At 73.4% G+C, this 56,771-nt stretch carries 47 protein-coding genes, 1 other RNA gene and 2 pseudogenes (2 of these 50 cut by a window edge); 23 read left to right on the top strand and 27 right to left on the bottom strand.

Going from position 1 to position 56,771, the window contains the following annotated elements; genetic code table 11:
* Both OG519_RS08915 and OG519_RS08910 read left to right on the top strand, forming a co-directional pair.
* Window positions 1–895: the 3' portion of an AAA family ATPase gene (locus OG519_RS08915; protein ID WP_405580930.1), read on the top strand. 1,436 nt of this gene lie to the left of the window's left edge; only the last 895 of its 2,331 coding nucleotides appear in the window; its start codon lies off the left edge, out of view; the stop codon is at window positions 893–895.
* An 83-nt stretch (window positions 896–978) separates the two neighbouring features.
* Window positions 979–1,770: an alpha/beta fold hydrolase gene (locus tag OG519_RS08910; protein WP_405580928.1), complete on the top strand. Its 792-nt coding sequence runs from the start codon at window positions 979–981 to the stop codon at window positions 1,768–1,770.
* 34 nt (window positions 1,771–1,804) lie between these two features.
* On the opposite strand, the gene OG519_RS08905 is transcribed toward OG519_RS08910, so the two are convergent.
* A complete protein-coding gene (locus OG519_RS08905; protein ID WP_405580925.1) occupies window positions 1,805–3,175 on the bottom strand; it encodes a sensor histidine kinase in 1,371 nt (456 codons plus the stop codon).
* Window positions 3,176–3,425: 250 nt separating this feature from the next.
* Here OG519_RS08905 and OG519_RS08900 point away from each other — a divergent pair, with 250 nt between their 5' ends.
* Window positions 3,426–4,667, top strand: coding sequence for an NAD(P)/FAD-dependent oxidoreductase (locus tag OG519_RS08900; protein WP_405580922.1), 1,242 nt, complete (start codon window positions 3,426–3,428; stop codon window positions 4,665–4,667).
* A gap of 169 nt (window positions 4,668–4,836) precedes the next feature.
* On the opposite strand, the gene OG519_RS08895 is transcribed toward OG519_RS08900, so the two are convergent.
* Together OG519_RS08895 and OG519_RS08890 are read right to left on the bottom strand one after the other, a co-directional pair.
* A complete protein-coding gene (locus OG519_RS08895; protein WP_405580920.1) occupies window positions 4,837–4,977 on the bottom strand; it encodes a hypothetical protein in 141 nt (46 codons plus the stop codon).
* 356 nt (window positions 4,978–5,333) lie between these two features.
* Window positions 5,334–6,509, bottom strand: coding sequence for a hypothetical protein (locus OG519_RS08890; protein ID WP_405580917.1), 1,176 nt, complete (start codon window positions 6,507–6,509; stop codon window positions 5,334–5,336).
* Between the two features lie 629 nt (window positions 6,510–7,138).
* Between OG519_RS08890 and OG519_RS08885 the strand changes: the two genes are divergently transcribed.
* From OG519_RS08885 to OG519_RS08870, 4 genes are all read left to right on the top strand, one after another.
* Entirely contained in the window at window positions 7,139–8,098 is a 960-nt protein-coding gene (locus tag OG519_RS08885; protein WP_405592584.1) for a Nif3-like dinuclear metal center hexameric protein, read from the top strand.
* Window positions 8,095–8,838, top strand: a complete 744-nt coding sequence (locus tag OG519_RS08880; RefSeq protein ID WP_405592582.1) for a zinc ribbon domain-containing protein — start codon at window positions 8,095–8,097, stop codon at window positions 8,836–8,838. The genes OG519_RS08885 and OG519_RS08880 overlap by 4 nt, the downstream gene beginning before the upstream one ends.
* Before the next feature lie 14 nt (window positions 8,839–8,852).
* Window positions 8,853–9,527, top strand: coding sequence for a histidine phosphatase family protein (locus tag OG519_RS08875; protein ID WP_405580915.1), 675 nt, complete (start codon window positions 8,853–8,855; stop codon window positions 9,525–9,527).
* Between the two features lie 80 nt (window positions 9,528–9,607).
* Complete coding sequence (locus OG519_RS08870) at window positions 9,608–9,991, top strand: hypothetical protein (protein WP_405580912.1); 384 nt, start codon at window positions 9,608–9,610, stop codon at window positions 9,989–9,991.
* Between the two features lie 12 nt (window positions 9,992–10,003).
* Here the strand turns inward: OG519_RS08870 and eda are convergent, their stop codons facing one another.
* On the bottom strand, window positions 10,004–10,621 hold the full coding sequence (gene eda, locus OG519_RS08865) for a bifunctional 4-hydroxy-2-oxoglutarate aldolase/2-dehydro-3-deoxy-phosphogluconate aldolase (RefSeq protein ID WP_405580910.1): 618 nt from the start codon (window positions 10,619–10,621) through the stop codon (window positions 10,004–10,006).
* A gap of 269 nt (window positions 10,622–10,890) precedes the next feature.
* On the bottom strand, window positions 10,891–11,676 hold the full coding sequence (gene yaaA, locus OG519_RS08860; RefSeq protein ID WP_405580907.1) for a peroxide stress protein YaaA: 786 nt from the start codon (window positions 11,674–11,676) through the stop codon (window positions 10,891–10,893).
* A gap of 136 nt (window positions 11,677–11,812) precedes the next feature.
* On the opposite strand from yaaA, the gene rnpB reads away from it, so the two are divergent.
* An RNA gene (gene rnpB, locus OG519_RS08855) (RNase P RNA component class A) lies at window positions 11,813–12,216 on the top strand.
* 256 nt (window positions 12,217–12,472) lie between these two features.
* Window positions 12,473–14,122 carry an MOSC domain-containing protein gene (locus OG519_RS08850; protein ID WP_405580904.1) on the top strand — a complete coding sequence of 550 codons (1,650 nt, stop codon included), beginning with the start codon at window positions 12,473–12,475 and terminating at the stop codon, window positions 14,120–14,122.
* Window positions 14,123–14,273: 151 nt separating this feature from the next.
* Here the strand turns inward: OG519_RS08850 and OG519_RS08845 are convergent, their stop codons facing one another.
* From OG519_RS08845 to OG519_RS08835, 3 genes are all read right to left on the bottom strand, one after another.
* A complete protein-coding gene (locus tag OG519_RS08845; protein ID WP_405580902.1) occupies window positions 14,274–15,101 on the bottom strand; it encodes an alpha/beta fold hydrolase in 828 nt (275 codons plus the stop codon).
* 434 nt (window positions 15,102–15,535) lie between these two features.
* The gene (locus OG519_RS08840) at window positions 15,536–17,602 is read right to left on the bottom strand and encodes a hypothetical protein (protein ID WP_405580899.1); all 2,067 of its coding nucleotides are present in this window, start codon (window positions 17,600–17,602) and stop codon (window positions 15,536–15,538) included.
* Between the two features lie 389 nt (window positions 17,603–17,991).
* Window positions 17,992–19,059, bottom strand: coding sequence for a Gfo/Idh/MocA family protein (locus OG519_RS08835; RefSeq protein ID WP_405580896.1), 1,068 nt, complete (start codon window positions 19,057–19,059; stop codon window positions 17,992–17,994).
* Window positions 19,060–19,159: 100 nt separating this feature from the next.
* Between OG519_RS08835 and OG519_RS08830 the strand changes: the two are divergent.
* From OG519_RS08830 to OG519_RS08815, 4 genes and pseudogenes are all read left to right on the top strand, one after another.
* Window positions 19,160–20,495, top strand: a pseudogene (locus tag OG519_RS08830) (multidrug effflux MFS transporter).
* Between the two features lie 52 nt (window positions 20,496–20,547).
* Window positions 20,548–20,745, top strand: a complete 198-nt coding sequence (locus OG519_RS08825) for a hypothetical protein (protein WP_405580893.1) — start codon at window positions 20,548–20,550, stop codon at window positions 20,743–20,745.
* On the top strand, window positions 20,711–21,928 hold the full coding sequence (locus OG519_RS08820) for a serine hydrolase domain-containing protein (protein ID WP_405580892.1): 1,218 nt from the start codon (window positions 20,711–20,713) through the stop codon (window positions 21,926–21,928). The genes OG519_RS08825 and OG519_RS08820 overlap by 35 nt, the downstream gene beginning before the upstream one ends.
* Window positions 21,929–22,050: 122 nt before the next feature.
* Window positions 22,051–22,644, top strand: a complete 594-nt coding sequence (locus tag OG519_RS08815; RefSeq protein ID WP_405580889.1) for a TetR/AcrR family transcriptional regulator — start codon at window positions 22,051–22,053, stop codon at window positions 22,642–22,644.
* Window positions 22,645–22,696: 52 nt separating this feature from the next.
* On the opposite strand, the gene OG519_RS08810 is transcribed toward OG519_RS08815, so the two are convergent.
* Complete coding sequence (locus OG519_RS08810; protein ID WP_405580887.1) at window positions 22,697–23,965, bottom strand: beta-propeller fold lactonase family protein; 1,269 nt, start codon at window positions 23,963–23,965, stop codon at window positions 22,697–22,699.
* On the bottom strand, window positions 23,965–24,783 hold the full coding sequence (locus tag OG519_RS08805; RefSeq protein ID WP_405580885.1) for a polysaccharide deacetylase family protein: 819 nt from the start codon (window positions 24,781–24,783) through the stop codon (window positions 23,965–23,967). The genes OG519_RS08810 and OG519_RS08805 overlap by 1 nt, the downstream gene beginning before the upstream one ends.
* Before the next feature lie 158 nt (window positions 24,784–24,941).
* Between OG519_RS08805 and OG519_RS08800 the strand changes: the two genes are divergently transcribed.
* Window positions 24,942–26,369, top strand: coding sequence for a glycosyltransferase family 4 protein (locus OG519_RS08800; RefSeq protein WP_405580884.1), 1,428 nt, complete (start codon window positions 24,942–24,944; stop codon window positions 26,367–26,369).
* A gap of 18 nt (window positions 26,370–26,387) precedes the next feature.
* Here OG519_RS08800 and OG519_RS08795 read toward each other — a convergent pair whose 3' ends face one another.
* Window positions 26,388–26,870 carry a VOC family protein gene (locus OG519_RS08795; protein WP_405580882.1) on the bottom strand — a complete coding sequence of 161 codons (483 nt, stop codon included), beginning with the start codon at window positions 26,868–26,870 and terminating at the stop codon, window positions 26,388–26,390.
* A gap of 165 nt (window positions 26,871–27,035) precedes the next feature.
* The gene (locus OG519_RS08790) at window positions 27,036–28,511 is read right to left on the bottom strand and encodes a sugar transferase (RefSeq protein WP_405580880.1); all 1,476 of its coding nucleotides are present in this window, start codon (window positions 28,509–28,511) and stop codon (window positions 27,036–27,038) included.
* 423 nt (window positions 28,512–28,934) lie between these two features.
* On the opposite strand from OG519_RS08790, the gene OG519_RS08785 reads away from it, so the two are divergent.
* On the top strand, window positions 28,935–29,969 hold the full coding sequence (locus OG519_RS08785; RefSeq protein WP_405580878.1) for a small ribosomal subunit Rsm22 family protein: 1,035 nt from the start codon (window positions 28,935–28,937) through the stop codon (window positions 29,967–29,969).
* Here the strand turns inward: OG519_RS08785 and corA are convergent.
* The 3 genes from corA to ddaH are packed head-to-tail and all read right to left on the bottom strand — an operon-like array spanning window position 29,954 to window position 33,595.
* Entirely contained in the window at window positions 29,954–31,084 is a 1,131-nt protein-coding gene (gene corA, locus OG519_RS08780; RefSeq protein WP_405580875.1) for a magnesium/cobalt transporter CorA, read from the bottom strand. The genes OG519_RS08785 and corA overlap by 16 nt on opposite strands.
* Window positions 31,081–32,736, bottom strand: coding sequence for a phytoene desaturase family protein (locus OG519_RS08775; protein WP_405580873.1), 1,656 nt, complete (start codon window positions 32,734–32,736; stop codon window positions 31,081–31,083). The genes corA and OG519_RS08775 overlap by 4 nt, the downstream gene beginning before the upstream one ends.
* A gap of 37 nt (window positions 32,737–32,773) precedes the next feature.
* On the bottom strand, window positions 32,774–33,595 hold the full coding sequence (gene ddaH / locus OG519_RS08770) for a dimethylargininase (RefSeq protein WP_405580870.1): 822 nt from the start codon (window positions 33,593–33,595) through the stop codon (window positions 32,774–32,776).
* A gap of 372 nt (window positions 33,596–33,967) precedes the next feature.
* Between ddaH and OG519_RS08765 the strand changes: the two genes are divergently transcribed.
* On the top strand, window positions 33,968–34,786 hold the full coding sequence (locus OG519_RS08765) for a bifunctional DNA primase/polymerase (RefSeq protein WP_405580868.1): 819 nt from the start codon (window positions 33,968–33,970) through the stop codon (window positions 34,784–34,786).
* 52 nt (window positions 34,787–34,838) lie between these two features.
* Here OG519_RS08765 and OG519_RS08760 read toward each other — a convergent pair whose 3' ends face one another.
* Both OG519_RS08760 and map read right to left on the bottom strand, forming a co-directional pair.
* Window positions 34,839–35,804, bottom strand: a complete 966-nt coding sequence (locus OG519_RS08760; RefSeq protein ID WP_405580865.1) for a hypothetical protein — start codon at window positions 35,802–35,804, stop codon at window positions 34,839–34,841.
* A gap of 82 nt (window positions 35,805–35,886) precedes the next feature.
* Complete coding sequence (map, locus tag OG519_RS08755) at window positions 35,887–36,744, bottom strand: type I methionyl aminopeptidase (RefSeq protein ID WP_405580863.1); 858 nt, start codon at window positions 36,742–36,744, stop codon at window positions 35,887–35,889.
* Between the two features lie 78 nt (window positions 36,745–36,822).
* On the opposite strand from map, the gene OG519_RS08750 reads away from it, so the two are divergent.
* The gene (locus OG519_RS08750; protein WP_405580860.1) at window positions 36,823–37,071 is read left to right on the top strand and encodes a hypothetical protein; all 249 of its coding nucleotides are present in this window, start codon (window positions 36,823–36,825) and stop codon (window positions 37,069–37,071) included.
* Between the two features lie 93 nt (window positions 37,072–37,164).
* Here the strand turns inward: OG519_RS08750 and OG519_RS08745 are convergent, their stop codons facing one another.
* Window positions 37,165–38,412, bottom strand: coding sequence for an MFS transporter (locus OG519_RS08745; RefSeq protein ID WP_405592580.1), 1,248 nt, complete (start codon window positions 38,410–38,412; stop codon window positions 37,165–37,167).
* A 344-nt stretch (window positions 38,413–38,756) separates the two neighbouring features.
* Here OG519_RS08745 and npdG point away from each other — a divergent pair, with 344 nt between their 5' ends.
* On the top strand, window positions 38,757–39,545 hold the full coding sequence (gene npdG / locus OG519_RS08740) for an NADPH-dependent F420 reductase (protein WP_405580857.1): 789 nt from the start codon (window positions 38,757–38,759) through the stop codon (window positions 39,543–39,545).
* 148 nt (window positions 39,546–39,693) lie between these two features.
* Window positions 39,694–39,903 carry a hypothetical protein gene (locus OG519_RS08735; protein ID WP_405580855.1) on the top strand — a complete coding sequence of 70 codons (210 nt, stop codon included), beginning with the start codon at window positions 39,694–39,696 and terminating at the stop codon, window positions 39,901–39,903.
* A 24-nt stretch (window positions 39,904–39,927) separates the two neighbouring features.
* Here OG519_RS08735 and OG519_RS08730 read toward each other — a convergent pair whose 3' ends face one another.
* The gene (locus OG519_RS08730; RefSeq protein ID WP_405580853.1) at window positions 39,928–40,713 is read right to left on the bottom strand and encodes a site-2 protease family protein; all 786 of its coding nucleotides are present in this window, start codon (window positions 40,711–40,713) and stop codon (window positions 39,928–39,930) included.
* 302 nt (window positions 40,714–41,015) lie between these two features.
* Here OG519_RS08730 and OG519_RS08725 point away from each other — a divergent pair, with 302 nt between their 5' ends.
* Window positions 41,016–44,585: an AfsR/SARP family transcriptional regulator gene (locus OG519_RS08725; protein WP_405580851.1), complete on the top strand. Its 3,570-nt coding sequence runs from the start codon at window positions 41,016–41,018 to the stop codon at window positions 44,583–44,585.
* Window positions 44,586–44,618: 33 nt separating this feature from the next.
* Here OG519_RS08725 and OG519_RS08720 read toward each other — a convergent pair whose 3' ends face one another.
* The 6 genes and pseudogenes from OG519_RS08720 to panB all read right to left on the bottom strand — a co-directional run bounded on the left by OG519_RS08720 (window position 44,619) and on the right by panB (window position 49,955).
* Window positions 44,619–45,455, bottom strand: a complete 837-nt coding sequence (locus OG519_RS08720; RefSeq protein WP_405580849.1) for an ABC transporter permease — start codon at window positions 45,453–45,455, stop codon at window positions 44,619–44,621.
* A gap of 128 nt (window positions 45,456–45,583) precedes the next feature.
* Window positions 45,584–46,624, bottom strand: a pseudogene (locus OG519_RS08715) (ATP-binding cassette domain-containing protein); the annotation flags it as partial.
* Between the two features lie 188 nt (window positions 46,625–46,812).
* Window positions 46,813–47,505 (bottom strand): anti-sigma factor family protein, encoded by a 693-nt coding sequence (locus OG519_RS08710; RefSeq protein WP_405580847.1) that lies wholly within the window; start codon window positions 47,503–47,505, stop codon window positions 46,813–46,815.
* On the bottom strand, window positions 47,502–48,050 hold the full coding sequence (locus OG519_RS08705; RefSeq protein WP_405580845.1) for a sigma-70 family RNA polymerase sigma factor: 549 nt from the start codon (window positions 48,048–48,050) through the stop codon (window positions 47,502–47,504). The genes OG519_RS08710 and OG519_RS08705 overlap by 4 nt, the downstream gene beginning before the upstream one ends.
* Window positions 48,051–48,109: 59 nt before the next feature.
* The gene (locus OG519_RS08700) at window positions 48,110–48,784 is read right to left on the bottom strand and encodes a hypothetical protein (protein WP_405580843.1); all 675 of its coding nucleotides are present in this window, start codon (window positions 48,782–48,784) and stop codon (window positions 48,110–48,112) included.
* 286 nt (window positions 48,785–49,070) lie between these two features.
* Window positions 49,071–49,955, bottom strand: coding sequence for a 3-methyl-2-oxobutanoate hydroxymethyltransferase (gene panB / locus OG519_RS08695; RefSeq protein ID WP_405580840.1), 885 nt, complete (start codon window positions 49,953–49,955; stop codon window positions 49,071–49,073).
* A gap of 170 nt (window positions 49,956–50,125) precedes the next feature.
* Between panB and OG519_RS08690 the strand changes: the two genes are divergently transcribed.
* From OG519_RS08690 to OG519_RS08680, 3 genes are all read left to right on the top strand, one after another.
* Window positions 50,126–51,718 (top strand): MFS transporter, encoded by a 1,593-nt coding sequence (locus OG519_RS08690; protein ID WP_405580837.1) that lies wholly within the window; start codon window positions 50,126–50,128, stop codon window positions 51,716–51,718.
* The gene (locus tag OG519_RS08685) at window positions 51,715–52,347 is read left to right on the top strand and encodes a TetR/AcrR family transcriptional regulator (protein ID WP_405580834.1); all 633 of its coding nucleotides are present in this window, start codon (window positions 51,715–51,717) and stop codon (window positions 52,345–52,347) included. Before OG519_RS08690 ends, OG519_RS08685 begins: the two co-directional genes overlap by 4 nt.
* 312 nt (window positions 52,348–52,659) lie before the next feature.
* Window positions 52,660–53,580: an endonuclease/exonuclease/phosphatase family protein gene (locus tag OG519_RS08680; protein WP_405592578.1), complete on the top strand. Its 921-nt coding sequence runs from the start codon at window positions 52,660–52,662 to the stop codon at window positions 53,578–53,580.
* Window positions 53,581–53,656: 76 nt separating this feature from the next.
* On the opposite strand, the gene OG519_RS08675 is transcribed toward OG519_RS08680, so the two are convergent.
* Together OG519_RS08675 and OG519_RS08670 are read right to left on the bottom strand one after the other, a co-directional pair.
* On the bottom strand, window positions 53,657–55,423 hold the full coding sequence (locus OG519_RS08675; RefSeq protein ID WP_405580831.1) for an NAD+ synthase: 1,767 nt from the start codon (window positions 55,421–55,423) through the stop codon (window positions 53,657–53,659).
* Between the two features lie 280 nt (window positions 55,424–55,703).
* On the bottom strand, window positions 55,704–56,771 hold the 3' portion of the coding sequence (locus tag OG519_RS08670; RefSeq protein WP_405580828.1) for a glycoside hydrolase family 13 protein. 636 nt of this gene lie beyond the right edge of the window; the window shows 1,068 of its 1,704 coding nt (coding positions 637–1,704); its start codon lies beyond the right edge, outside the window — the gene reads right to left on this strand; its stop codon occupies window positions 55,704–55,706.

The following is a 56,771-nucleotide window of genomic DNA, read 5'->3' as shown; positions in this document are numbered from 1 at the left end:
CGAGGCGAGCGCGCGGGCGTTGTACGAGGCGCTGCACCCGTACCGCGGCCGGCTGGTCGTCTGGGGCGGCGCCAACACGATCACCGGGCCGGTCGACGACTACCTCGGCCGGCTGGCCACCCGGCTCGGCCGGCTCGACACCGCGGTGACCCACTTCGACGCCGCGGAAGCGTTGGAGCGGCGGAACGGCGCCCTGCCCTGGCTCGCGCACACCCTGGTCGCCCGGGCCAGGGCGCTGACCGCCCGTGACGCCGCCGCGGACCGCGCGCGGGCCGACGCCGACCTCGCCCAGGCCCGGTCGATCGCCGAGCGCCTGGCGATGGACGGGCTGCTCGCCGCACTCGTCCCGCCGGCCGACGAGTGGCGGCTGAGCCGCGACGGCGACGACTGGCGGCTCGACGCGGGCGAGGAGACGGTGCGCCTGCGCGACGGCCGGGGTATGGACTATCTGCGCGCGCTGCTGGCCGCGCCCGGACAGGAGATCGCCGCGCTGGACCTCGTCGCGGGCGGTGCGGGCCTGCGGGCCGCAGGCGCGGACCCGCTGCTCGACGCGGCCGCGAGGACCGCCTACCGCCGCCGCCTCGACCAGCTCGGCGAACGGCTCGACGCGGCCGACCGGGCCGGCGACGTCGAGGCCGCCGCGGCCGGCCAGGCCGAACGCACCGCGCTGCTGGCCGAGTTGCGGCGGGCCACCGGTCTCGGCGGCCGGCCCCGTACCCCGAGCGGTGAAGCCGAACGGGCCCGCGTCAACGCCACCCGGACGCTGTGGACGACCGTCCGGCGGATCGAAGCGGCGGCGCCGCTGGCCGGCGCCCACCTGCGGGCCTCCCTGCGCACCGGCCGCTTCTTCCGCTACCAGCCCGCGCCCGGCGGTCCGGCCCGCTGGCGGGTGTGACCGGCGTCACGTACAGCCTGTGCACCCCCGATGCACGCCTTCTGGGCAGCGCTTGGACCACGCACCAGAGACGGGAACCGGATATGAGCCTCACCCATCGCACCGAGTTCTACGGCGGCCTCGCCGCCGACAGCCGCGGCGCCGCCGACCACCGGGCGCCCCTGGTCCTCCTGCACGGCCTCTCCTACGACCGGCGCCAGTGGGGTCCGCTGCTGGCCGAGCTGGCGACCGCCGACCCGGACCGGCGGCTGCTCGCCTTCGACCTGCCGGGACACGGCGACTCACCCCGGCGCGACTCCTATCGCAGCGAGCGGATCATCGACGCCCTCCACGAGGCGGTCACCGACGCCGGGCTCGACGCTCCGGTCCTGGTCGGGCACTCGCTCGGCGGCGCGCTGGCGACGGGATACGCCGCCCGGCATCCGGCCCGGGGCGTCGTCAACGTCGACCAGCCGCTGCTGATCGGCGCCTTCGGGGAGGTGCTGCGCCGGGCGGAACCGGTGCTGCGGGGCCCGGCGTACGGCGAGGTGTGGGCGTCGATGCTCGCCCGGATGCGGATCGAGCTGCTGTCGCCGGCCGCCAGGAAACTGGTCGAGACGGCGACCACGCCCCGGCAGGACCTCCTCCTCGGCTACTGGCAGGAGATCATCGACACGCCCGCCGAGGAGTTCACCGCCCGCCGGCTGCGCGACCTGGCCGCCATCCGGTCGAGCGGCATCCCGTACCGGTACGTGAGCGGCGGCGAGGTGAACCCGGACTACCGGCAGTGGCTGGAGTCCGCCCTGCCTGAGGTCACCGTCACCGTCCTCCCGGCCGGCGGCCACTTCCCCCACCTGGCCCAGCCCGCCGAACTGGCCGAGCTGCTGGCCGCTTGAGGGGCTGCCGCCCCCGCGGGCCGGCTGTGCCGCGTCACGCCGGGGTGTCCTCCTCGACGGGCACTACCGCCGTGACCCGGAAGCCACCCCCTTGGGCGGCGCCCGAGGTCAGGGAGCCGCCCGCCGCGGCGAGGCGTTCGGTCAGCCCCCGCAGTCCGCTGCCGCTGCCGGTGCCCGTGCCGCTGACCGGCTCCCGGCCCGAGGCGGGGGAGCGGCCCGGGTCGGCCGGGTCGGCGGCGGGTCGCGGGCCGCGGCCGTTGTCGGTGACGGTCAGCCGGGCCCGTCCCCCGGCCGTACCGAGTTCGATCCGGGTCCGCGTCGCCCCGCTGTGCCGTACGACATTGGTGACGCTCTCCCGCACCACCCAGCCGAGCAGCGCCTCGGCCTGCGGGGGGAGCGGCGGGCCCGACTCCTGGAACTCCACCTCGATGCCGGAGGCGGTCAACGCGGAGCGCGCGCGGTCCAGTTCGCCGGCGAGGCTGCCCTCGCGGTAACCGGTGACCGCCTCGCGGATCTCGGTGAGGGCTTGCCGGCCGACCGACTCGATGTCGGCGATCTCCACCAGCGCGGCGTCGAGATCGCGGGGCGCGAGCCGGCGGGCGGCCTCGGACTTCACCACGACCACCGAGAGGGTGTGGCCGAGCAGATCGTGCAGGTCCCGGGCGAACCGCATCCGCTCCTCCGCGACCGCCGACCTGGCGAGCCGCTGCCGGGTCGCCTTGAGCTGGTCCACCGCGTGGAAGAGGGTGATGATCACCGACACGACGAGCCCGGAGAGAAAAATGCCGTACGCCAGGCCGATGGTGTTCCAGAAACCGGTGTGGTGCAGGCCCGCGACGGTCCCGGCCGTCGCGCTCAACGCGGTCAGCGCGAGACCGAGATGCCGCCGGCTCCTGGCCACGCTGCCCACGCACAGCGACACCAGCACCGACAGCAGGACGAAGTTGCCGCCGTAGCCGATGGCGAGGGCGAGCTGGACGCAGGCGAGGCCGCCGAGCAGCCGCGCCGGAAGCGGCCCCGACCGGGTGGTCCTGGCGAACGCGGTCCGCACGGTGGCCACGTACAGCACGCAGAAGACGGCCAGACCGGCGCAGGCCAGCCAGGGCAGCCCGACCTTCCCGTTGACGATGTCGGCCGCCGGGCCGATGACCATCAGCAGCCAGCCGATCAGCGCGTTGCCGTCCGGGCCCTTGAGCCGCTCGATCTCCTCGTCGAAGGGCCGGGACCCGTTCGGCCGCCACGTCCGCCGGCCGGTAGCGGCGCCTACGCCCGGCGAGGCCCCGCTCCCGGCCGCCGACGCCCCCGCCGCACCGTCCCGCACCGCGTCCTCGGCGTCCTCGGCGTCCCCGATCAGCGCCATCACGACCCCCGTCTCTCGTCCGGCCCGGGTCCGTACCCGGGTCATGCTCCTGACGGTACGGAGCGGGCGCCCGCCCGGGCAGAGGTGAATGTCCACGGGCGGCCAGGACAAATGTCATGGGCGCGCCGGCGGACCGGACGCGATCACGGGCCCGACCGGGGTTCAGCCCGCCGCCGGTCCGGCGAGCCGGGCGAGCGCCGCCGCGTGGGCCCGGTCGGGCCCGGGATGCCGCCAAGCGGGGGCAGCCGGGACGGTCGCGGGCTTTCCCGGCCCTTCCCGGGGTACGCAGTACGGCATGGCGGACGTGGTGGTGGTCGGTGCGGGCATGGCCGGTCTTGCGTGTGCGGGCGACCTGGTCACGGCCGGTCTCGACGTACGGGTGCTGGAGGCGTCCGACGCCGTCGGCGGCCGGATGCGGACCGATGTACGGGACGGCTTCCGGCTCGACCGCGGCTTCCAGGTGTTCAACACCTCGTACCCGCAGGTGAAGCGGCGGTTGCGGCTGCGGGAGCTGTGGCTGCGGCCCTTCACGCCCGGCGTGCTGCTGCACACCCCGCGCGGCCGGCTGCGGTTCGTGGACCCCTCGCGGCGGCCCCGGCAGAGCGGGGACCTGCTGCCGACGCCGGGGCGGCTGGCGGGGCCGCGCGATCTGGCGGCGCTGGCCCTGCTCGGCGGCCGGGACCTGCTCACACCGCCCCGGCTGATCAAACGCGCCCCGGAACGCACCACCCGCACCGCGCTGGCCGACGCCGGGATGTCGGAAGAGCTGGTCGAGACGCTCTTCCGGCCGTTCCTCTCCGGGGTGTTCCTGGAGGACGAGCTGGAGACGTCGAGCCGCTTCTTCCACTTCGTGTGGCGCTCGATGCTGCGCGGCACCCTCTGCCTGCCCGCCGAGGGCATCGGCGCGGCGCCGCGGCAGCTCGCCGCCGGACTGCCGCCCGGCACCCTGCGGCTGGAGGCGCGGGTGAAAGGGCTCACCGACGACGGCGTGCTGCTCGCCGAGGGACGGGAGGAGACGGCGCCCGCCGTGGTCGTGGCGACCGGGCCCGGCGCGGCGGTGACCCTGCTCTCCGGGCTCGCCGGGCCACCGACCCGCTCGGTCACCACCTACTACCACGCGGCCCCGGTCTCGCCGCTCAACGAACCCACGCTGCTCACCGACACGGCCCGGCGCATCCTCAACACCGTGGTGCTGACCGAGGTCGCCCCCACCTACAGCCCCGACCGGCGGGCGCTGATCTCCACCTCGGTGCTCGGCACCACCGATGTCCCCAACGACGCCCAACTCCGCTGGATCCTCGCGGAGTTGTACGACACGGAGACCTCCGAGTGGGAGCCGGTCGGCGAGTACCGGGTGACGCAGGCGCTGCCCGCGATGCCGCCGCCGTGGCCGCTGAGCCGCAGCACCAGGTTCTCGCCCGGCCGCTACGTCTGTGGCGACCACCGCGCCACCGGCTCGGTCCAGGGCGCCCTGGCATCCGGCGCGCGGGCCGCCCGCGAGGTGCTCGCCGACCGGCTCGACGGCCGGCGGCGCTGAGGCGCCGAGGCGCGTCAACGCCGACCGCCCGCCGCTCCCTCCGGAAGGAGGCAGCGGCGGGCGGTCGGTACGACGCCCACAGGGCGTCGCGGTCATTCCGGCTGAGCGTCAGCGCGTCAGTGCTTCTCCGTGCGTCAGCCCCGCCGGTCGTGTCAGCCCCCCGGCCCTGTCAGCTCTCCGACGTGCGGCGGTGCTTGCCGTGCGGCTGCGGTGCCTTCTCGGCCCGCTCGGTGTCATCGGCCGAGGCCGGGCCGCGGTGGCGGCCCGAGGTGTCATGGGCCGCGTGGTCAGGCATGGATGTGTTGGACATGTGAGGTCTCCCCGTATTCCCCTGTAACGGTGCCGCCGTTCCCCGCGAACGGTCAGCCGGCTTGCGCCGGAAACGCGCGAAAAGAGTGAACCCGTGCGGTGGACACGCCAGTTGGCGCCCGTCACGTTGGGTACCCGCGTGCGCGACTTGCGGTGAGTCTACTGATCGCGTCCACGCCGTCATCGCCGCCCCCGCCCGGCGTGTCCGCTCTTTCTCGGCTACCGCCGCGCGGTCGGGCGCGGGGGCCGGTTCCGGTAGGGCGGCCGGGGGCGCGGCAACCGTCCGGACCCTGAACGATCGGGTGCTGGGCGGCAGTTGGCGGCTGGGTGAGACGAGTGCTTTCCGGGCCATGGCGGTCACCCGGCCTGGGCGGGGGTCAACGGGGCTTCCTGGAGCGGAATTACGGCGAGCCTGCGGCGGGCCGGCCGCGCCCCGCCGGGCCGTTGGGCTGCCGGCTCCCGGCCGAGGAGGGGCGCTGAGCACCGGCCGGCGCCGTCGGCGAGCGCCGAGGAGGACGGGGCGCGGGGCGCGGGGACGACGATGGAAGCGGGGGCGATGGAAACGGTGGCCGGAGCCGCGACGGGCGCGGCGACGGCCGGTGCGTCCCCCTCGTCCACGGGCACGCCCTCGCCGGCCTCCTCCGCCGGGGCCGGGGCGTCGTAGCCGATCAGCCCGCAGGGCCAGTCCGGGACGGCGTAAGGCAGGCGCAGCTCCCGCCCCCGCAGCCACAGGGCGGCGGGGCCGAGCCAGCCGCGCGGGGTGGCACGCCAGTGGAGCCGCCCCTCGCCCGGCCGCCACAGCGCCAGCGACTCCGCGCCGCCGGGAACCTCCGCGCGCAGCGCCACCACGGTCCGCGCCGCGGCGAGGATCTGGCCGGGCTGTGCGGCCAGCGGGGTGAGCAGCACGCCCGGCACCCGCAGCGCGTCGGGAAAACGGACCGGCAGCCTGCTGCCGAGCACTCCCCAGCCGATCCGTGCCTCCCCGCTCGCGTCGCTGCGCAGCATCAGCAGCCCGCTGTCGGGCTCGGCCAGCAGCAGCCGGTCGTCGCTATCCTCGGTGAGCTGGAGCAGCGGGCTGGTTTCCCCGGTGCGCAGATCGGCGGCGACCGCCTTGGTCCGGCCGTCGAGCTCCCGGTCGAGCGCGAGCAGCCGCCCGGCACGGTCCAGCCAGACCCCGCCGGTGCAGCGGCCTTCGACCGTCATCACCGGGACCGGCGAGCCGTCCCCACCCTGGCCGTGGATCTGCCAGATCGTGGTGGCGCCCTCGTCGTGGACCAGGGCGAAGGCGGTGTCCGGGGCGGGCGAGGGTGGCAGCAGCCGCACCTCGGCGCCGGTCAGCGAGCCCGCGGCCACCTCGCCGGTGCCGGGACCGGTCGGGTGGAGCAGCACCAGGTCGTGCCGGTCCGCCGTACGCCGCCCGATCAGGACGCGTCCGTCGCCCAGCGGCAGCACCTGGCTGTCCGGCCGCTCCGGCCGCCCGCCCGGCAGCGGCACGGCGTACGGCTCCGGGCCGCCCAGCGTCCACCGCTCCACGAAGCGACGGGCCGAACCGGGGCCGGGGCTGGTTCCCGGAGCAGAGCCCGCGGGTCCCGTGCCCGGTCCGTCGGCCGCCCGTGCGACCGGCGGCGTATTCCCCTCGCCCCCCTCGCCCGCTCCGCCCGCCTGGCCCCCCTCGGGCCGACCGCTCCCCGCCCGCCCGCCGCCCGGCGCCGGGGGAGGAGCGGTGCCGGGCGGAGGTTCCGCTTCCGGCCCCTCCGCCTCGGCCGGCCCCACTGCCAACCAGGGTGCCTCGGCCAGACAGGCCGCGTACGAGCCGTCCGCGGCGATCGTGAAGCCCGTACGGCGCAGGACCCGGCCTGGCGGGGGCGTGTTCGGTGCGCTGCCACTCATATGAGTTCCCACCTCCCCCCAGCACCGTAGTTTTCGCACTCCCGGACGATCAACGCGTGTGCGGACAGTTCACACGTAAGGGTGTTGGTTGGGCGGATTCCCTCCCATCGCCGGGGCAGGTGTGCTCCGCTCCGCTGTCCGGTACGACGCATCCCGGTCACCCAGGATTGCCGGGTAACCTTCCTTCCGTGCCCGAGCCCGTTCCCGCCCCCGTCCAGCCCACCCGGCCAGCCGTCCCGGCCGTCCCGACCAGTGCGTCCGGCCGGCCCACCGTGGCCGAGGTGACCGCCGCCCTCGACGCCCTCTGGCCGCCGGAGCTGGCCGAGTCGTGGGACGCCGTCGGCCTGGTCTGCGGCGACCCGGCGGCCCCCGTCACCCGGGTGCTCTTCGCGGTGGACCCGGTCCAGGACGTGGTCGACGAGGCGATCAGGATCGGCGCCGACCTGCTGGTCACCCACCACCCCCTCTACCTGCGCGGTACGACGACGGTCGCGCCCCTGGGCGCCGCCGGATTCAAGGGCCGCGTGGTGCACGACCTGATCCGTAACGGCATCGCCCTGCTGGTCGCGCACACCAACGCCGACCGCGCCGACCCCGGTGTCTCCGACGCGCTCGCCGCCGCCTGCGACCTGCGGGTCGTCGGGCCCCTGGTGCCCGACCCCACCGACCCGGCGGGCCGCCGCGGTCTCGGCCGGATCTGCGAGCCGCTCGCCCCGCTGACGCTCGCCGCCTTCGCCGAGCAGGCCGCCCACGGGCTGCCCCGCACCGCGACCGGGCTGCGTGTCGCGGGCGACCCCGACACCCCGGTCCGTACCGTCGCGGTCTGCGGCGGCTCGGGCGACAGCCTCTTCGCCGAGGTGCGGGCGGCCGGCGCCGATGTCTTCCTCACCGCCGACCTCCGCCACCACCCCGCCTCCGAGGCCCGCCAGACGGGCGCGCCCGCGCTGGTGGACGCGGCGCACTGGGCCACCGAGTGGCCCTGGTCCCAGCAGGCCGCGGGCCAGCTCGACGAGATCTCGGACCGGCACGGGTGGGCGCTGCGCACCCATGTCTCCGGCGTGGTCACCGACCCGTGGACCGCGCACGCGCCGTCCGCGCCGCCCGCGTCCACCGCGCCGCCCGCGGCCCCGGCGGGCCCCCTTCCTCCAGGTTCCTCGGATCCTTCCGCCCCTTCTTCACGTGCCTCACGTTCCGCCCGTCCCGACCCTTCCAGCTCAGGAGCCCCCCGCTGAACGCCGCGCCCGCCGACCAGATCCGCCTCCTCGAAGTCCAGGCCCTCGACTCGCGCATCGCGCAGCTCGACCACAAGCGCAAGAACCTGCCCGAGCACGCCGAGCTGGAACGTATCGGCGCCGACCTCAGTCAGCTCCGCGATCTGCTGGTCGCCGCGCGGACCGAGGAGAGCGACACCGCCCGCGAGCAGACCAAGGCCGAGCAGGACGTCGACCTGGTACGGCAGCGGGCCGTCCGCGACCAGCAGCGGATGGACTCCGGCCTGCTCACCTCCCCCAAGGACCTGGAGAACCTCCAGCGGGAGCTCGCCTCGCTGGCCAAGCGGCAGTCCGACCTGGAGGACATCGTCCTCGAAGTCATGGAGCGCCGGGAGAACGCGCAGGAGCGCGCCACCGGGTTCACCGGCCGGGTCGAAGCCCTCGAAGCGAAGGCCGCCGAGGCCGAGACGCGCAAGTCCGCCGCCCTGGAGAGCATCGACGCGGAGGGCTTCACCATCGCCAAGGAGCGCGAGACGCTCGCCGCCGGCATCCCCGACGACCTGCTCAAGCTCTACGACAAGCTGCGCAACCAGCAGGGCGGCATCGGCGCGGCCCGCCTCTACCAGAAGCGCTGCGAGGGCTGCCGGCTCGAACTCAACATCACCGAGCTGAACGAGGTGCGGGCCGCCCCCGCCGACACGGTGGTGCGGTGCGAGAACTGCCGCCGCATCCTGGTCCGCACCGCCGACTCCGGCCTCTAGGCCGGGTCCGCCCCGTGGCCGGGACGTCCGTGCCGTCGGCGCCGTCGCCGGGGGCGGCGCCGTCCTTCACCGCCACCACCTTCCTGCTGCTCCGGCACGGGGAGACGCCGCTCACCGCGCAGCAGCGGTTCTCCGGAAGCGGCGCCGGGGATCCGCCGCTGTCCGAGCGGGGGCGCCGGCAGGCCGAGCAGGCGGCGGCGGCCCTGGCCGCCCGCGGTGATGTCGCCGCCGTGGTCAGCTCACCACTGGCCCGGTGCCGGCAGACGGCGGCGGCGGTCGCCGATCGGCTCGGCGTCGAGGTGGGCATCGCCGCTGACCTGCGGGAAACCGACTTCGGCCGATGGGACGGGCTCACCTTCGCCGAGGTGCGCGCCCGCTTCCCCGCCGAGATGGCCGCCTGGCTCGCCGAACCCTCCGTCGCCCCGCCGGGCGGCGAGAGCTTCGCCGAGGCCGCGGCGCGGGTGTCCCGGGCCAGGGATGAGCTGCTGGCCGCATTCCAAGGCCGTACGGTGCTGCTGGTCAGCCATGTGACGCCGATCAAGACGCTGGTACGGCTCGCGCTCGGCGCGCCCGACGCGGCGCTCTTCCGGATGCACCTCGATCCCGCCGCGCTCTCGACGGTGGCCTACTACGGGGACGGGAACGCCTCGCTCCGGTCCTTCAACGACACGGCTCATTTGCGCTCCTGACGGCTCGTCATCATTCGGGCCGCCCGGCCGTACGCTGGTACGCCCTGCCCGCGTCCGAAGCATCCCCCACAGGAGCCCTCATGACCGACGACCCCGTAGGGCACGTCGCCCGCGCGGCGGCCGAGAGCCTCGCCTCACCCCGGTACGCGACCCTCGTCGAGGACGTGGAGGCGGCGCTCCACCACCGCGACGGCGCGGTGCGGCCCGACCGCTATGTGGATCCCGCCCAATGGGGTGAGTTCATCGTCGGCGTCGCCAACCTCGCGGTGGCCGCCTACACCACACTGCGGCGGCAGACCCCCGACCCGTCGCAGGAACTCATCGCCCGGCACGTCCGGCTCGACCTCCTCCGCTCCGCCGCCCCCACCACCGCCGCGCTCGACCCGGACGAACTGGACCGGATCATCGGCGTCACCGTGGAGGAGACGCGCACCGCGGCCAAGCGGCTGGAGGGCGGGGCCTGAGCCGGATGCTCTTCAGTCGCCCAACGTGGCGGCCGCGCGCGCGAGTTCGGTGATCCGGTGCCAGTCGTGGTCCCGCAGGGCGGTCGGCGGGACCATCCAGGTGCCGCCGACGCTGGGGACGTTGGGAAGGGCGAGGTAGTCGGCCGCCCTGGCCGCGTCGATGCCGCCGGTGGGGCAGAAGCGGGCGCGGGGGAGCGGCGAGGCGAGCGAGCGGAGGTAGGGCGCGCCGCCTGCCGCCTCGGCGGGGAAGAACTTCATGTCGGTGACGCCGTGTTCGAGCAGCCCGAGCGCCTCGGAGGCGGTGGAGACGCCGGGCAGGAAGGGCACGCCGGACCCGCGCATCGCCGCCAGCAGCCGCTCGGTCCACCCCGGGCTGATCAGGAACCCCGCACCGGCGTCGACCGCCGCCGTCACCTGCTCGCCCGTCAGCACCGTCCCGGCCCCCACGAGCGCCTCCGGCACCTCCCGGGCGATCGCGTCGATGCCGGCCAGCGCGGCGGGCGTCCGCAACGTGATCTCCACGACCCGCAGCCCCCCCGCCACCAACGCCCGCGCCAACGGCACGGCGTCCCCCGCGTCCTCCAGAACCACCACGGGTATGACCGGCACCAGCCCCAGCACACTCTCCATCCCCGCATCCTGTCCTCCCCCCACCGCCCGCTGCAACGCCCGTTGCACCCTGTGCAACCCCCTCCGGGGGCGCGGTCAAGGGGACAGCCGGCGGGAGCGCCGGTTGCCGGGTCGCGGGCGGGCACGGGCGGGACACGGGCGGGAAGACGCCGATGGTGGTGATGGGGCACGGGGAGGCCGGCAGTCGAAAACGCATCCGCAGGGTGGTGCGGGTGGGAAAACGATCGCGCCGTCAGGCGCCGGGAACCGTTAACCCCCCGGGCAAGGGTTCAGTGGGGGTCGCGGACCAGCACGTCCAGCCGCCCGCCGGGCCCCGCCTCCTCCACCGTGAAGCCCAGATCCCGCAGCGCCTCCGCCAGCGCCGCCGGCGTCCTCGGCCGGGCGCCGGCCGTGAGCAGCGCCCGCACCAGCCGCCCCTTCGTCGCCTTGTTGAAGTGGCTCACCACCGTGCGCCGCTCCACACCCCCCACCACCGTCACCTGAAGGACCCGGACCGTCGCCGTACGCAGCGCCACCTCTCCGCGCGGTTTCCACGCCGCCGCGTAAGCGGACGAGCGGAGGTCGAGCACGAGCCCGCCGTCCGCCACCTCCGGCAGCACCGCGTCCATGAAGGGCTTCCAGTAGGCCGCCAGCCCGCCCGCCCCCGGCAGACGTACCGCCATCGAGCAGCGGTAGGAGGGCACGCGGTCGGTGAGCCGTACCGCCCCCCACAAGCCGGAGAAGACCAGCAGCGACCGCCGGGCCCGCCCGCGGGCGGCCGCGTCCAGGCCGGACAGGCCCAGCGCGTCGTAGAGGACTCCGGTGTACAGCTCACCCGCGGGCAGCGCCGGCGCCGTACGCAGTGCCGCGTTCTTGGCGATCTCGCCGCGCAGCCCGGGGCTGAGGCCGAGCACCTCGGCGGCCTTGTCCTCGTCGGCGGCGCAGAGCTCGACCAGTTCGTCCAGTACGGCCGCCCGCGCCTCGGTCAGGCCGGGCAGCGACAGCCCGTCGAGCGCCACCGGCCGACCCCGTACCGCGGTGGCCTTTCCCTCGGACGGCGGCAACAGGACGAGCACGGCATCTCCTTCGACTTCAACGCCTTGCGACCAGTGGTCGGACCGGTACGAACACCCCAGCAGCCTACGACCCCGTGCCCCGTCACCGATGTTCGCTCCCGCCCGGGCCGACCTCTAGACTGGTACGCACGGCAGACGAGCCGAGCGGGCGGCCGCGTTGGGACCTCACGGGGTCCCGCCGAGGAACGTCCGGACTCCACAGGGCAGGGTGGTGGCTAACGGCCACCCGGGGTGACCCGCGGGAAAGTGCCACAGAAAACAGACCGCCGGGGACTTCGGCCCCCGGTAAGGGTGAAACGGTGGTGTAAGAGACCACCAGTGCCCAGGGTGACCTGGGCAGCTAGGTAAACCCCACCCGGAGCAAGGTCAAAAGGAGCCACCGCGAGGCGGCTCTGCGCGGACGATCGAGGGCGGCCCGCCCGAGTCCGCGGGTAGACCGCATGAGGCCGGCGGCAACGCCGGTCCTAGATGGATGGCCGTCTCCCGGTCGACCGCGAGGTCGGCCGGCGACAGAATCCGGCGTAGAGCTCGACTCGTCTGCCGTCAGCGTGCCCGTTCGCCGCCTCCGCCCGCGCGGCGGACCAGCGGGCCCCCGGGCCCCTGAACCGGCGGCCCCGCGGCAAACGGTCGCCGGGCGGCTGTCGGTCCCCGCTGCTAGCGTGATCAATCCCGACCCGGGAAGGCGATCCCCTTGGCGATGCTGACTTCGGTGAATGTCGGCCTTCCGCAGGATGTCCCATGGCATGGGCGGACGGTGCACACCGGCGTGTGGAAACGACCCGTCGACGGACCGCGCATGGTCCGCAAGCTGAACATCGACGGCGACGGCCAGGGCGATCTGGAGGGTCACGGCGGTGTGCACCGCGCCGTGCTCGTCTATCAGCGGGACTCGTACCGCCATTGGGAGGAGTTCTTCGGCCGCGACCTCTCAGCCGGCGCGTTCGGCGAGAACTTCACCGTCGACGGCCTCCCCGATGACGAGGTCTGCATCGGGGACCGTTATCGCATCGGGGACGCCGTGTTCGAGGTCTCCCAGCCCCGGGTGACGTGTTACCGGGTGGGTATGCGGCTCGGAGAGCCGCAGCTGGCCGCGCTGCTCGTCTCCCACCGGCGCCCGGGATTCTATCTGCGGGTGCTCACCGAGGGCGAGGTGGCGGCGGGACAGGAGATCGTCCGGATCGAACGCGGCACCGAGGGCGTGACCGTCGCGGACATCGACGCCCTGCTCTACCTCCCCGGGCACCCCAGGGACGGACTCGACCGCGCGCTGCGGATCCCCGCGCTGAGCCCGGGCTGGGTCACCTCGCTGCGCAGCCTGGCGGAGCAGAGCGAGAGCGGCGGTTCGGGCAACACCGGGCTGGCCGCCGCCGCGAGCAGCCCGCCGCCCGCCTGGACGGGTTTCCGCCCGCTGCGGGTCACCGACATCCAGCAGGAGAGCCGGGCCGTCTTCTCGCTGGCGCTCGCCGCGGACGACGGCTCGCCGCTGCCGCCCTGGCAGCCCGGCCAGTCCATCGCGCTCCGGCTGCGCCCGGACGAGGGGGCGCCGCTGATCCGCAACTACTCGCTCTGCAACCGCCCCGGTGACGACCGCTACCGGATCGGGGTGAAGCAGGAGCCGCACGGCGCGGCGAGCGGACTGCTGCACGCGCGGGTACGGGTGGGGGACACCCTGGACACCGCGGCGCCGCGCGGCACCTTCTTCCTCGCCGAGGGCGACCGCCCGGTGCTGCTGATCTCCGCCGGGGTCGGCGTCACGCCGGTGCTCGCGATGCTGCACAAGCTGGCCGCCGAGCGGAGCCCGCGCCCCGTCTGGTGGCTGCACGGGGCCCACGACGGCGGCGAGCACCCCTTCGCGGCCGAGAGCGCCGGGCTGATCTCCCGGCTCCCCGAAGGCCGGTCCGTCATCTGCTACAGCCGGCCGGCCGACCGGGACCGGCGCGGGGCCGACTACACGACCCCGGGCCACCTCTCCGCCGACACCGTCGCCGGTCTGGGGCTGCCGAAGGACGCCGACGCGTACCTCTGCGGCCCGGTGGGCTTCATGGACGACCTCATGGCGGCCCTCACCGGGGCCGGGATGGACGTGGCGAGCATCCACCGCGAGACCTTCGGCGCCGGCGCCGCCATCACCCCGGGCATCGCCCCGACCCCGGTCCGGCCGCCGCACCCGCCGCCCGGCCCGCCCGGCACCGGACCGACCGTCTCGTTCAGCCGCAGCGGCGTCGAGGTCCCCTGGAGCCCGGACTACGGCACGCTGCTCGAACTGGCCGAGGCGTGCGACATCCCCACCCGCTGGTCGTGCCGGACCGGGGTGTGCCACACCTGCGAGACCGCCATGCTGGCCGGCGACCTGGACTACGAGCCCGAGCCGGTCGAGCCGCCGGCCGCCGGCAACGCGCTGATCTGCTGCTCCCGCCCGAAGGACGGGGTCGTGCTTGATCTGTGAGACCCGTGAGACCCGCGAGGTCAGTCGAGGCCTGTCGGGGTCTGTCGGGGCGGGCGGGCGGTCAGCGGTGGGCCCGGACGCGCGAGCGCCGGGGACGACGGTCGTGCCGTCGTTCCCGGCGGGGTGCGCGGTATACCGCGTCGGACTCGACTCAGCTTCTGAGGAACGCCAACAGGTCCGCGTTGAACCGGTCCTTGAACGGCTTGACGGACATCAGGCCGTGGGGCGCGCCCTCGTAGACCTTGAGCGTCGCGTCCTTGACGATCTGCACGCTCTTACGCCCGGCCGCGTCGATCGGCACGATCTGGTCGTCGTCGCCGTGGATGATCAGGGTGGGGACGTCGATGGCCTTGAGGTCCTCGGTGAGATCCGTCTCCGAGAAGGCCTTGATGCACTCGAACGCGCCCCGGATGCCGATCTGCATGCTCCAGAGCCAGAAGGCGTCCCTGACGCCGTCCGTGACCTGCGAACCGGACCGGTTGGCGCCGTAGAACATGGCGCTGAGGTCCTGGTAGAACTGCGAGCGGTCGGTGAGGACGCCGGAGCGGATGCCGTCGAAGACCTCCATCGGCGTGCCGTCCGGGTTGGCGTCCGTCTTGAGCATCAGCGGCGGGATGGCGCTCAGCAGCAGGGCCTTGGACACTCGCTCGGTGCCGTACTTGCCCATGTAGCGGGTGATCTCGCCGCCACCGGTGGAGTGGCCGACCAGCACGATGTCGGTCAGGTTCAGCGACTCGATCACCTTGGCGAGGTCGTCCGCGTAGGTGTCCAGATCGTTGCCGCTCCAGGGCTGCCCGGACCGGCCACCGCCGCGGCGGTCGTGCGCGATGGCCCGGAAGCCGTTCTCGGCGACGAGGTTGGCCTGGTCGTCCCAGGCGTCCGCGGTGAGCGGCCAGCCGTGGCTGAAGACGACCGGTTGCCCGCTGCCCCAGTCCTTGTAGAAGATCTCGGTTCCGTCGCTGGCGGTGACTGTGCCCATGGCGTGCGTTTCCTCTCGGTGGGATCGGCGGGAACTCGTTCCCTCGGCGTGTCCCCTCGGCGGGAATTGAGTGGGGGCTCGAATGCGTGGGGGCGTGAATGCGTGGAGGCGGGAATGCGTGGGGAAACGGAAAGGCTCGGCGGAATTCGGCGGCGGCCGCCGCATTCCCCTGCCGGTGGGCACGCTCTCGCGAATGCGCTCCTCCCATCGATGCTCACACAGGGCCTGGGGCCCCACAAGCCGGGCCGGGCTCGTTGTTGCCGCCCGCTCGCCTCCGGGCGCTCAGACCCGGTGCCGAGGACGAAGTGAACCGAAGAGGCTGACTGTATTGGCGCGCTGAGTGGGGGCGATGGTGCCGGGGGTGGGGTGACCGCCCGCTTGTGCTGGGCGGTCGCCGTGGTCCGGGCGCCGGCGGGGCTTTTCGGCCTGCGGGGCTATTCGGGCTGGGTGGTCACCGGCGTCGCGTTGTACGCCGCCGCCTCGACGCCGGGCGTGTCGGCGTCGTCGGAGCCATCGGAGCCGGCGGGCGCGCCGGCCGCATCGCCGGCCGTCTCCCACGACAGGGCCACCTCGCGGGACTCGCCGGGCAGCAGCCAGAAGTAGTTGTCGTCGGCGAACACCGGCTGTACCCGCTCCCCGGAGCGCCGGTCGCGCAGCGCCAGCCGGACCATGGCGGCCGGCGCCGTACCGGTGTTGCGCACGGCCGCGAGGAGGCCGCGCGGGCCGGTCGGCCGGACGCTGAGCGAGAGCCGTACGTTGGGCAGGCCGTTGAGGGAACGCATGTCGGTGGCGGTGCGGTAGCGCCAGTAGTCGTTGCCGGACAGCAGCCGGCCGTCGGCGCCGGTCAGCCGCAGCCGCAGCAGGTGGGTGGCGGGCAGCGAACGGTCGAAGGGCACGCTGAAGGCGTCGGCCGTGTCCGCCGCCGCGATGTCGATCCGGCGGGCCACGGCGGCGCCCATCGGCCGGCCGCACAGGTCGTGGAGTTGCGCGGTGACGGTGGCGCCGAGTACGGGGGCGGCCGTGCGGTTGACGACACGGACGGCGCCGTCCACCGGGTCGGCCTGGACGTGCAGCGGCTCCGAGGCTTTGCGGGCGCCGTAGTAGGCGCCGTCGGCTTCGAAACCGGCCACCAGTCGGTCGAGGGGGTCGGGGTCGTCGACGTGGTCGAGATCGCCGGGGTGGCCGGGGTGGCCGGGGTGGCCGAGGTCGTCGACGTGGTCGGAGTGGCCGGGGTGGCCGAGGTGGTCGTGGCCACCCTGGTCACCCGGTTCACCGGGGACGGTGTACGCGGTGAGATCGCGGTGCGCGGCGCCGGGCCGCCCGATGGCGCCGGGCGGGGTCGGCCGCGCCATCCACAGCAGCGCGGGCGCGTCGGCGGCGCGCCAGCCGTCGGCGTTCCAGGCCTCGATGACGGCGCGGACGTTCTCGTAGCAGATGAGCTGGGCTTTCCGGTAGAACTCCGCGGGCGAACCCGACGTGTTCAGGCGGTCGTCGACCGCCTTCAGAAAGGTCGCCGCGGTGTCCGGGGCCATGACCACGGCGCCGGTCGAGAGGGCGGGTGAGGCGGCGGGGGTGTCGCCGCCGCGCGCCCATTCGTCCAGGACAGTCTCCCAGCCGGACGCGGCCCGCGGGGCGGCGTCCTCGTCCACCCGCAGCGCGGATGCCTCGCCGCTACGGCCGCCCTCCCATACGGTCCAGCCCACCGCGGGCGGGCGCGGGCGGTCGCAGGTGCCGTACACCCGGAAGCCGTTGAGGGTCACCGGGCCGCCGCCGTCCGGCACGGTCGTGGTCATCCGCACCCAGCGCGCGGTCACCGGCTCGTCCAGACCGATCCGTACGGTGCCGGTGCCGGGGTGGCGCTCGGCCTGGTACGAGGTCCGCCACGAGGAGCCGTCGAGCGAGGTTTCGACGTGGAGGGTGAGGGGGGTGACGGGAGCTGCGGGGGCTGCGGGGCGGGTGCCGTACGGGTCGCTCGGGTCGTACGGGCTGCTCGGGTCGTACGGGTCGCCGCCGGGCGGCGGGGCCTGGCCTTCGGCGGCGGGCTCGAACGCCACGGTGACCGAGCGCACCTGGCACGCGGCGCGCAGATCCACCGCGATCCACGCCGGGTCGCCCACCTCGGCGGCCTCAGCCCTACGGTCGGCGCCGCCCGTCGTCCACCGCCCGGTCCGGTCCCGCCCGCCGGGTCCTGCCATCCGCCCCACCGCGAAGGCGGTCATGGCGGTCGGCGCGCTGGCTGATCCGGTCGTGGCGGGGGCGTCGGACGCGTTGGGCGCGCCTGCTGTGCCGGCCGTGCGGTAGCGGGCGAGGTCCCGTACGACGGCGCCCGATCCCTTTCCGGTGTTTCCGGTCGCGACCGGCCGGGGCCACGCGTCGGGAACGCCCCGGCCGCCCGGCGGGTCGGTTGCCGGTCCGGCCGGCCCGAACCCCGCGAGCAGGGTCCCGCTGGAGGTGACGGTCCCGCCCCTCGTCAGGCGGAGCCGGGGAGGGTGATTCGGCATGTACGCCGCTCCGTTCAGGATGCAGAGGTTTGACAACGTTGCCGCCACCGTATGACAACGTTGCCAAGGCAGTTTGCTCCCTGCCGAGCGGGTTCATCAAGAACCGGGTGATACAGAACAGGTAACGACGCGGGGTTGTACTGGCCTCGGGGTGGTTGCGGTCGTTTCCCGGCCACCGGCCGGCGGGGGCTTGTCGCGCGGTTCCTCCCCCAGAGCTTCGCCTGGGGGTACCCCCAGCGCCCCTGGCGGGCCCCCTGCCGTCGGGCAAAGCCCCGTCCGGTGGACCCGGGCGATCCCGTTTCGCCCGAGTGCGCAAGCAAGGCCCCCGGCGCGGGCGTTGCCGACATCAGCCCAAGCCGAGCCCGACCTCCCGGCCCCGCGGTGGCGGATCAGTCCAGGTCCGGGTAGTGGACGTTGATCTCGGCGCGGATGCGGTCGAGGGTGCGCATGACCGCCAGGGAGCCGTTGAGGGGGACCAGGGGGGATTCGGTTGCCCCGGAGCGGAGGCAGCGCATCACCTCGGCGGCCTCGTGGCGCATGGTGGCGCCGTCGAGGTCGGTGGTCACATCGGCGAGGCGTACCGTTCTGGGGGTGTCCTCGCCGCGGCGGTGGAGGGTGAAGCGGTCGGGGCGGAAGAAGTCGCCCTCGATCTCGATCCGCCCCTCGGAGCCGCTGATCCGGGCGGGCGCTGCCGTCTCCGCGGTCATCGTGCAGCTCAGCGAGGCCACCGCGCCGCTCTTCCAGCCGAGCAGGATCGCGGTGTTGTCGTCCACGTGCTCGGGGGTGAGGTGGGCGACCGCCCGCACCTCGTCCGGTTCGCCGAGCAGCAACTGGGCGAAGGACACCGGGTAGACCCCGAGGTCGAGCACCGCGCCGCCGCCCTGCTTCGGATCCCGCATCCGGTGCTCGGGCGCGAAATCGCCGGCGAAGCCGAAGTGCGCGGAGACGTTGAGGACCTCACCGATCGCACCCTCGGCGATCATCGCGACCAGCCGCCGTACCAGCGGGTTGCAGTACGTCCACATGGCCTCCATCAGGAACAACTCCCGGTCCCGGGCGAGTTCGACCAGCTCCCCGGCCTCCCGGGCGTTGATGGTGAACGCCTTCTCGCACAGCACCGCGCGGCCCGCTTCCAGGCAGAGCCCGGCCGCTTCGCGGTGCGCCGAGTGCGGGGTGGCCACGTAGACCACGTCTATCTGGTCGTCCGCGGCCAGTTCGGCCCAACTGCCGTACGCGCGCGGGATCCCGTAGCGCTCGGCGAACGCCTTGGCGCTCGCCTCGCCGCGTGATCCGACCGCCACGACCTCCGCGTCCGGCAGTGACCGGAGCGCCTCGGTGAAGGTGGCGGCGATCCCGCCGGTCGCCAGGATGCCCCAGCGGATCTTCGCTGTACCCGCGCCGCCGACCGCGCCCTCCCCGGTCGCCCCGGGCTCGCCCTTGCTGACGTTCTCACTCATCGTGCCGCCGCCTTCATGTGCCCTGATATCCGTTCTCCGTCGCCCCCACCGGCTGAAAGAATAAGCAGCGGTTCACCTACTGCCGATGGAGAGTGCCGCCGTGCCGGACGCCGGGTCGTCAACCCCCGCGCAGATCACCGCAACACCCACCACTCCCGCCACCTCCGCCCCAGCCACCCTCGCCGCCGAGACCGCCGCCAGAACCGCCCCCGGACCAACCCGCACGACGCCCCCCGGCCTCCAGCGCCGCACCGGCCTGCTCGTCACCCTCGTGCTGGGCGGCCTCACCGCGCTGCCGCCGCTGTCCATGGACATGTACCTGCCCGCGCTGCCCCAGGTCACCGACGCCCTGCACGCGCCCGCCGCCACCGTCCAGCTCACCCTCACCGCCTGCCTGGCCGGCATGGCGCTCGGCCAGCTCCTGGTCGGGCCGCTCAGCGACCGCTTCGGCCGCCGCCGCCCACTGCTGATCGGCATGGTGGTCTACGTCCTCGCCACCGCCGTCTGCGCCTTCGCCCCCTCCGCCGGGCTGCTGATCGGCTTCCGGCTGCTCCAGGGGCTGGCCGGCTCGGCGGGCATCGTGATCTCCCGTCCGCGACCTCTTCGACGGTGTGGAGATGGCCCGCTTCTACTCGACGCTGCTGCTGATCTCCGGCGTCGCCCCGATCATCGCCCCGACGATCGGCGGCCAGATCCTCCGGCTCACCGAATGGCGCGGCATCTTCTTGGTCTGCGCCGCGGTCGGCGCCGCGCTCACCCTGCTGGTCTGGCGCCGGCTGCACGAGACACTGCCGCCCGAGCGCCGCCACGCGGGCGAACTGCTCGGCACCTTCGGCGCGATGCGCCGGCTGCTCGCCGACCGGGTCTTCACCGGCTACGTGATCGCGGGCAGCTTCAGCTTCGCGGCACTCTTCACCTACGTCACGGCCTCGTCCTTCGTCGTCCAGGACATCTACGGCGCCTCTCCGCAGACCTTCAGCCTGCTCTTCGGCCTCAACTCGGTCGGCATCGTCGGGGTCGGCCAGCTCAACGGCAAGGTGCTGGTCGGCCGGGTGGACATGGACAAGGTGCTGGCCGTGGGGCTGGCGCTGATCACCTCCGCCTCGGTGGCGCTGGTGCTGCTCACCACCGGGGTCTTCGGCCGGCCCGGGCTGCCGGCCATCGCCAGCGGGCTCTTCGTGCTGATGGCGTCGATGGGACTGGTGCTGCCCACCACCAACACCCAGGCGCTGCTGCGCACCCGGCACGCCGCCGGCTCCGCCTCCGCGCTGATCGGCACCTCGTCCTTCCTGGTCGGCGCGGTGCTCTCGCCGCTCGCCGGGGTCGCGGGCGACGGCACCGCGGTGCCGATGGCGGTGACCCAACTGGCCTGCGTCCTCGTCTCCTGCGCGGCCTTCATTGGGCTCTGCGTACGAGGGCGGCGTACGGTGGAGTGATGGTGGGGCGCGCCCCGCGCGGGCTGCGCCGACATCCTCTTGGGAGGACGCGATGTCCGAAGTTCCGGATGAAAATACATGGGCCTTCAAGACAGCCGACAGCACGCTGCACACGGGATCCGAGCACGGGGTGGATCCGGAGGACCTGGTGATGGCCTCGGGGCGGGAGCCCACCCCCGAGCTGGTCGAGAAGGCCCGACGGGCACTGGAGGAGCATGGCCGCGCCGCTGTCGAAAGGTGTCTGCCCTGACGGGGCGGCCCTCGACACCGACGAGCTGAACCGGATCGTCCCGGGCCTCGACGCGTATCTGTGTCCGGCGCCCGGGCATCCGTGGTGTGCCGGCGCCGTCGTCCTGGCCGGCCGGGGCCGTATGGTCGCGCTGCACCGGGCGACCGGCTGGGCGGTGCGCTACGCGGCCTACGACGAGCACGCCGACCGGGGGGTGGAGCTGCCCCGGGAGCGGTGGGTGCCGATGGCGCCGGAAACCGTCTTCGACCTCGCCTCGCTGACAAAGCTCTTCACGGCGGTCGTCGCGGTACGGCAGATCGAGGACGGTGCGCTCCGGCTGGACGACAAGGTCTCCGACTGGGTCGCGGTCGCGGACCCGCGCGTCACCGTACGGCACCTGCTCACCCACACCTCCGGGCTGCGGCCCGAACTGCCGCTCTACGACCTGCCGGACGCGGCCGCGCGCGCCGCCCGGCTCGCGGCGGAGCGGCCGCTGACCGCGCCGGGCACGGCCCGCTGCTACTCCGACCTCAATCTGCTGCTGCTCCAGGCCGTACTGGAGCGGATCGCGGACCGGCCGCTCGACCGGCTGATCGCCGAGACCGTCACCGGGCCGCTCGGCATGGCGGACACCCGGTTCAATCCGCCGCCCTCCTGGCTGCCCCGGATCGCGGCCACCGAGGACCAGCGCAAGCCGTGGGCGAAGCTGGACCGGGGCATGGTGCACGGCACGGTGCACGACGAGAACGCGTACGCGATGGGCGGGGTCGCCGGGCACGCCGGGCTCTTCTCCACCGCGTGGGACCTGGCGCTCTTCGCCCGGGCGCTGCTCGACGGCGGCGCGCCCGGCTTTCTCGCCCCGGCCTCCGTCCGGCTGCTGCTCGGCGGCCCCGACGGCCGGGAGCGTCCCGACGGCCCGAAGAGTCCGGCCGGCCCCGCCGATCCGGCCCGCCCCGCCGATCCGGCCGGCGTCCGCCGCCCGCTCGGCTTCGAGGCGGACCAGTCCTGGTTCATGGGCGAGCTGGCCGGCCGGGGCGCGGTCGGCCACACCGGCTTCACCGGCACCAGCCTGGTCCTCGACCCCGCGACCGACACCTTTCTGATCCTGCTCACCAACTCCGTTCACCCCAGCCGCACGTGGCGCGACGGCAGCGCCCCCCGCGCCATGGCCGCGACCCACCTGGCCCGCGCGGCGGCCGGCTAGCGGCTGCGCGCGGTTTGGCCGGGGGCCGCCGCTCTGGCACCATGGCAAGCGGAACCTTGTTCCGAAAAAGCCGCGGAACGACGTTCCGCTCGGCGAGTCGGCCGGTGGAGGGAGGGGGCGCGGTGCAGGGGAGCGACGGGGGCGCGGGGCCCGCGGCCCGGTCCAAGCGGGCGGACGCCCGGCGCAACGAGGAGACGCTGCTCGACGCGGCCGCGGCGGTCTTCGTCGCCTCGGGCGTGGAAGCGCCGGTGCGCGACATCGCGGCCGAGGCCGGCGTCGGGACGGGCACGATCTACCGCCACTTCCCGACCCGGGCGGATCTCATCATCGCCGTCTACCGGCACCAGATCGAGGCCTGCGCCGAGGCAGGACCGGTCCTGCTGGCCGCCGCCACCCCGCACGCGGCGCTCAGCCGGTGGATCGACCTCTTCGTCGACTTCCTGGTCACCAAGCACGGACTGGCCGCCGTGCTCCACTCCGACGAGGCCGGCTTCGAGACGCTGCACGCCTACTTCCTCGACCGCCTCGTGCCCGTCTGCGGCGAGCTGCTCGACGCCGCGGCCGGCGCCGGTGAGATCCGCGCCGACCTGCGCCCGTACGAACTCATGCGCGCCGTCGGCAACCTCTGCATCGGCGCCGAGCACGACCCCCGCTACGACGCCCGCCGCATGGTCGCCCTGCTCATCACCGGCCTGCGCCGCCCGCACCCGAACTGAGCCCCGCGCGCCACCGGCCCGCGCGACGCCGCGGCGATCCGAACGGCAGGCCCTAGCGGAAGATCCCGGTGTGGCCCAGGGAGTAGCGGCCCGGCTGGGGGTAGACGGCGAGGCCGTGCGGCCCTGCGCCGACCGGGATCTTGGCGAGGGTCTTACCGGTTCTGGTGTCGATCGCGTAGACCTCGGCGTTGTAGCGGCCGGAGAGCCAGAGCACCTTGCCGTCGGCGGAGACGCCGCCCATGTCCGGGCTGCCGCCGCCGTCGATGTGCCACTTGTCGACGAGCTTGCCGGTGGCGAAGTCCAGCAGCGAGATGGAGCCCTCGCCGCGGTTGGAGATGTACATGTACTTCGAGTCGCGGGAGACGTAGAGGCCGTGCGCGCCCTTCCCGGTGGGCAGCAGGACCGGTTTGGAGAAGGTGTCGCCGTTCATGGTCCACACCCCGTTGGCCACCATGTCGGCGATGTACCAGGTCTTGCCGTTCGGCGAGATCTTCACGTCCTGCGGCATGGCGTCCGCCTCAGGCAGCCGCTGCTGGGCGATCACCTTCATCTTGGCGGTGTCCACCTTCAGCAGGTCGCCGCTGAACTCGCAGGAGACGATGAAGTAGCGGCCGTCGGGGGAGAAGTCGGCGTGGTTGACGCCGTAGCAGTCCACCGGCACGGTCTTCCTCACCGCCATGGTGTGCGCGTCGCGGAAGACGAGCTGCCGGTCCAGCGAGGCCATCACCACCGCGTACTTGCCGTCCGGCGTGAAGTACAGGTTGTACGGGTCGTGCACGTCGACGGTCCTGCCGGTCCTGCCGGTGGCCGGGTCGAGCGGGGTCAGCGAGTTGCCCACGTCGTTGTTGATCCACAGCGTCTTCATGTCCCAGGAGGGCACCACGTGCTGCGGCTGGCGGCCCACCGGGATGGTCTCGATCACCTTGTACGTCTTCGGGTCGATGACGGAGACCGTGTTGGACTCGGTGTTGGGCACGTAGACCCGGGGCGGGAAGCGCCGCATCACCGGGGAGAGGGCGTTCGGCCGGTCGGCGGCGTAGACGTCCTTGGGGTCGAGCAGCGGCGGCATCCCGGGCAGGCCGGCCGGCACCGCGGGGCGGGCCACCTGCTGCGTCGCGGTCGTCGCCGAGCTGTGCTCCTTCGCGGTCGACCGGGTGTCGGAGCCGCCGCAGCCGGCCAGCAGGACGGCGACCACCGCGAGCGCGGCGGCGGACAGGGCGGCGGGCAGCGGACCGCCGGACGGGCGGGGGCGGCGGGAAGGGCGCGGGCGGCCGGAAAGGCTGGGGCGGCCGGCAGGACGGGAACGGCTGGGACGGCGCATCAGGCAAGCAGCTCCGAGGTCGTGACCGCGCGGAGGCCCCGGCGGTGCAGGTCGTCGAGGATTCCGGGCAGCGCGGCCACGGTGCCGGGGTGTCCGAAGTGCAGGGAGATCACCGAACCGTCGCGGGCCTGGCGGGCGGTCGCGGCCCGCACCCGCTCGGCGCCCGGATCGGTGTAGTCGAGCGGGTCCACGTCGTAGGAGAGCAGGTGCGGGTAGCCGGCCCGCTGGGCGAGCGCGACCACCAGCGGGGTGGTCAGCCGGCTCTGCGAGGGCCGGAACCAGCGGCCGCGCGAGCCGGTGAGCCGGTGCAGCCGCTCGGCGCACCCCTCGATCTCGGCGGTGGCCGAAGCGGCGTCCATGGCGCCGATGTCGCGGTGGTGCAGGGTGTGGTTGCCCAGTTCGTGGCCGCCGTCGAGCACCCGCCGGGCCAGCCGCGGATACGCGTCGAGCCAGCTTCCGACCGCGAGCACGGTGAGCCGGGCGCCGGCCGCTTCGGCCGCTGTGAGCAGCGCCGTCGCCATGGCCGGCTCGCCCTGACCGTGGAAGGTGAGGGCGACCTGCGGCCGGCCGCGCGGGCCGTGCTCGATCTGGTCGGGCAGACCGGCCGGCAGCGGGGGCGGGGACGTTGGGGTCGTCGGGGACGACTGGGATGACGGGGGCGTCGAGGACACGGCGCCGGGGCTGCCGGCGGACCGCGCGGCCGGCCCGTGGCCGCCCGCTGACGGGTCGGCCGATGAGGGCCCGCCGCCGGGCGAGCACCCGGTCAGCAGCGCCCCCGAGGCGGCCGCTTGAAGGATATTTCGCCGCGAGATGGACATCGCGCAACACTGTAGGGCGTAACGCCCGCTCCCGCCGGATGGCCGGGCCCGCGTCGCGCGGATGGCCCGCAGTCGCCAACGACGGGGCCGAGGCGCGCGATGACGGTACGCCAGGTCGTAGGGTGTGCTTCGGTTCGTCTCCGGGGGAAGGAACATCCGTGGCCGGTTCCGGCACGCGTCGCCGACTGCTGCTGGTCTCCACCAACTACGCGCCCGAGCAGGCGGGCACCAGCCGGTACGCCACCCAGATCGCCGAGCACTGGGCGGCCGGCGGCGCCGAGGTGCACGTCCTGACCGGTATGCCGCACTACCCGGCGTGGCGGCTCGACCCGGCGTACGCGGGGGTCCGGCAGGCCGAGGAGGAGCGCGGCGGCGTACGGGTGCACCGCCACGGCCATACGGTGCCGGCCCGTCAGACGGTGCTCGGCCGGGCCGGGTTCGAGCTGTCGGTGCTGCGCGGCGGCCTGCGGGCGGCGCCCGCGATCGAGCGCCCGGACGCGGTGATCGCCCAACTGCCCACCCCGGCCGCCGGCGTCATCGGCGCCCGGCTCGCCCGGCGGTACGGCGTGCCGTTCGTACCCGTGGTGCGGAACCTGCTGGGCGGCGGCGACCGGGCCCGGCTGCGGTCGGCGCCCGCCGGGATGGTCGAGCGGTACGCCCTGCGGCGGGCCGCGCTGGTCGGCGTGGTGCACCCGTCGATCGTCCCCGACGTCGAGGCGATGGGCGTGCCCGCGACCCGGATCCGGCTGATACCCAACTGGTCGCACCTGCCCCGGCCCTCCCGGCCCCGCGAGGAGATGCGCGCCCGGCTCGGCTGGCGGCCGGGCCAGACCGTGGCGCTCTACTCCGGCGCGCTCGGCGCCGAACAGGACCTCGAATCCCTGGTGGGGGCAGCCCGGCTCGACCCCGGGCTGCGGGTGGTGCTGATGGGTGACGGCGAGCGCCGCGCCGAACTGCGGACGCTGGCCGGCGGCCTGCCCAACCTGGACTTCCCGCCGAGCCCGGACGACACCGAATACCCCGACGTGCTGGCCGCCGCGGACGTGCTGCTGGTGGCCCAGCGGGCGGCGCTCGGCGGCACCGGCGTGCCGCCGGAACTCGGCGCCTATCTGGCGGCCGGGCGGCCGGTCGTCGCCGCGGTCCCCGCCGCGAGCGCCACCGCGCGGGAACTCGACCGCTCGGGCGCGGGCCTGGTGGTACCGCCGGAGGACCCGGCGGCCCTGCTGGCCGCGATCCACGCCCTGACCGCCGACCCGGCCAGGGCCGCCCAACTGGCCGCCAACGGCCCCGCCTACGCCGAGGCCCACCTCAGCCGGGCGGCCGGGCTGGCCCGGATCGACACGCTGCTCGCCGAAGCGCTCACCCCGCGCCCGACCGCGCCGCCCGGGCCGGCGCCCGCCTCTCCCCAAACGGCGCCCGCCCCTCCGCCCGCCTCTCTTCCAATGGCGCCCGCCTCTCCGCCCGCCTCTCCTCGAATGGCGCCCCCCGGCACGTCCCCGAGCGCGGTCACCGGAGAAACCCGAGAAACCCGAGACACCCGAGAAACCGGAAAAGGTGCCGCCGGCGAGGGGCCCGGACCGGCGTAGCCAGCGGCGTCAAAGCCCTCAACCGCCGGCGTGGGCCCGCTTCAGCGCCGACAGGTCCAGCTTCTTCATCGCGAACATCACCTCGGCGGTGCGGGCCGCCTTGGCGCTGTCGGCGTCGGTGAGGAGATCGAGAAGCTCGGCCGGGACGACCTGCCAGGACAGGCCGAAGCGGTCCTTGAGCCAGCCGCACGGGCCCTCCGCGCCGCCGTCGGCGGTCAGTACGTCCCAGTAGTGGTCGACCTCGGCCTGGTCGGCGCAGTGGATCTGGAACGAGATCGCCTCGTCGAAGGTGAACTGCGGGCCGCCGTTGATGCCGACGAACTTCTGGCCGTTGGCGGTGAACTCCACCGAGAGCACGGAACCGGGCTCGCCTGGACCCGCCTCGCTGTAGTGGCCGATCCGGCCGATCGCCGCGTCGTCGAAGACGGAGACGTAGAACTTCGCCGCCTCCTCGGCCTGTCCGTCGAACCACAGGGCTGTGGTGAATCCGCTGGCGGTCATCGGTACCTCCGGTCGTGCGCGATGTGCTGTCCCCTGTGCAGACCGGCCCGCCGCCGGGAACTCATCGGTTCCCGGCGACGGGCCGGTCGGTTGGTGCCGTGCCCGGCACGTGCTCTGCCGGTGCGTGCTGTGCCAGTGCTTGCCGTGCCAGAACGCTCAGTGCGTTCAGTACGCTCCTCGTCCGTCGACCACGGCCCGCAGGGTGCGGGCCATCACATCGACGTCCGCGGTGAACGACCAGTTGTCGACGTACCGCAGGTCCAGCTTGATGGTCTCGTCCCACGACAGGTCGCTGCGCCCGCTGACCTGCCACAGTCCGGTGATCCCCGGCCTGACGGCGAGCCGCCGCACCTCGGTCTTGTCGTACCGCGCCACCTCGTCGGGCAGCGGCGGACGCGGGCCGACGAGCGACATCTCGCCCCGCAGCACATTGACGAGCTGCGGGAGTTCGTCGAGCGAGTAGCGGCGCAGCACCCGGCCGACCCGGGTGACCCGGGGATCGCGGCGCATCTTGAACATCAAGCCGTCGTTCTCGTTGGCGCCCGTGCGTTCGAGGTCGGCCTTGCGGGCATCCGCGTCGACCACCATCGTGCGGAACTTCCACATCAGGAAGGGCGTGCAGTTCTGCCCGTACCGGGTGTGCTTGTAGAACACCGGACCGGGTGAAGTGGCCCGGATGGCCAGCGCCACCAGGGCGAAGAGCGGTGCGAGCAGCAGCAGCCCGAAGGCCGCCCCGGCCCGGTCCGCCGCCGACTTCAGCCACACCTGGAGGCCGTGGCGCAGCGGCGGCGCGATGTGCAGCATGGCGAGCCCCGCGGGCGCGTCGAGCTGCAGCCGGCGCGGCGCGACATCGACGAGACCCGGCAGTATCGCCACCTGGGTCTGGGCGTCGTGCAGTGCCCAGACCAGCCGCCGCAGCCGGTCAGCGGACAGCCGCGGACCGGGCGCCACCAGGACGAGCTCCGCGTGCAGCTCGCGGGCGGCGCCGAGCACGGCGGCCCCGTCGTCGGTCGGGTTCCGCGGCTCGACCGAGCCGAGGCGGGCTGTGACCGGAGCCCCGCACTCCAGCTTGGCGTTGCCCACCGGGACCACCCCGACCACCACGTACGCGTGCTCGGTCCTGGCGGCCAGGTGACCCACCACATGGTCGGCGGTGCTCGGCTCGCCGATCACCAGCACCCGGCGGACCGCCTGCGCGGAACGGCGGTCCGAGATCAGGTGGCGCTGCGTCAGATTGGTGCCCGCCATGGTCAGCAGCGGCCCGAGAGCCACTCCCGCCAGGGCCACCACCGGCCTGACGATCTCACCGCAGGCGGTCCGCAGCACCGCCAGCATCCCGAGCAGCACCAGCCAGTCGGTGAGCGCGGCGAGCACACCGCGGGTCTCGCCCAGTACGTCGGCGGTGTAGCGCCGGCGCACCGCGCGTAGCGCCGTCCACAGAGCCGCCGCCACCAGGGCGCAGAGCAGCGGGTGTGGCTGGCGGGTGTGCCGCAGCAGCAGCAGACCCGGGACGCCGATGCCGAGCGCGTCCAGGGAGATGGCGAGCGGCAGATACCAGGCCGCCTTGTCGCCGTACGTGCGGTGGGCGCTGTGCCCACTGTGCTTGCCGTGCCGGCGCCGAGTGCGATACGGGCCGGGCACACCAAGGGCATCGGTGGTATCCGATGCCCTGGTCTCGAAGGAGCGCGGAGTGGGACTCCGCGCCGGTCTGGGCTCGTTTTCCACCGATGTGGACATAACCGGTATGACCCGGTTTGCTTCGATACGCCGCATGGACCCCCCATGGCACATCGTGACCTGCATGAGCGTTCCAGCACTTCCCCAAGTTCTGGACTCGCCCTGACAACTGCGAACGCTAGGCCAAACGGGTGGTGGTGCGCTGCGGATTGCACAGATTCGAGCCGATGTTATGACCGAGTTAACGCGACTATGGCGCTTCTGGGGCATCCCGGGGTAGAGCGTCCGTTGCCGGCGGGACGGCGGTCGGTCGGCGCTGGGACGGCGATCGGTTGGCGGCGGGACGGCGGTCGTCGGCGGTGGGACGGCCCGCTACCGTTGGGGCTTGTGCCCACCGTGCCTCTTCCCGACGATCTCCGCGACGCGCTCACCGAAGCGCTGCGGGCGACCCCGCCGAGCCATGCCTCCGCGCAGGTCGAGCGGCTGATCGAGAACTACCGGGGGACCACCCCGACCGCCGCGCCCATCCTGCGGGACGCCGCCGACGCCGCGGCCTATGCCGCCTACCGGATGCCGGCGACGTACGCGGCCGTCAGGTCCGCTCTCGACGCACTGCGGGAGCAGGCCGGCGAGTGGATCCCGGCCACCCACCTCGACCTGGGCGGCGGCACCGGCGCGGCCACCTGGGCGGTGGCCGAGGCGTGGGCGGACGGGCCCGGCAAGCACACCAGCACCGTCCTCGACTGGTCCCAGGCGGCTCTCGACCTCGGCCGCCGGCTCGCCGCGGACGCCGAGTCGGCCGCGGTCCGCGCCGCCGAGTGGACCAGGGCGCCGCTGGGCGGCACGCCGCGGCTGCCGGCCGCCGAACTGACCACCGTCTCCTACGTGATCGGCGAACTCACCCCCGCCGACCGGGCCGCGCTGCTGGACGGCGCTGTCGCCGCCACCAGCGGCGCGCTGGTCGTCGTCGAGCCCGGCACCCCCGACGGCTACGCGCGGATCATCGAGGCCCGCGGCCGGCTGATCGCGGTCGGCCTCACCGTGCTCGCGCCCTGCCCGCACGACGCGGCCTGCCCGGTCACCGGCACCGACTGGTGCCATTTCGCGGCGCGCGTGCCCCGTACGTCGCTGCACCGGCAGATCAAGGGGGGCACGCTGGCGTACGAGGACGAGAAGTTCTCCTACGTGGCGGCCGTCCGCCCCGACGCGGTCCCCGCCACCCCGGCGGCCAACCGCGTCGTCCGGCACCCCCAGATCCGCAAGGGCCAAGTCCTGCTCGACCTCTGCACCCCCGACCAGACCCTCACCCGCACCACCATCACCAAACGCCACGGCCCCCTCTACCGCCAGGCCCGCGACATCCAGTGGGGCGACCCCTTCTCCGGCGGCGCCCCCTCCGGGTCGGATCAAAGCCAGCCGTAGCGGCGGAAGGCGCGGTAGCAGAGGGCGGAGAGGGTGGCGGTGACGCCCAGCATCAGCGGGTAGCCGAAGGTCCAGTGCAGCTCGGGCATGTGCTCGAAGTTCATGCCGTAGAAGCCGGCGATCATCGTCGGGATCGCCAGAATCGCCGCCGCCGCGCTGATCCGCCGCATGTCCACGTTCTGCTGCACCGCGAGTTGGCTGAGATTCGCCGCCAGCAGGCCGTCGACCAGCTCGCTGTAGCTCGCCAGCCGCTCACGTACCTGCGACAAGTGGTCCGCCACGTCACGGAAGTAGCGGCCCATCTCCCGGCCGATCATCTCGTCGCTCTCCTCACTGAGCCGCTGGAGCGGCCGGGCCATCGGATGCACCGCCCGTTTGAACTCGATCAGCTCCCGCTTGAGCTGGTAGATCCGCTCGGCGTCGTCGCCCTGGACCGAGGAGAAGACGTCCGACTCCAGTTCGTCCACGTCGAGTTCCACCTGGTCGGCGACATCGAGATAGTCGTCCACCACCCGGTCGGTGATGGCGTGCAGCACCGCCGCCGGGCCGTGCGCCAGCATCTCGGGATGCTGCTCCAGGGCGCGCCGGACCTGGGCCAGGCCGGGCGCGCTGCCGTGCCGTACCACCACCACGAAGTCCGCGCCCAGGAAGATCATCAGCTCACCGGTGTCGACCACCTCGCTGGTCGCGGTGAGCTTCTCGTGCTCCACGAAGACGATGGTCTTGAGCACCAGGAACAGGGTGTCGCCGTAGCGCTCCAGCTTCGGCCGCTGATGCGCGTTCACCGCGTCCTCGACCGCCAGCGGGTGCAGCCCGAACACCTCGGCTATCTCCGCGAGATGCTCCTGCGCCGGCTGGTGCAGCCCGACCCAGGCGAAACCGCCGGGCCGTTTGCGCGCCTCGGTCAGCGCCTCCTGCGGGCCGAGCGACGCCACCCGGCGGCCGTCCTCGTAGACCGCGCAGTCGACCACCACGTCGGCGGTGCAGCGCTGGTCCGGGATGGCGCCGCTGTCGGCCAGCCGGTGCCACTTGCTGTCCCCGCCGCGCCGCCACTGGCGGCCGATCGACCGGCGGGTGCCGTCCTTGTGGTGAATGATCCTGGGTCGGTGGGTCATGATGCCTTCTCCAGTACCGCCATCGCCGCGTTGTGCCCGGGAACCCCGCTCACTCCACCGCCGCGGACCGCGCCCGCGCCGCAGAGATAGACGTTCGCGTACCCGGTGCCGACACCCCACCGACCGGTGGCGCTCGTCACGTCCGTCGCCGATCCGGATTCCGCCGCGCCCTCCTGGTCCGCCGCTCCGGGCGGCGCCGTGAACGGCCAGGAGAGGTCGCGGTGGAAGATGTGCCCGCCGGGCAGCCCCACCTCGCGCTCCAGGTCCAGCGGCGACTTCGCCTCGACGCAGGGGCGCCCGTCGGCGTCCAGGGCCAGGCAGTCCGCGATCGGTTCCGCGAGCACCGCGTCGAGTTGGGCCAGCGTCGCCGCGAGCAGCGCCTCCTTGACGCCCTGGGGATCCCGCTCGAAGAGCCGGGCCGGGGCGTGCAGGCCGAAGAGGGTGAGGGTGTGCGTGCCCTGGGCGGCCAGTTCGGGGGAGAGGATCGAGGGGTCGGTCAGGCTGTGGCAGTAGATCTCCGAGGGCGGCGCGTCGGGCAGCCGGCCGGCCGCGGCCTGCTCGTAGGCGGTCTGGAGCCCGCGGTAGGTCTCCGCGATGTGGAAGGTGCCGGCGAAGGCCTCCCGCGGGTTCACCGCGGTGTCCCGCAGCCGCGGCAGCCTGCGCAGCAGCATGTTGACCTTGAGCTGGGCGCCTTCCGGGCGGTCCGGCGGTTCCTGGCCGAGCAGCCCGGCGAGGGTGTGCGGCGAGGCGTTGACCAGCACGTGCCGGGCGCCGACGGTACGGGTCCCGGTCTCGGGCGCGGCCCGCGAGGCCGGCTGCGAGGTGTCCCTGGAGGTGTCCCCGAAGGAGACCTCCGCCCGTACGCCGTCGGTCGCGATCGAGGTCACCTCCGCGCCGGTGACGATCTCCGCCCCCGCCGCCCTGGCCGCGTCGGCCAAGGCGTCGGTGAGAGCGCCCATCCCGCCGATCGGCACGTCCCAGTCGCCGGTGCCGCCGCCGATCACGTGGTAGAGGAAGCAGCGGTTCTGCCGCAGCGAGGGATCGTGGGCGTGGCTGAAGGTGCCGATCAGCGCGTCGGTGAGCACCACGCCCCGGACCAGGTCGTCGGCGAAGGCAGCCTCGACCGTCTCGCCGAGCGGCCGCTCGAAGAGCGCCGCCCAGGCGGCCGGATCGTCGATCAGCCGCTCCAGCGCGGCGCGGCTGGGCAGCGGTCCGGTCAGCGTGGGAAAGAGCCGCTCGGCGACGTGCCGCGTCATCCCGTAGAACCGCTGCCACGCCTCGAAGTCCCGGTCGGAGCCGGTGAGCCGGACGAACTGCTCCCTGGTGCGGCCCGCGTCCTGCGCGTCCACCAGCAGACCGGTGTCGCCGGTCGGGGTGTACGACGACACGCGCCGCCGCCGGACCGCGAACCGCAGGCCCAGGTCGGCCACGATCTTCCGGGGCAGCAGGCTCACCAGGTAGGAGTAGCGGGACAGCCGGGCGTCCATCCCGGCGAAGGCCCGGGTGGACACCGCGGCGCCGCCGGTGCCGGGCAGCTTCTCGAGCAGCAGCACCCGGCGCCCGGCCCGGGCCAGATAGGCGGCGGCGACCAGACCGTTGTGGCCGCCGCCGACGATCACGGCGTCATAGGAGGGGTGGATCACGTTGGGCATGGCGGCACCCTACGGGGACGACCCGGGGGCCGGGGAGTCACCCGGCGGCGGGCCGCAGTTCCTGGGTGCAGCACTTCACACTGCCGCCCGCTTTGTGCAGTTCGGACAGGTCCACCGGGACCGGCTCGAAACCGCGGGCCCGCAGCGGTTCGCGCAGTCCGGTGGCGGCCCGGGGCAGCAGCACATGGCGGCCGTCGCTCACCGCGTTCAGCCCGAGCACCGCGGCGTCCTCCCCGGTGGCCAGCAGCGCGTCGGGGAAGAGCCGGGCCAGCACCGCGCGGCTGCCGGGGGAGAAGGCGCCGGGGTAGTACATGATCTCGTTCCGGGCGTCGTCGAGCACCGCGAGCGCGGTGTCGAGGTGGTAGTAGCGCGGGTCGGTGAGCTCCAGGCTGATCACCGGCCGTCCGAAGAACTCCTGCGCCTCGTCGTGCGCCAGCGGGCTGCTGCGGAAGCCCTGGCCGGCCAGCAGCCACGACGCGGTGACCGCGAAGTCGCCCTCCGCCTCGTTGACGTGCTCGGGCTCGCGCACCTCGGTGAAGCCGCGCGCGCGGAACCAGGCCAGATGCGCGGGCGCCTCCGCGGTCCGCTCCGGATTGGCGAAGCGCGCCCCCAGCACCCGGCCGTCCACCACGGTCGCGCCGTTCGCCGCGAACACCATGTCGGGCAGGCCCGGCAGCGGGTCGAGCACCTCGACGGTGTGGCCGAGCGCGCGGTAGCGGTCGCGGAGGTCCTCCCACTGGAAGAGGGCCAGCACCGGATCCACCGGCTTCGTCGGGTCCATCCACGGGTTTATGCAGTAGCTGACCCGGAAGTGCGCCGGTGGGCACATCAGATACCGGCGGGGCGTCGCGATGCGCAAGGGGGCTCCTCGAAGGGTGGTTGAGTGCCTGATCCGCACAGAGCCGTTCCCTCGGCGGACGGTCGGTCCGCCGGGGGAACGCAGAGCCTATGGGTGAATTGTGCGCGGCGACCCCGCCGGGAGCCACCGGGCGTGTGTGCCGCGTGTCACGTCCGGCCGGAGCGGCGCGGGCACGGGGGTTCCGGCGGTGGGAGAGCGGCGGGAGGGCGCTGGGAGCGCGCCGGGAGCGCGGGGAGGAGCGGCGGGCGCGCGGGGGAAGAGCGCACCCCGGCTGGGTGTTCATTCCTGCCAAGAGGCAGGATGATCCCACCCCTCCGCGTACCGTGTACCGCAACGGACCGGGGACGGGCCGGGGGCGAGGGAAGGAGTTCGATGGCAGGCAGGAACAGGTTGTCCGGCTGGCTGCGACGCGGTGCGGACGGCGGCTCCGATGCCGCTCGTGCCAACGGCCGGGTCGACCGCCGCTCCGACCGGGGTATGACGCACGAGCCCGAGCGCCCCGCCAGGGAGACCCGCGCCAGCCGCACCCGCGACGCCCGCCAGGCCGTCGCCCTCGCCCACCGTGACCAGCTCATCACCGCCGCCGCGACCGCGGGCCTGCCGCTCGCGCCCGCCGCCCACCCCGACGGGTACGGGTGTTCCTGCGACCGGATCGGCTGTCCCATCCCGGGACTCCACCCGGTGTCCCTGGCCTGGCAGACGCAGGCCAGCACGGATCCCGAGCAGGTCGGCCAGTGGTTGCGTACGCAGCCGCTGGCCAATTTCATCACCGCCACCGGCATCGGCCACGATGTGCTCGACGTCCCGGCCGAGGCGGGCCTGCTCGCCCTGGAGCGGCTCACCGCGGACGACGCCACGCTCGGCCCGGTCGCCGCCGTGGGCGAGGCCCGGCTGCTGTTCTTCACCGAGACCCGCGGCACCCCGGTGGACGAGGACGAATGGTGGCCCTGCGAACTCGACTGCCACCCCGAGACCGCCGACGAGCATCCCGGCATCCGCTGGCACTGCCGGGGCAGTTACGTCCTGCTGCCCCCGGCCCGGCTGCCGTCCGGCGACACCGTGAGCTGGCTGCCGGGGCACGGCCCCGACCTGCCGCTGCCCGACCCGCTGCCGGTGCTCGCCATCCTCAACGACGCCTGCGCGCAGTTCGGTTACGAGCCGGAGGCCGAGCCGGTGGCCTGGGGCCGCTGAGGCCGAAGGTCCGGCCCGGCCGACTCCCCCTCGGGCAGGCCGGCCGGGCGGCTCACTCGCCCCGCGCGGCGACCAGGCCGACCACCCGGCTGAGGAACGAGACCTTCGCCGTGCCCCCGGCCGGGGGCACCAGCACGAGCTGCTGGCCCACGTTGGAGAGGGTCACCGAGGTGCGGGGGGTGCCGGTCATCAACGCCCTGGTGTCCGGGTCGATGGTCAGCCGGTACCCGGCCCGGTAGGTCGACCGGGACTGGTACCTGGTGCCGAAGAAGACCAGCGCGCCGCCGTCCTTCGTGCGCAGGGCCACCGGGGCGAAGTCGCCGCCCTGGCCCGGCTGGTCGGCGTACTGCGTCACCGAGTTCGGGGTCCGCGCCCGGTCGGCCCGGCCGGCCAGAAGCTGCGAGGTGCTCGGGCCGTCGGCGAACACCGGGTCCGCGCCGCCCTGGAGATACGCGGTGTACGCGCTCGCCACCCGGCCCGGCGCCACCAGCAGCCCGGTGGCGGCCGCCGGGGCCGGCACCGCGTACCCGCGCCCGTCGGTGGCCACGTCGGGAAGCCGCCCGGGCCCGGGCACCGCCAGGAAGTCCGCCTTCCAGGGCACGCTCGCCGCGGCGCGCCGGAAGACCAGCAGCCAGCGGGCGTTGGTACCGCGGTTGACCGCCGTGTCCGCGACGAAGAACTTCGGCCAGCCGGTCTGCCGGGGTATCAGGAACTTCGGGTCGGAGAGGACCAGCGGGCTGAAGGAGGGATTGCCGGCCGGGTTGTTGGTGTGCTTGGCCCGCACCCCGGCCGCGTCGATCGCGCCCAGCGGACCGGCCTCGACCTCGGTGATCCGGGCCGGGTCGTACGCCTTGACCGCGGCGTTGTTGACCGCGGCGAAGTGCGCCAGCACCCGGGCCGCCTCGGCCGGGGCGACCGACGGGATGTTCTCCCGCTCACCGTGCACGGTCGTACAGCCGGCCAGCGGCAGTGCCGCGGCGAGGGCCGCGGCCCCCCAGCACAACCTGCGGCGGATCATGGCGCGTCGGCCCCCCTTGTGTCCTGTCCGAAACGCGGCCACTGTACCGGGTGGTCCCTCCGGCGGCGGCGACGGGATCGGATCAGGGAAGGGTCAGCACCTCGGCCCCGTCGGCGGTGACCACCAGCGTGTGCTCGAACTGGGCGGTCCGCTTGCGGTCCTTGGTGACGACGGTCCAGCCGTCCTCCCAGATGTCGTACTCATGCGTGCCCAGCGTCAGCATCGGCTCGATGGTGAAGGTCATCCCCGGCCGCATCACGGTGGTGGCGCGCGGGTCGTCGTAGTGCGGCACGATCAGCCCGGAGTGGAAGGCGGTGTGGATGCCGTGCCCGGTGAAGTCCCGCACCACGCCGTACCCGAAGCGCTTGGCGTACGACTCGATGACCCGGCCGATCACACTGATCTGCCGGCCGGGCCGGACCGCCTTGATCGCCCGGTCGAGCGACTCCCGGGTGCGCTCCACCAGCAGCCGTGACTCCTCGTCCACATCACCGACGAGGTAGGTGGCGTTGCAGTCGCCGTGCACCCCGTGGATGTACGCGGTCACGTCGAGGTTCACGATGTCGCCGTCGCGCAGCACGGTGGAGTCCGGGATGCCGTGGCAGATCACCTCGTTGACCGAGGTGCACAGCGACTTCGGGAAGCCCCGGTAGCCGAGGTCGGACGGATAGGCCTGCTGCCCGACCATGAACTCGTGCGCGATCCGGTCCAGTTCGTCCGTGGTCACACCGGGCGCGATGGCCTTCGCGGTCTCCTCCATCGCCTGGGCGGCGATCCGCGAGGCGATCCGCATCTTCGCGACGGTCTCCTCGTCCTGCACCTCCGGCCCGGTGTACGGGGCGGGGCCGGGCTTGCCCACGTACTCGGGGCGGGGGATGGCGGCGGGCACCTGGCGGACGGGCGACTGTTTCCCGGGGACGAGCGTTGACTGACCAGACATGCCGACGAGTGTATCGGCGCTCCCTGGGGCAGGCTGGCGGTCAGGGACAACCATCCTGATCACGCTCGGAGGACGACCATGGGGCTGTTCAAGGCGTTCAAGGCCCGCAAGCCGGCCGGCAAGCCGGGTGAGTGGTACTACTGCCTCACGCACAAGACCGTCGAGGAGGGTCCTGACTGCCCGGCCAAGGACCGCTTCGGCCCGTACCCCTCCCGCGCGGACGCCCAGCGCGCGCTGGAGAACGCCGCGGAACGGAACGAGGAGTGGGACACGGACCCGCGCTGGCACGACAAGGGCGGTGCGGGGAAGCCGGGCGCCGGCGAATAGGCCGGCGAGCAGACCGGCGAGCCGGGCCGGGCGGGCGTCACGGAACCGCCGGGCGGCCGGGCGGCCGGGCAGCCGTCATGACGCCGTCCCGGATCAGCTCTGCGGCTGGGCCTGCGGCTCCGGGTCCGGTTGCCGCGCCCCTTCTCGTTCCTGTTCCCGCTCCCGTACGGCCGGATCGCCGGCCTTGCGGGCGTCGTAGCCGAGCAGCGCGGGCAGCGCCGCCGCCAGCATCCCCACCGCCGCGACGCAGGCGAGCCCGCCGGACCAGACGGAGACCCGGGCCGAGCTCCCGGCCGCGACCGCGCCCGCCCGGACCTGGCCGAGCTGCGGGCCCACCGAGTACGAGAGCAGCTCGATCCCGGCCAGCCGGCCGCGCAGCTCGTCCGGGATCGTCTGGTTCCACATCGTGCTCCGCCCGATCCCGCTGATCATGTCGAGACCGCCGGCCGCGGCGAGGCAGAGCAGCACCAGCCAGATCTCGCCCGCCCAGCCGGCCAGCCCCATCGCCGCGCCCCAGCCGGCCGCCGCGAGCACCACCATCCGGCCGTGCCGGTGCACCCGGGAGGACCAGCCGCTGGTGAGGCTCACCAGCAGCGAGCCCACCGAACCGGCCGCGTACATCAGGCCGAGCGACCAGCGGGCGTGCAGATCGTCGGCGAGGAACGGGAAGATCGCCACCGGATAGGCGAAGAACATCGCGGCCAGGTCGATCGCGTAGGTGCCGAGCAGCTCCTTGCGGCCCCAGGCGTAGCGCGCGCCCTCCGCGATCCCGCGCAGCGACGGCGGCTTGGCGTCGTGTCCGGCGGGGGAGCGGCGCAGGCCGAGACCGAGGCAGACGGAGACCGCGAAGGTCACCGTGTCGGCGGCGTACGCCCAGCTCGGACCGGCCCAGGCGATCACCAGTCCGGCGAGCGAGGGACCGGCGATCGCGCCGACCTGGTAGCGCAGCGCGTTGAGCGAGGCCGCGGCGGCGAGCTGGTCGCGCGGCACGATCCGCTGCACGATGGCGTCGAGCGCGGGCCGTTGGAGGCCGGTCAGCGCGCTGGACAGCGCGGCCGTCACATAGAGCAGCCACACCATCGGGTGCGGCAGCAGGGTGTTCACCAGCAGGACGGCGGCGAGCACACCCTGGGCCGCCTCGGTGGCGTTGATCAGCAGTTTGCGGTCCACGGCGTCGGCGAGGGCGCCGCCGTAGAGCCCGAAGACGATCAGCGGCACCAGCTCCACCGCGCCGACGAAGCCGACCGCCGCGGCCGATCCGGTGAGGTCCTTGAGCTGGACCGGCACCGCCACGAAGGACAGGAAGCTGCCGAAGGTGGTGATCACCCCGGCGAGCCACATCAGGCGGAAGTCCCGCGAGGTGCGCCAGGGGGTCAGATCGGGCAGCAGCGCGCGGCCGCGGGACGGCAGGGGCGTCGACGGAGGCGGCGACGGGGGCTTCGACGTGAGCGGGTCGGGCGTCGCTTGCCGCGGGCCGGGCGTCGGTTTCGGCGGATCGGAGGGAGCGTCGGTCACGGGGCCGCATGTTCCCCGGCTTCCGGCGGCGCGGGCAACGGCTTTTCCGGCGCCGGGGGTCGCGCCGTCAACCGGGCCGTCCGACGCTCACCCCCGGCTGCTCGCCCGTCCGGCCTGATCCGGCCGACGCGGGGCCTGGCGGACACGCGCGCACCTGGCAGGATCTCCGTATGAGTAACGCTGACGACGGCAAGGCACCTTCCGCTTCCGGCCCCGCTTCCGCATCGGGACCAGCTTCCGCTTCGGGACCCGCTCCAGCATCGGGACCAGCTCCCGCCAAGGCCCCGGTCAAGGATCCCCGGGAGCTGCCCGATGTGTCCGGCCTCGTGGTGGGCGTCCTGGGCGGCACCGGCGACCAGGGCCGCGGCCTCGCCTACCGGCTGGCCAGGGCCGGCCAGCGGGTGGTCATCGGATCCCGCGCGGCCGAGCGCGCCAAGAGCGTCGCCGACGAACTGGGCCACGGGGTGGAAGGCGTCGACAACGCCGACTGCGCCCGCCGCAGCGACATCGTGATCGTCGCGGTGCCGTACGAGGGCCACGCCACGATCCTCGCGTCCCTGCGCGAGGAGCTGGCGGGCAAGCTCGTGGTGGACTGCGTCAACCCGCTCGGCTTCGACAAGCAGGGCGCGTACGCGCTCGATGTCGAGGAGGGCAGCGCCGCCCAGCAGGCCGCCGCGCTGCTGCCGGAGTCCAGGGTCACCGCCGCCTTCCACCACCTGTCGGCCGTGCTGCTGAAGGACCCCGAGGTCGCCGGCATCGACACCGATGTGATGGTGCTCGGCGAGTCCCGGGCCGACACCGACATCGTGCAGGCGCTGGCCAACCGGATTCCCGGCATGCGCGGGATCTTCGCCGGCCGGCTGCGCAACGCCCGCCAGGTCGAGTCGCTGGTGGCCAACCTGATCTCGGTCAACCGCCGTTACAAGGCTCACGCGGGCCTGCGGCTCACCGACGTCTGAGTGGGCGGGCACGGGGGCCATGGCGGCGGGCGGGCCGGGCCGTGCGGCGGACGGGCACGGGGGGCGGGGTGTCGGCGGCGGGCCGGGCGCCGGGGGACAATGACCGGGTACGACCCGCAGGACGCGTCCCGACAGGAGTCACCCGCCCATGCCCCGCCTGGCCCGCTTTTCCCTCGTCCTCTGCCTGCTGGCCACCGTCGCGGCGGTGGTCTCCTTCGTCAACGGCAGCCTGCTGGGCATCGTCTGGGTGCTGCTCGCCGGGCTGACCAGCAACATGTGGTTCTACTACCACCGCAAGGCGAAGGTGGAGGCCGCCGGCACCGCCGCGCGGGCGGCCGACGCCGGGCGGGCCGGCTGACCGGCCGGCCCCGAGCGGATCCGGTCAGCGCTGCCAGAAGCGGAAGAGCCAGTCGCCCTTGGCGACCAGCAGGCTGTTCACCCCGAACCAGCCCATGATCGTGTAGATCAGCTCGAAGAACTTCTCGTTGACCGACCTGATGTAGAGCACACCGAAGACCGCCAGCAGCCCGAACGGCGCGAACGGCGCCACCTGCCGCTTGACCTCGTACGACAGCCACGGCTCGATCACCCCGTAGCCGTCGAGGCCCGGCACCGGCAGGAAGTTCAGCAGCGCCGAGGTCACCTGGAGCATCGCCAGGAAGGCCAGCGCCGACTGGAACTCGATCGGCCAACTGTCCGTGCTGCCCGCCGCGAAGGGGATCATCAGGATCAGCGCGAAGAGCACGTTGGTCAGCGGGCCCGCCGCCGAGATCAGGCTGTGCTTGACCCGGCCGCGGATCCGGTGGCGCTCGATGAAGACCGCGCCGCCGGGCAGGCCGATCCCGCCCATCAGCAGGAAGAACACCGGCAGCACAATCGACAGCAGTGCGTGCGTGTACTTCAGCGGATTCAGGGTCAGATAGCCCTTCTCCCCGATGCTGGTGTCACCGCTGTGCAGCGCGGTACGGGCGTGCGCGTACTCGTGCAGGCACAGCGAGACGACCCAGCCCGCGACCACAAACAGGAACAGAGCGAAGCGAGTGTCGGAGGCGAAGCCGGTCCACACCGCCCATCCGGACACCACCATCACGGCGACGATGCCCAGGAAGATCGGGCTGACACGGCGATCGTCACCGCTGTGCGCGCGGCGGATCTGGATGACGCTCATGGAACGGGCTCCTGCTGGGCATCGGGCTGCGAGATGGTGCGGTGACGTGGTGCGGGCACCGCGTGCGGTGCGATCGGGCGGCTTCGGGCGGTGCTTCGGGCGGTGACGTCTGGCGGTGTGCTTCGTGCCGGTACGGCGCGGGCGGATGGCCGGCCCCGGTGCCGAGGCCCGGGCGCCCGATCATGCCACCCGTGCCGCGAACGGCACAGGCGGTGCCCGGGGAAACGTGCGGCGAGCGTACGGTGTTCCGCCGCTCGGTCACCCTGGCGCCGCGCGGCTGTGTACTCCGTAAGAATGGTGCCGTGCGCTATGCGATCCTCGGCACCACCCAAGCCCTCCGCGACGACGGTACCCCCGCCTTGCTCGCCGGCGGGCGGTTGCGCGCCCTGCTGACCGCGCTCGCCCTGCGGCCCGGCCGGGTGATCGGCGCCGATCTGCTGATCGACGAGGTGTGGGCGGGGGACCCGCCCGCCGACGCGACCGGGGCGCTCCAGGCACTGGTCGGGCGGTTGCGGCGGGCCGTCGGGCACGACGCCGTCGCCTCCGTCGACGGCGGTTACCGGCTCGCGGCCGGCCGCGACGAAGTGGACCTCTACCGCTTCGAACGGCTCGCCGAGGAGGGCGCGCGGGCGCTCGCCGAGGGTGATCCGGTGACGGCGTCGGGACTGCTGGGCGACGCGTTGGCGCTCTGGCGCGGGCCCGCGCTCGCGGATCTGCCGGACCGCGACACGGCCGCCGTCCGCAGCGACGCGTTGCGCCTGGACGCCCAGCGCCACCGCCTCACCGCCGAACTCGCCCTCGGTCCGGCCGACCGGGTGCTGCCCGAACTCGCCGGACTCGCCGCCGCCCATCCGCTCGACGAGCCGCTGCGCGCCCTCCACATCCGGGCGCTGCGCGACGCCGGCCGGACCGCCGACGCGCTCGCCGCCTATGAATCCGTCCGGGTCGACCTGGCGGAACGGCTCGGCGCCGATCCGAGCGCGGAGCTGCGCCTGCTCCACGCGGAACTCCTCGCGCCGCCGCCGCTGCCGGCCGCCGCGCGACCCGCCCGCCCCGCGGCCACCGGGCGGCCACCGGTCCAGCCCGCCCCGCCGCCCGTACCGCGGGCCGCCGGGAGCGGGCGCACCCGGCAGGGGAACGCGCGGGCCCGGCTGACCAGCTTCGTCGGGCGGGAGAGCGATCTCGCCGCGGTGGAAGGGGACCTGGCGCGGGCCCGGCTGGTGACCATCACCGGTCCCGGCGGCACCGGCAAGACCCGGCTGTCGCAGGAGGCCGGGGACCTGCTGGCCGCGCGGTGGCCGGACGGCGTGTGGTACGCGGAACTCGCCCCGGTGAGCGATCCCCGTACGGTGCCGGAGGCGGTGATCAGCTCGCTCGGGCTGCGCGACACGCAGTTGCACGGCGGGAGCGCCGCCGAGGCCGCCATCGCCGTCGAGACCAAGCAGAAGGACCCGGCGCGGCAGCTCACCGACTACTGCGCGGGCCGCAGTCTGCTGCTGGTGCTCGACAACTGCGAGCATGTGATCGACGCGGCGGCGACCCTCGCCGAGCTGCTGCTCGCCCACTGCCCGGGCGTCACCGTGCTCGCCACCAGCCGCGAACCCCTCGGCGTACCGGGGGAGTCGGTGCGCCCGCTCGACCCGCTGCCCGACCCCACCGCGCTGCGGCTGCTCGCCGACCGGGGGGCCGCCGCCCGGCCGGGCTTCTCCGTCGAGGACGACCCGGTCGCCTGCGCCGAGCTGTGCCGGCGGCTGGACGGGCTGCCGCTCGCCATCGAGCTGGCCGCGGCCCGGCTGCGCGGTATGTCGCCCCGGCAGCTCGCCGACCGCCTCGACGACCGCTTCCGGCTGCTCACCGGCGGCAGTCGTACGCTGTTGCCCCGCCAGCAGACGCTGCGGGCCGTGGTCGACTGGTCGTGGGATCTGCTCGAACCGCCCGAGCGGGTGCTGCTCCGCCGGCTCGCCGTCTTCCGCGGCGGCTGGACCCTGGAGGCGGTCGAGGCGATCTGCGCCGACCCCTCGGCTGCGGATCTCCTGACGATGGATCCGTCGGCGGCGGATCGCTCGGCGGCGGATCTCCTTGCGGCGGGTCTCCCGACGACAGCCCCCGCGCCCGCAGCCGACCGGATCGACGCCCCGGACGCGGCCGCCCTGCTCGCCTCCCTCGTGGACAAGTCGCTGGTCCTGGCCGACCTCACCGCGGGCGGCTTCCGCTACCGCATGCTGGAGACCATCCACGAGTACGGCGCCGAGCGGCTGGACGCGTCGGGGGAGCGGGCCGCGGTCGAGCGGCGGCACACGGCCTACTTCCGTGAGTTCGCCAGGACCGCCGATCCGCTGCTGCGCGGGGCCGGCCAACTCGGCTGGTTCGAACGGCTGGAGACCGAGCACGAGAACCTGCGGGCGGCGCTGGGCCGGGCGGTGGCCGCCGGGGACGAGCAGGAGGCGCTGCTGCTCGTGCTGGGCTGCAACTGGTTCTGGGAGGTGCGCAACTACACCTCCGAGCGCCGCCACTGGCCGCACCTGGTGGCCGCGATGGGCCCGGATCCGTTCGCCGAACCGCCCGCCCTCCTGCCGCTGGAGTACGGCCCGCTGGAGCAGCCGCCACCGCTGGCGGGTGAACGGCTGATCGAGGCCAGGCGCCATGTCCGGATCATCGACCTGTCCTCCTGGGAGGGCGAGATCGAGTGGTGGTCCGATCCGGCGCTGGTCCACGTCGGTGCCTCGCTGATCGACACCTATCCGCCGCATCTGCCGCAGTCCGCCCGCTTCCCCGGCCTGCTCCGCCCCTACGGCGCCTTCTTCTCCGGCGACTTCGAGCGGCTGCGCGGTCTGGTGGACGAGACCGTCGAGGCGTGCCGGATCCACGGCAGGCCCTGGGAGCTGGCGTTCTCGCTGCAACTGCGGGCGAAGGTCAACAACGATGTGAGCGAGCTGCTGGCGGCCTCGGTCGACGACATCGCCGAGAGCCGGCGGCTCTTCGAGCAGGTGGGCGACGAGTGGGGGATGGCCGAGACGCTGTCCGCCGAGGCGGAGGCGGCCGGCAACGGCGGCGACTGGCAGCGGGCGGCGGCGGCGTGCCGGGAGGGCATCGCCCTGGCCCGCAAGATCGGTTCGCACCAGCACGTCCCGGTGCTGATGGTGCGGATGGGCGACGCCCTGATCAACAGCGGGGCCTGCGAGGAGGGTGAGCGGCTGCTGCGGGAAGGCATCGCGGACGCCGAGCGGTTCGGTTCGAGCAGCGACGGCGCGTCCTTCTTCGGCAGGGTCCTGCTCGCCGCCGCGCTGAGCCACCGCAACGACATCTCCGACGCGCTGGAGCTGATCGAGGCGACCATCGAGGATAGCCGGGACGGCCGCAACGGCCAGCCGGCCTTCATCCGCGGCCTGCTGAACGGCATCAAGGGCTCCCTGCTCGGCAAGGCGGGCGACCCGCACGCCGGCCTGCGCCTGCTCACCACCGGGGTGGACGAACTGCGGCGGCACCCGCTGGCCAACGTGATCACCCCGAGGCTCGGCGCGCTGCTCGCGCCCGGCGCCGCCCAACTGCTGCGGATGATCGGCGCATCGGACCGGCCCCAGGACCAAGGCGATGACGGGACCCAGGCCCTGGACGTGAACCGGGACCAAGACCCGGCCCAGCACCAGGCCCAGGACCGGAACCACCGCAGGCTGTACCGCGCCGCGTTGCTGATCGGCGCCCACGACCGGCTGCGACCCTCCGCGATGCCGCCCGCCGAACTCCGCGACCTGGAGCACGAGAAGACGCTGTTGCGCGCTCTGCTCGGCGACGAGCTGTACGACGCCGGGTACGCGGAAGGCGGCGACCTCACCGTGGAGGACGCCGCCGCCCTGATGCGCGACGTGGAGTGAGCGCCGGGCCCGGCGCCCCTCGCTGACGCGCCGTCAGGTCTTCCGGCGGAAGCGGGCCACCGCCAGCGGCGCGGTCACCAGGGTGATGCCGGCCGACCAGGCCAGGGTGACCCACACCGAGTGCGCCACCGCGCCCCCGTTGATCAGCGCCCTGGCCGCGTCCGCCAGATTGGAGAGCGGGTTCACCTTGGTGAATCCCTCCAGCCAGCCCGGCATGGTGCTCGGCTTGGCGAAGATCGAGCTGCCGAACTGCAACGGCATCAGCACCAGCATGGCCACCCCTTGTACCGACTGGGCCGTGTTCATGGTGAGGCCCAGCAGGATGAAGATCCACATGAGTGAGGCGCCGAAGACCATCGACAAGGCGATCGAGGCGAGCAGATGGAGCACGTCCGTCTTGATGGTCAGGCCCAGGGCGAAGCCCATGCCCAGCAGGATCGCGGTGGCGATCATCATCCGGCCGACCTCGACCACGATCTTGGCGATCAGTACCGAGGACCGGGCGATCGGCATCGTCCGGAACCGGTCCATGACCCCCTTCTTGAAGTCGTCGTTGATCCCGGTGCCGACCGCCATGGCGATGTTCATGCCCATCATCGCCATCAGCCCGGGGATCACGTAGTTCACATACGCGTGCTGATTGCCCTTGCCGGAGACCGCGCCGCCGAAGACGTACACGAACAGCAGGGTGAAGACCACCGGCATCAGCACCGCGTCGAACATCGACTCGGGGTCCTGCTTGATCTGGAGCATGTTGCGGCGCGCCAGCGCGCCGATGTGCCGCAGGTTGGCCCGCGGGCCGATCCTGCCCTCGTCCGCCGCCGTCTCCCGCCGTGCGGGTGCGGTGGCCTCCGCTGTCGCCGCGCTCATACCCTGGCCTCCGCTTCTTCCAGTTCTTCTCGTTCTTCGGTCTTGCGCACGGACACCGCGGGACCGGCGGCGCGGTCGCCGGCCGGATCACCGGCGGCTTCACCGCCCTGCTCGCCCTCGCCGAGGTTGGACTTCTGGCCGGTGATGGCGAGGAACACCTCGTCCAGGCTGGGCAGATGGGTGCCGATGCCGGCGATGCCGAAGCCGCGTACGCCCAGCAGCGACACCACCGCGGTGAGCTGCTCGTCGCTGAGGATCGGCACCGTGACCACGCCCTCGGCGCGGTCGGCGTTGGCGCCGGCCACCCCGTCGGGCCCGGCCTCGCCGATCGCGGCGGCCATGGCGGTGAGCTGCGCCGGATCGGACGGCCTGATCTCCAGCGTGCGGCCGCCCACCCTGGCCTTGAGCTCGGCCACCTTGCCCTGGGCGATCACCCGGCCGCGGTCGATCACCGTCAGCTCGTTGGCGAGCTGCTCGGCCTCCTCCATGTACTGGGTGGTGAGCAGCACGGTCGCCCCTTCGGCGACCATCCGCCGCACCTCTTCCCACACCTCGTTGCGGGTACGGGGGTCGAGGCCGGTGGTCGGCTCGTCGAGGTAGAGCACCGAGGGCCGGCCGATCATGCTCGCGGCGAGGTCGAGCCGGCGGCGCATACCGCCGGAGTACTGCATGGCCGGCCGCTTGGCGGCCTCGGTCAGCGAGAACCGTTCCAGCAGCTCGTCGGCCCTGGTCCGGGCCTCGGCGCGGGACAGGTCGAGGAGCCGGCCGATCATGTAGAGGTTCTCCCGGCCGGAGAGCTTCTCGTCCACCGAGGCGTACTGCCCGGTCAGACCGATCACCCGGCGGAGCTGTCGGGGCTGCTTGAGCACGTCGTAGCCGGCCACCCGGGCGGTGCCGGCGTCCGGCCGCACCAGGGTGGAGAGCACGCGTACCAGCGTGGTCTTGCCGGCCCCGTTCGGGCCGAGCACGCCGAGTACCGTGCCCTGGCGTACGTCCAGATCAACTCCGTCGAGGGCTTTGGTCTCGCCGTAGTGCTTGACCAGACCCCGCACCTCGACGGCCGCGGTCCCCCCGTCGCCGGCCGGTCGCGGCGCTGCCGTGGTGGCTGCCGCGACGGCCGCTGTCGGCGCGGTGCGCGGCGTCTTCGCTGTCGTTGGCGGATTCGTCATGGACACACCGTGCCGGGTGCCACCGACGCGGTACCGACATAGCGCCGACAGGGTGGGCCGACCGGATGTAGGTGCCGGTCCCGGGGTCGGTCATCCGTGGTGTCGGCGCCGTGTCGCCACGGCGTCGGCGCGGTGTCGGCGCCGGGCGTGCGCTGTCGTCGGCGCGGTGTCCGAGGGTGCCCGCCGAGCTACACCGGCACCTTGACCAGCAGCTTTCCGGTGCTGTCCTGGACCTCGAAGTGACTGATGTCGTCCTTGTGCAGGCCCGCCGCACCGTGCACGGTCAGCGGCCTCGGGTGGGCGTCGGTGCCGTAACCCTCGTAGGGGACCGACCAGGTGGCGACCGTCTGCTTGGCACCGTTCCGGCCGATCGCCAGCAGGCTGCAGGTGAGCGGGCCGCGCACACCGCTCAGCCGGAGGTCGACCATGCTGCCCCAGCCCTTGTCGGTGATCCCCACCACCGCCGAGGCGCCGGTCGCCGGGTCGCTGCCCCTGTGCTGATCGGCGGCGAAGGTGGCGGTCGCGGTCGTCTTCGTATGACCGCCGCCGCCGTCGTCGGTGGCGAGCACGGCGATCGTCGGACCGCCGACCACCAGCACGGCCGCCACCGCCACCGCCGCCAGCCGCCGCCGGCCGCGGGCCCGGCGCTCCCCGCCGACCTGCGCGAGCAGCCGCTGGAGCAGCGCGTCCCCCGGCGGCTCCACCACGCCGATACCGTCCGCGCGCAGCTCCTCGAGCACCGGGACGACGCCCATCAGCTCATCGAGCTGGGTGCCGCACTCCTCGCACTCGGCCAGGTGCTCCTCGAACCTGGTCATCTCCGCGTCTTCCAGCGCCCCGAGGAGGTAGGCGCCCACATCCGCATGCGGGTTCAGATTCATGAGGTGGTCACCCCTCTCTCTTCCAGCGCGTTCCGAAGCGCGCGCAGAGCATAGAAGACCCGGGATCGTACGGTGCCGGCCGGGAGCCCCAGTTCCGCGGCCGCCTCATTCACGGTACGGCCGCGGAAGTAGGTCTCGACGAGCGCCTCCCGGTGCGCGGCCGACAGGTCCTGCAAAGCGTCCGAGATGGTCATCAGCCGCAGCGACCGCTCCATCTCGTCCTGGGCCGGAAGCTGCTCCAGGGCGGCGGGGGAGATCTCCTGCGGCCTGGACTGGCGGCTGCGGTGCCCGTCGATCACGATGCGCCGGGCCACGGTCACCAGCCAGGGCCGCAGGCTGCGGGCGCCGGGGTCGAGCGTGGACGCGCTCTTCCAGGCCCGCAACAGCGTCTCCTGCACGACGTCCTCGGCAAGAAAGCGGTCGCCGGCCACCAAGCGGAGCACATACGCGAACAGCGCACCGGCGTGTTCGCGATAGAGCGCCCGCATCAGTTCTTCCTCGGGTACCGCCTCGGGCGGCTCCTGAGGGCCGGGGGATCCGTCCACGGCGGCATTTTGCCCTACCCGCCGCCCCCGGTCGAGTTCGCGTGTGGCTGCCCGGGACATCAGTAGCCGTACGCTCCGGCGCTCGAGCCCGAGTTGGCGCTTGAGGAGGAATTTGAGGAACTCGAGGAACGCGAGGAACTCGAGGAACTCGAGGGGGCGGCCGTGGAAGCGGCCTTGGCGCCCGCCGGGGTCACCGCCCACCAGATGCCACCGAGCCCCTGGCCGTTGGTGTCACCGGCCGCCGTGTCCTGGGCGTAGGTGTAGAGCGGCCAGCCATTGAGGGTGAGCTGCTTCTGGCCGCCGGCGTCGGTCACGGAGCCCAGCAGCTTGTGGTCGATGCCCTTGACCGTGGCGGTGTCGGTGGCGGGAGCGGCGGGCCACAGGGCGGCGCACTGGCCGGTGCAGGTCGAGGTCGGCGGCTTGTTGGTGTCCATGTCGTAGCGGTAGAGGGTGAAGCCCTTGCCGTTCACCACGATGGTGCCGAGGCTCGCGTTGGACGCGGTGTGCACCCCGGTGGCGCCGGCGGAGCCGCCGCCGGCCGCCGGTGAGGGCGCCGCCGAGGAGGACGACGGGGACGACGGGGACGACGAGGACGACGGGGACGACGAGGAGGAGCCCGCGGCGCCCGAGGACGAGCCGGAGCCCGAGGAGGAACCGCACGCGGTGAGGGCGAGGGCGAGTGAGGCGGCGAAGACGGCTCCGGTGGCCATCCGGCCACGAGTAGTGACGATCATGAGGACTTCCCATAAGTGCGACGGTCGCCGCTGAAGCGGCGCTCACCAGGACTTACGGATGCGATGACCGGTTGACTCAAATTTCTCCCGGCGAAGATGGGAAAGTCCGGCGCGTCCCCGCACACGGCGGTGCCCGGGCCCTGGGGGGAAGGGCCCGGGCACCTGGATGTGGTGCGGTCGGCGGGATCGAGCGGGACCAGTCGGGACGAGCCGGGACCAGTCGGGACCAGCCGGGACCAGTCGGAGTCAGTCGGGACCAGCCGGGACCAGTCGGGCGCAGCCGGAATCAGTGGAAGGTGTGCTCCGGCGCCGGGAACTGCCCGCCGACCACCTCGCCGGCGAAGGCCTTGGCCGCGTCCCCGAGGCTCTGCCGCAGGTTCGCGTACTGCTTGGTGAAGCGCGGCACCTTGCCCTCGGTCATCCCGGCCATGTCGGTCCACACCAGCACCTGGGCGTCGGTGTCGGGACCGGCGCCGATCCCGATCACCGGGATCTCCAGCGAGCGGGTGATCTCGGCGGCCACCTCGGCCGGCACCAGTTCGAGGACCAGCGCGAACGCGCCCGCGTTCTGTGCCGCCTTGGCGTCCCTGAACAACCGGTCGGCGGCTTCCTCGCCCCGGCCCTGTACCCGGTAGCCCAGGGTGTTCACGGACTGCGGGGTCAGACCCATGTGGGCCATGACGGGGATGCCGGCCTCGACGAGGATCTCGGTCTGGGTCAGCGAGCGCTCGCCGCCCTCCAGCTTGACCGCGCCGACCCCGGCCTCCTTGACCAGCCGGGTGGCGCTGCGCAGCGCCTGCACCGGACCCTCCTGATAGGAGCCGAAGGTGAGGTCGGCGACGATCAGCGCCCGGCTGGTGCCGCGGACCACGGCGGCCGAGAGCATCGTCATGTGGTCCATGGTGACCGGCACGGTGGACTCGTAGCCGAGGTGGACGTTGCCCATCGAGTCGCCGACGAGCAGCACCGGGATGCCGGCCTCGTCGAAGACCGAGGCGGTCGTCGAGTCGTACGCGGTGAGCATGGGCCACCGCTCGCCGCGCTCCTTGGCCGCGGCCAGGTCCCTGACGGTGATGCGGCGGGTGCCGGTCCCGCCGTACAGCGCCTTGGGGTTGTCCGCAGCGGTGGGCGGCCCCGAGGCAGCCGGCCGCGCAGCACGAAGTTGCGTCATGATGACGACTCCTTCTTCTCATCTCGAGGCGCCCTGACGGCGTCCCCGGATCGCTTCCATGCTGACACGGGTCGCCGGGTCCGGAAAGAGTGCGGAGGTTTTTACCCGCGCTTTACGATACGAGACGGTTCCGTATCGTAATTCGGTCCGATCCCTCCTATGCTGAATCCATGGCCGATGTGACGATGAGCTCTGTGCCGGACGCGGTCCACCGCCGCCGCTGGATGATCCTCGGTGTGCTGGTGCTCAGCCTCCTGGTCGTGGTGCTGGACAACTCGATCCTCAACGTGGCGATGAAGACCATCGCCCAGCCATCGCCGAAGGGGCTCGGGGCCACCCAGAGCCAGCTCGAATGGGCGATCAACTCCTACACCCTGGTCTTCGCCGGACTGCTCTTCACCGCGGGGCTGCTCGGCGACCGGATCGGCCGGAAGAAGGTGCTGCTCTTCGGCATGCTCGTCTTCGGCGCCGGCTCGGCGGCCTCCGCGATGGCCGGATCGGCCGACCAGCTCATCGCCTTCCGCGGCGTGATGGGCTTCGGCGGCGCCTTCATCATGCCCGCCACTCTGGCGATCATCATGAACGTCTTCGAGCGCGACGAGCAGCCGCGTGCCATCGGCATCTGGGCGGGCGTGGTCGGCCTGGCCATCGCGATCGGGCCGATCACCGGCGGCCTGCTGCTCCAGCACTTCTGGTGGGGCTCGGTCTTCCTGGTCAATGTGCCGATCGTGGTCATCGGCCTGGCGGCGATGTTCCTGATCGTGCCCGATTCCAAGGACCCGAGGCCGGGCCGGCTCGACCCGGTCGGCGTCCTGCTGTCCATCGCCGGCCTGCTGCTGCTGATCTACGGCATCATCAAGGGCGGCGAGTTCGGCGACTTCACCCGGCCCGAGGCGTGGATCACCTCGGTGGCCGGTCTCGCGGTGCTGGCCGGCTTCGTCTGGTACGAGGCGCGCAGCGACCATCCGGCGCTCGACGTCGGCTACTTCAAGAACCGGCAGTTCTCCGCGTCGGTCGCCGCCATCGGCCTGGTCTTCTTCGCCCTCATGGGCGTGACCTTCTTCATCGTCTTCTACACCCAGTCCGTACGCGGCTACACCGCGCTCCAGTCCGGGCTGCTGCTGCTCCCGCTGGCCGTCGCCCAGATGATCTTCGCGCCCCGGGCCCGGCTGCTGGTCGACCGGTTCGGCGCGCGGGCGGTCTGCGTCAGCGGGCTCGCACTGACCGGGCTCTCCTTCCTCGGCTTCCTGCTGCTCGGCCGGACCACCCCGATCTGGACCCTGGAGGTGCTCTTCTTCCTGATGGGTACGGCCATGGCCCATGTCATGCCGCCCGCCACCGTCATGATCATGTCGTCGCTGCCGCGGGAGAAGGCCGGCTCGGGCTCGGCGGTCAACAACACCTTCCGCCAGGTCGGCGGCGCGCTCGGGGTGGCGGTGCTCGGCTCGCTGATGTCGACCGTCTACCGTGACGGCGTCCGGGACCATCTCGGCGCGCTGCCCGCCCCCGCCCGCGCCTCGGCCGCCGAATCCATCGAGGCCACCCTCGGCGCCGCCGAGCGGCTCGGCGCCCGGGGCCAGGCCGTCGTCCAGCCCGCCAACGACGCCTTCCTGCACGCCATGCACATCACCGCCGCCGCCTCGGCCGGCGTCGCGCTGCTCGGCGCGCTGGTGGCCGCGGTGTTCCTGCCCGCCAAGGACACCGCCGCCGAGACGGCACCCGGCGGCTCGCCCGAGGCCACCATGGTGGGTGCCGAGCAGTGAGCACGTCAGGCACGGCGGCCGGGCCGCCACAGCCGACCGCCGCGCGGCGCGGGCGCCCGCGCGACGCGGCGGTCGACCGCACCGTCATCGAGACCGTGCTGCGGCTGATCGCCGAGGGCGCCACCTTCGGCGAGCTGACCGTGGAGGGGATCGCCCGGGCGGCCGGTGTCGGCAAGGCCACCGTCTACCGCCGCTGGTCCGGCAAGGACGCCCTGCTGCTCGACGTGCTCGCCGAAGTGGACGGGGCGCCGGAGCTGGCGATCAGCGGGGTGTTGCGGGACGACCTGATCGCCGCGGTCGAGTTCATCAGGCGGCGCAGCCTCGCCAAGCGGGAGTCGGCGCTGCTGCGGACCATGGTGACCGAGGCGCGGAGCAATCCCGGACTGTGGCGGCGCTATCACGACACGGTGGTCACCGCCCGCCGCCGGCTGCTGATCGGACTGCTGGAAGGGGGCATCACCTCCGGCGAGATCCGCCCCGAACTCGGCGCCGACCTGGACCTGTTGGCCGACATGGTGGTCGGCCCCGTGCTGGCGAGGGCCACCTTGCGCCCCGACGCGCCGCTCAGCCCCGACCTTGCCGAGCACGTCGTCGACACCCTGCTCGACGGAATGCGCCCGCGCGACTGACGGGCGCGGGTGCGTCCTTGCCCGCCGCGGCCCGGTTCAGGACGCGGCGGTGAGATCGGCCGATGACCATTTCGTACAGGACGTGTCACAGCCGTCCTTATCGCGCCACGCCAGGGAACCCGCCGCCCCCCGCAGTCCGTCGCTTCACATAGCGATCCCCTAAGGTCGGCAGAGCACCCGGCAAGGTAGCGAGGACCCCCCATGACCCAGGCGCAGAGCAGCACGGACGCGAGCCCGGACGGCGCGAACCAGCCACGCCCGACCGCCTCCGGCGCTCGCGCGAGGCTGCTGCGCTGGTGGCGGCCGAAAGGCATGTGGCGGCGCGGCATCATCACCGCCGTCCTGGCCGGCGGGCTCGCCCTGCTGCTCGCCTTCCACTCCGACGTGCCCAACCGGATCGGCAACCTCGGCAGCCTCCTTGAGACCTTCCTGCCCTGGCTGGGCCTGGTCGTGCTGGCGCTGCTGGTGGTCGCGGTGGTGCGGCGCTCGGCGACCGCGCTGATCGTGCTGCTGGCGCCGATCCTGATCTGGCTCAACCTCTTCGGCGGCCAGCTCACCGACAAGGCCAAGTCCGGCGGGGACTTCACCGTGCTCACCCACAACGTCAACGCGGAGAACCCCGATCCGGACGGCACCGCCCGGGACCTCGTCAAGGCGGGCAGCGACATCGTGGCGCTGGAGGAGCTGCCGGAGAACCAGGAGCCGCGCTACGCCAAGGATCTGGCCACGGCGTATCCGTACCACGCGGTGGAGGGCACCGTCGGCCTGTGGAGCAGGTACCCGCTGACCGGGGTGCGTCCGGTGGACATCAGGATGGGCTGGGTGCGGGCGATGCGGGCGTCGGTCAGCACCCCGCACGGACCGGTGGCCGTCTACGTGGCCCATCTGCCGTCGGTACGGGTCAAGGTGCACGCCGGCTTCACCGCCGGCCAGCGGGACAGCGCGGCCGACGCGCTCGGCGACGCCATAGCGGCGGAGACGCTGCACAGCGTGGTGCTGCTCGGCGACCTCAACGGCACGATGAACGACCGGGCGTTGGCCTCGGTCACCTCCCAAATGCGGTCCACCCAGGGGGCGGTGGGCAACGGGATGGGCTTCAGCTGGCCGGCCGCCTTCCCGTCCGCCCGGATCGACCAGATCATGGTCAAGGGCATCGCCCCCCGGTCGTCCTGGACCCTGCCGAAGACGGGCAGCGACCATCTACCGGTCGCCGCCCGCCTCGAACTCCCCTGAGCCCTTTCCTGAGCCTTCTCCTGAGCCCTCTCCGGAGCTTCCCGGGGCCGCCCCGACCGGCTCGGCGGACGGCGGTCTACGCGCCCTGGTCCTCGCCCTCGCGCCAGCGGTCGGTGATGGGCAGCCGGCGGTCCTTGCCGAAGCCCTTCGGGGAGATCTTGGTGCCCGGCGGGTACTGGCGCCGCTTGTACTCGGCGGCGTCGGTGAGCTTCAGCACCCGGGTGACCAACTCCGGCTCGAAGCCCGCCGCGATGATCGCCTCCCGGCCCTGGTCGCGGTCGACGTAGAGCTCCAGCACCCGGTCGAGCACGTCGTAGTCCGGCAGTGAGTCGGTGTCCACCTGCCCGGGGCGCAGCTCCGCGCTGGGCGGCTTGCTGATCGAGTTCTCCGGGATCGGCGGGGTCTCGCCCCGGGACTCGGCGTCCGCGTTGCGCCAGCGGGCGAGCCGGAAGACGGTCGTCTTGTAGACGTCCTTGATCGGACCGAAGGCGCCCACCGAGTCGCCGTACAGCGTCGAATACCCCACCGCCAGCTCGCTCTTGTTGCCCGGCGCGAGCACGATCTGGCCCTCCTGGTTGGAGATGGCCATCAGCGTGACCCCGCGCAGCCGCGACTGGAGGTTCTCCTCGGCGAGCCCGGTGAGGTGCAGCGACTCCATGTACGCGTCGAACATCGGGGCGATCGGGACGGTGCGGAAGCTCAGCCCGGTACGGCGGGCGAGCTCGGCCGCGTCGTCCATCGAGTGGTCGGAGGAGTACGCCGACGGCATCGAGACGCCGTACACGTTCTCCGCGCCCACCGCGTCGCAGGCGATGGCAGCGACCAGCGCGGAGTCGATGCCGCCGGACAGGCCGATCAGCACGGTACGCAGCCGGTTCTTGGTGACGTACGCCCGCAGGCCGGTCACCAGCGCCCCGTAGACCTCGGCGTCGTCGCCGAGCCGCTCGGCCTCGCCGCCGGGGAACTCCGGCTCGTACGGGGCCACCGGGTCGGCCGAGAGGGTGACGTGGCGGATCTGGAGGCCGTCGGCCACCCGCCCGGCGGGCACCTCGGCGGGCGCGGCCGGCAGATCCAGGTCGAGCAGCACGCACTCCTCGGCGAACTGCGGGGCGCGGGCGATCACCTCGCCGTCCTCGGCGACCACGATCGTGTCACCGTCGAAGACCAGCTCGTCCTGACCGCCGACCATGGCCACGTACGCCAGCGTGCAGCCGGCTTCCCGGGCCCGCCTGCGGCACAGGTCGAGCCTGCGGTCGTCCTTGTCCCGCTCGTACGGGGAGGCGTTGACGACCAGCAGCAGGCCGGCGCCGACCTCCTTGGTGGCGGGCACCCGGCCGCCGTCCTGCCACAGGTCCTCGCAGATGGCCAGCGCGATGTCGACGCCGCGCACCCGGATCACCGGCATGTCGTCGCCGGGCACGAAGTAGCGGAACTCGTCGAAGACGCCGTAGTTCGGCAGGTGGTGCTTGGCGAAGCGCAGCGCGACGGCGCCGCGGTGCAGGACCGCGGCGCAGTTCTGCGGGGCGCCTGCGGGCTGGCCGTAGCGGGGCTGCGCGCCCTCGCTGCGGCCGAGGTAGCCGACGACGACCGGCAGCTCCCCGAGGCCCTCGTCGGCGAGCGTGCGGGCCAGCTCCACCAGGGCGGTGCGGCTCGCCTCGACGAAGGAGGACCGCAGGGCCAGGTCCTCCACCGGGTAGCCGGTGAGCATCATCTCCGGAAAGGCCACGAGGTGGGCCCCCTGCCCGGCGGCGTGCCGGGACCAGCGCAGGACCGACTCGGCGTTCGCGGCGATGTCGCCGACGCAGGAGTCGATCTGATTCAGGGCAACGCGAATGTGAGGCACGGGGTCAGTGTAATCGTCACCCCGACGCGATCCCCTCCGGGGGAGCGGCCACGCTGCGCTGTGCGGGGCCCTGTTTGGGGGCGGTGCGGTTGTTTTCGCGCCGCGCGCCGGTCGTGGCTGTTCGCGCAGTTCCTCCCCCAGAGCTTCGCCTGGGGGTACCCCCAGCGCCCCTGGTAGGGCACCGCGCAGCGTTGGCGCGGCCGTCGAGCGCCGCGCCCGCGGAAAAGGAGACCGGGCCCCGAACGCCCCCACGGGAACGGGGCCCGGCTGTTGGAGGGGGTCAGCCGCGCAGCCACACCGCGGTGTCGGCCGGCACCCGGCCATCATCGGCGAGCGGCCCGCTGGTCAGCAGAATCTCCCCGTGCGGCGGCAGCCCGGCCGGCTCCGCACCGACGTTCACCACGCAGACGAACTCCTCGCCGCGCCGGAACGCCAGCACCTCCGGCGCCGTCTCGAGCCAGCTCATCGGCCCGTCGCCGAGACCGACCTCAGCCGCGCGGAGCCGCAGCGCCGCCCGGTAGAGCGACAGCATCGACGCCGGGTCGGCGGACTGGATCTCGGCGGTACGCCCCGCCCAGTCGGCCGGCTGCGGCAGCCACGGCTCCGCCGACCCCTCCGGGCTGAAGCCGAACGGCGAGCTGACCCCCGCCCACGGCATCGGCACCCGGCACCCGTCCCGACCGGGGTCGGTCCCGCCGGAGCGCAGATACATCGGGTCCTGGAGCTTCTCGGTGGGGATGTCCTCCACCTCCGGCAGCCCCAGCTCCTCGCCCTGGTAGACGTAGACGGAGCCGGGCAGCGCCAGCGTCAGCAGCGCCGCCGCCCGCGCCCGGCGGGTGCCGAGCTCCAGGTCGGTGGGGATCCCGAACGCCTTGGTGGCGAAGTCGAACCCCGTGTCGGCGCGGCCGTAGCGCGTCACCGTCCGCGTCACGTCGTGGTTGCACAGCACCCACGTCGCCGGCGCCCCGACCGGCTCGTGCGCGGCGAGCGTCGTGTCGATGGACGTCCGCAGCCGCCGCGGCTCCCAGGGGCAGGCCAGGAAGTCGAAGTTGAAGGCGGTGTGCATCTCGTCGGGCCGCAGATAGTGCGCGAAGCGGACCGCGTCCGGCAGCCACACCTCGCCGACCAGGATGCGCGTGTTGTCGTACGAGTCGGCGATCCGCCGCCATCCCCGGTAGATCTCGTGCAGGTCGTCCCGGTCGATGTACGGATGCGGGACCGCGGGATCGCCGGACAGGTCGGGCAGCAGCGGGTCCTTGGTGACCATGGCCGCGGAGTCGATCCGTACGCCGCCCGCGCCCCGGTCGAACCAGAACCGCAGGATGTCCTCGTGCTCGGCCCGTACCTC

The organism is Streptomyces sp. NBC_01190 (genome assembly GCF_045039895.1).
Lineage (GTDB): Bacteria > Actinomycetota > Actinomycetes > Streptomycetales > Streptomycetaceae > Actinacidiphila.
The sequence above is the reverse complement of the archived record's forward strand: the minus strand, read 5'-3'. Positions and strand labels throughout refer to the sequence as shown.

What these genes read in the sequence shown, in the direction of transcription:
- OG519_RS08910 (WP_405580928.1), top strand. Translation starts at nt 979, where the DNA reads ATGAGCCTCACCCATCGCACCGAGTTCTACGGCGGCCTCGCCGCCGAC.
- OG519_RS08905 (WP_405580925.1), bottom strand. Translation starts at nt 3,175, where the DNA reads ATGACCCGGGTACGGACCCGGGCCGGACGAGAGACGGGGGTCGTGATG.
- OG519_RS08900 (WP_405580922.1), top strand. Translation starts at nt 3,426, where the DNA reads ATGGCGGACGTGGTGGTGGTCGGTGCGGGCATGGCCGGTCTTGCGTGT.
- OG519_RS08895 (WP_405580920.1), bottom strand. Translation starts at nt 4,977, where the DNA reads ATGTCCAACACATCCATGCCTGACCACGCGGCCCATGACACCTCGGGC.
- OG519_RS08870 (WP_405580912.1), top strand. Translation starts at nt 9,608, where the DNA reads ATGACCGACGACCCCGTAGGGCACGTCGCCCGCGCGGCGGCCGAGAGC.
- eda (WP_405580910.1), bottom strand. Translation starts at nt 10,621, where the DNA reads ATGGAGAGTGTGCTGGGGCTGGTGCCGGTCATACCCGTGGTGGTTCTG.
- OG519_RS08850 (WP_405580904.1), top strand. Translation starts at nt 12,473, where the DNA reads ATGGTCCGCAAGCTGAACATCGACGGCGACGGCCAGGGCGATCTGGAG.
- OG519_RS08845 (WP_405580902.1), bottom strand. Translation starts at nt 15,101, where the DNA reads ATGGGCACAGTCACCGCCAGCGACGGAACCGAGATCTTCTACAAGGAC.
- OG519_RS08840 (WP_405580899.1), bottom strand. Translation starts at nt 17,602, where the DNA reads ATGCCGAATCACCCTCCCCGGCTCCGCCTGACGAGGGGCGGGACCGTC.
- OG519_RS08835 (WP_405580896.1), bottom strand. Translation starts at nt 19,059, where the DNA reads ATGAGTGAGAACGTCAGCAAGGGCGAGCCCGGGGCGACCGGGGAGGGC.
- OG519_RS08825 (WP_405580893.1), top strand. Translation starts at nt 20,548, where the DNA reads ATGTCCGAAGTTCCGGATGAAAATACATGGGCCTTCAAGACAGCCGAC.
- OG519_RS08820 (WP_405580892.1), top strand. Translation starts at nt 20,711, where the DNA reads ATGGCCGCGCCGCTGTCGAAAGGTGTCTGCCCTGACGGGGCGGCCCTC.
- OG519_RS08810 (WP_405580887.1), bottom strand. Translation starts at nt 23,965, where the DNA reads ATGCGCCGTCCCAGCCGTTCCCGTCCTGCCGGCCGCCCCAGCCTTTCC.
- OG519_RS08805 (WP_405580885.1), bottom strand. Translation starts at nt 24,783, where the DNA reads ATGTCCATCTCGCGGCGAAATATCCTTCAAGCGGCCGCCTCGGGGGCG.
- OG519_RS08795 (WP_405580882.1), bottom strand. Translation starts at nt 26,870, where the DNA reads ATGACCGCCAGCGGATTCACCACAGCCCTGTGGTTCGACGGACAGGCC.
- corA (WP_405580875.1), bottom strand. Translation starts at nt 31,084, where the DNA reads ATGACCCACCGACCCAGGATCATTCACCACAAGGACGGCACCCGCCGG.
- OG519_RS08775 (WP_405580873.1), bottom strand. Translation starts at nt 32,736, where the DNA reads ATGCCCAACGTGATCCACCCCTCCTATGACGCCGTGATCGTCGGCGGC.
- OG519_RS08765 (WP_405580868.1), top strand. Translation starts at nt 33,968, where the DNA reads ATGGCAGGCAGGAACAGGTTGTCCGGCTGGCTGCGACGCGGTGCGGAC.
- OG519_RS08760 (WP_405580865.1), bottom strand. Translation starts at nt 35,804, where the DNA reads ATGATCCGCCGCAGGTTGTGCTGGGGGGCCGCGGCCCTCGCCGCGGCA.
- map (WP_405580863.1), bottom strand. Translation starts at nt 36,744, where the DNA reads ATGTCTGGTCAGTCAACGCTCGTCCCCGGGAAACAGTCGCCCGTCCGC.
- OG519_RS08750 (WP_405580860.1), top strand. Translation starts at nt 36,823, where the DNA reads ATGGGGCTGTTCAAGGCGTTCAAGGCCCGCAAGCCGGCCGGCAAGCCG.
- OG519_RS08745 (WP_405592580.1), bottom strand. Translation starts at nt 38,412, where the DNA reads ATGTGGCTCGCCGGGGTGATCACCACCTTCGGCAGCTTCCTGTCCTTC.
- npdG (WP_405580857.1), top strand. Translation starts at nt 38,757, where the DNA reads ATGAGTAACGCTGACGACGGCAAGGCACCTTCCGCTTCCGGCCCCGCT.
- OG519_RS08735 (WP_405580855.1), top strand. Translation starts at nt 39,694, where the DNA reads ATGCCCCGCCTGGCCCGCTTTTCCCTCGTCCTCTGCCTGCTGGCCACC.
- OG519_RS08730 (WP_405580853.1), bottom strand. Translation starts at nt 40,713, where the DNA reads ATGAGCGTCATCCAGATCCGCCGCGCGCACAGCGGTGACGATCGCCGT.
- OG519_RS08720 (WP_405580849.1), bottom strand. Translation starts at nt 45,455, where the DNA reads ATGAGCGCGGCGACAGCGGAGGCCACCGCACCCGCACGGCGGGAGACG.
- OG519_RS08710 (WP_405580847.1), bottom strand. Translation starts at nt 47,505, where the DNA reads ATGAATCTGAACCCGCATGCGGATGTGGGCGCCTACCTCCTCGGGGCG.
- OG519_RS08700 (WP_405580843.1), bottom strand. Translation starts at nt 48,784, where the DNA reads ATGATCGTCACTACTCGTGGCCGGATGGCCACCGGAGCCGTCTTCGCC.
- panB (WP_405580840.1), bottom strand. Translation starts at nt 49,955, where the DNA reads ATGACGCAACTTCGTGCTGCGCGGCCGGCTGCCTCGGGGCCGCCCACC.
- OG519_RS08690 (WP_405580837.1), top strand. Translation starts at nt 50,126, where the DNA reads ATGGCCGATGTGACGATGAGCTCTGTGCCGGACGCGGTCCACCGCCGC.
- OG519_RS08680 (WP_405592578.1), top strand. Translation starts at nt 52,660, where the DNA reads ATGTGGCGGCGCGGCATCATCACCGCCGTCCTGGCCGGCGGGCTCGCC.